Annotated in this window: 49 protein-coding genes and 1 tRNA gene (1 of these 50 cut by a window edge); 24 read left to right on the top strand and 26 right to left on the bottom strand. The window is 63.0% G+C overall.

The window, feature by feature from the left end:
- Positions 1-307: 307 nt before the first annotated feature.
- From EJ066_RS31035 to zwf, 4 genes are all read right to left on the bottom strand, one after another.
- Positions 308-2,038: an adenylate/guanylate cyclase domain-containing protein gene (locus tag EJ066_RS31035; protein WP_126044115.1), complete on the bottom strand. Its 1,731-nt coding sequence runs from the start codon at positions 2,036-2,038 to the stop codon at positions 308-310.
- 359 nt (positions 2,039-2,397) lie between these two features.
- Positions 2,398-4,242 carry a phosphogluconate dehydratase gene (gene edd, locus EJ066_RS31030; protein WP_126043667.1) on the bottom strand — a complete coding sequence of 615 codons (1,845 nt, stop codon included), beginning with the start codon at positions 4,240-4,242 and terminating at the stop codon, positions 2,398-2,400.
- A 74-nt stretch (positions 4,243-4,316) separates the two neighbouring features.
- Positions 4,317-5,033 (bottom strand): 6-phosphogluconolactonase, encoded by a 717-nt coding sequence (gene pgl / locus EJ066_RS31025; RefSeq protein WP_126043666.1) that lies wholly within the window; start codon positions 5,031-5,033, stop codon positions 4,317-4,319.
- Positions 5,015-6,484 (bottom strand): glucose-6-phosphate dehydrogenase, encoded by a 1,470-nt coding sequence (zwf, locus tag EJ066_RS31020; RefSeq protein ID WP_126043665.1) that lies wholly within the window; start codon positions 6,482-6,484, stop codon positions 5,015-5,017. The genes pgl and zwf overlap by 19 nt, the downstream gene beginning before the upstream one ends.
- Positions 6,485-6,762: 278 nt before the next feature.
- On the opposite strand from zwf, the gene EJ066_RS31015 reads away from it, so the two are divergent.
- A complete protein-coding gene (locus tag EJ066_RS31015) occupies positions 6,763-7,509 on the top strand; it encodes an SDR family oxidoreductase (protein WP_126044114.1) in 747 nt (248 codons plus the stop codon).
- A 122-nt stretch (positions 7,510-7,631) separates the two neighbouring features.
- On the top strand, positions 7,632-8,939 hold the full coding sequence (locus EJ066_RS31010) for a Mur ligase family protein (protein WP_245455044.1): 1,308 nt from the start codon (positions 7,632-7,634) through the stop codon (positions 8,937-8,939).
- An 87-nt stretch (positions 8,940-9,026) separates the two neighbouring features.
- Here EJ066_RS31010 and EJ066_RS31005 read toward each other — a convergent pair whose 3' ends face one another.
- The 4 genes from EJ066_RS31005 to EJ066_RS30990 form a co-directional block, all read right to left on the bottom strand.
- Positions 9,027-9,854, bottom strand: a complete 828-nt coding sequence (locus EJ066_RS31005) for an SH3 domain-containing protein (protein ID WP_189644406.1) — start codon at positions 9,852-9,854, stop codon at positions 9,027-9,029.
- A gap of 202 nt (positions 9,855-10,056) precedes the next feature.
- Entirely contained in the window at positions 10,057-11,343 is a 1,287-nt protein-coding gene (locus EJ066_RS31000) for an FAD-binding oxidoreductase (RefSeq protein WP_126043663.1), read from the bottom strand.
- A 183-nt stretch (positions 11,344-11,526) separates the two neighbouring features.
- Positions 11,527-11,844: a four helix bundle protein gene (locus EJ066_RS30995; RefSeq protein ID WP_245455043.1), complete on the bottom strand. Its 318-nt coding sequence runs from the start codon at positions 11,842-11,844 to the stop codon at positions 11,527-11,529.
- A gap of 93 nt (positions 11,845-11,937) precedes the next feature.
- Entirely contained in the window at positions 11,938-13,371 is a 1,434-nt protein-coding gene (locus EJ066_RS30990) for a glutamine synthetase family protein (protein WP_126043661.1), read from the bottom strand.
- Between the two features lie 153 nt (positions 13,372-13,524).
- Here EJ066_RS30990 and EJ066_RS30985 point away from each other — a divergent pair, with 153 nt between their 5' ends.
- From EJ066_RS30985 to EJ066_RS30965, 5 genes are all read left to right on the top strand, one after another.
- Complete coding sequence (locus EJ066_RS30985) at positions 13,525-14,241, top strand: HAD family hydrolase (RefSeq protein ID WP_126043660.1); 717 nt, start codon at positions 13,525-13,527, stop codon at positions 14,239-14,241.
- 246 nt (positions 14,242-14,487) lie between these two features.
- Positions 14,488-15,408, top strand: coding sequence for a metal ABC transporter substrate-binding protein (locus tag EJ066_RS30980; RefSeq protein WP_126043659.1), 921 nt, complete (start codon positions 14,488-14,490; stop codon positions 15,406-15,408).
- The gene (locus tag EJ066_RS30975) at positions 15,405-16,310 is read left to right on the top strand and encodes a manganese/iron ABC transporter ATP-binding protein (protein WP_126043658.1); all 906 of its coding nucleotides are present in this window, start codon (positions 15,405-15,407) and stop codon (positions 16,308-16,310) included. The genes EJ066_RS30980 and EJ066_RS30975 overlap by 4 nt, the downstream gene beginning before the upstream one ends.
- Positions 16,307-17,164, top strand: coding sequence for an iron/manganese ABC transporter permease subunit SitC (sitC, locus tag EJ066_RS30970; protein WP_126043657.1), 858 nt, complete (start codon positions 16,307-16,309; stop codon positions 17,162-17,164). Before EJ066_RS30975 ends, sitC begins: the two co-directional genes overlap by 4 nt.
- Entirely contained in the window at positions 17,161-18,006 is an 846-nt protein-coding gene (locus EJ066_RS30965; protein WP_126043656.1) for a metal ABC transporter permease, read from the top strand. Before sitC ends, EJ066_RS30965 begins: the two co-directional genes overlap by 4 nt.
- A gap of 10 nt (positions 18,007-18,016) precedes the next feature.
- On the opposite strand, the gene EJ066_RS30960 is transcribed toward EJ066_RS30965, so the two are convergent.
- From EJ066_RS30960 to aceA, 4 genes are all read right to left on the bottom strand, one after another.
- Complete coding sequence (locus EJ066_RS30960; protein ID WP_126043655.1) at positions 18,017-18,460, bottom strand: Fur family transcriptional regulator; 444 nt, start codon at positions 18,458-18,460, stop codon at positions 18,017-18,019.
- A 213-nt stretch (positions 18,461-18,673) separates the two neighbouring features.
- Positions 18,674-19,063: a response regulator gene (locus EJ066_RS30955; RefSeq protein WP_245455042.1), complete on the bottom strand. Its 390-nt coding sequence runs from the start codon at positions 19,061-19,063 to the stop codon at positions 18,674-18,676.
- A gap of 298 nt (positions 19,064-19,361) precedes the next feature.
- The gene (locus tag EJ066_RS30950; protein ID WP_126043653.1) at positions 19,362-19,604 is read right to left on the bottom strand and encodes a hypothetical protein; all 243 of its coding nucleotides are present in this window, start codon (positions 19,602-19,604) and stop codon (positions 19,362-19,364) included.
- Between the two features lie 63 nt (positions 19,605-19,667).
- The gene (gene aceA / locus EJ066_RS30945; RefSeq protein ID WP_126043652.1) at positions 19,668-20,957 is read right to left on the bottom strand and encodes an isocitrate lyase; all 1,290 of its coding nucleotides are present in this window, start codon (positions 20,955-20,957) and stop codon (positions 19,668-19,670) included.
- A gap of 247 nt (positions 20,958-21,204) precedes the next feature.
- Between aceA and EJ066_RS30940 the strand changes: the two genes are divergently transcribed.
- The 6 genes from EJ066_RS30940 (at position 21,205) to EJ066_RS30915 (ending at position 28,170) form a co-directional block, all read left to right on the top strand.
- Entirely contained in the window at positions 21,205-22,659 is a 1,455-nt protein-coding gene (locus tag EJ066_RS30940) for an XRE family transcriptional regulator (RefSeq protein ID WP_126043651.1), read from the top strand.
- Positions 22,660-22,809: 150 nt separating this feature from the next.
- Complete coding sequence (locus EJ066_RS30935) at positions 22,810-23,763, top strand: DMT family transporter (protein ID WP_126043650.1); 954 nt, start codon at positions 22,810-22,812, stop codon at positions 23,761-23,763.
- Between the two features lie 296 nt (positions 23,764-24,059).
- Positions 24,060-25,157 carry a polyamine ABC transporter substrate-binding protein gene (locus EJ066_RS30930; RefSeq protein WP_126043649.1) on the top strand — a complete coding sequence of 366 codons (1,098 nt, stop codon included), beginning with the start codon at positions 24,060-24,062 and terminating at the stop codon, positions 25,155-25,157.
- A gap of 74 nt (positions 25,158-25,231) precedes the next feature.
- Complete coding sequence (locus EJ066_RS30925; RefSeq protein WP_126043648.1) at positions 25,232-26,371, top strand: ABC transporter ATP-binding protein; 1,140 nt, start codon at positions 25,232-25,234, stop codon at positions 26,369-26,371.
- Positions 26,372-26,380: 9 nt separating this feature from the next.
- A complete protein-coding gene (locus EJ066_RS30920) occupies positions 26,381-27,355 on the top strand; it encodes an ABC transporter permease subunit (RefSeq protein WP_126043647.1) in 975 nt (324 codons plus the stop codon).
- Positions 27,352-28,170 (top strand): ABC transporter permease subunit, encoded by an 819-nt coding sequence (locus EJ066_RS30915; protein ID WP_126043646.1) that lies wholly within the window; start codon positions 27,352-27,354, stop codon positions 28,168-28,170. Before EJ066_RS30920 ends, EJ066_RS30915 begins: the two co-directional genes overlap by 4 nt.
- Positions 28,171-28,234: 64 nt before the next feature.
- Here the strand turns inward: EJ066_RS30915 and EJ066_RS30910 are convergent, their stop codons facing one another.
- Positions 28,235-30,085, bottom strand: coding sequence for an AsmA family protein (locus EJ066_RS30910; RefSeq protein WP_126043645.1), 1,851 nt, complete (start codon positions 30,083-30,085; stop codon positions 28,235-28,237).
- Positions 30,086-30,296: 211 nt separating this feature from the next.
- Here EJ066_RS30910 and EJ066_RS30905 point away from each other — a divergent pair, with 211 nt between their 5' ends.
- A complete protein-coding gene (locus EJ066_RS30905; RefSeq protein ID WP_126043644.1) occupies positions 30,297-32,282 on the top strand; it encodes an acetoacetate--CoA ligase in 1,986 nt (661 codons plus the stop codon).
- 418 nt (positions 32,283-32,700) lie between these two features.
- Here the strand turns inward: EJ066_RS30905 and EJ066_RS30900 are convergent, their stop codons facing one another.
- Positions 32,701-36,348 carry a PAS domain S-box protein gene (locus EJ066_RS30900; protein WP_126043643.1) on the bottom strand — a complete coding sequence of 1,216 codons (3,648 nt, stop codon included), beginning with the start codon at positions 36,346-36,348 and terminating at the stop codon, positions 32,701-32,703.
- A 255-nt stretch (positions 36,349-36,603) separates the two neighbouring features.
- On the opposite strand from EJ066_RS30900, the gene EJ066_RS30895 reads away from it, so the two are divergent.
- Together EJ066_RS30895 and EJ066_RS30890 are read left to right on the top strand one after the other, a co-directional pair.
- Complete coding sequence (locus EJ066_RS30895) at positions 36,604-37,062, top strand: phasin (protein ID WP_126043642.1); 459 nt, start codon at positions 36,604-36,606, stop codon at positions 37,060-37,062.
- Between the two features lie 442 nt (positions 37,063-37,504).
- A tRNA-His gene (locus EJ066_RS30890) sits at positions 37,505-37,581 on the top strand.
- 45 nt (positions 37,582-37,626) lie between these two features.
- Here EJ066_RS30890 and EJ066_RS30885 read toward each other — a convergent pair.
- Together EJ066_RS30885 and EJ066_RS30880 are read right to left on the bottom strand one after the other, a co-directional pair.
- Entirely contained in the window at positions 37,627-39,138 is a 1,512-nt protein-coding gene (locus EJ066_RS30885; protein ID WP_126043641.1) for an ROK family protein, read from the bottom strand.
- 36 nt (positions 39,139-39,174) lie between these two features.
- Positions 39,175-40,080, bottom strand: coding sequence for a tagatose-bisphosphate aldolase (locus EJ066_RS30880; RefSeq protein WP_126043640.1), 906 nt, complete (start codon positions 40,078-40,080; stop codon positions 39,175-39,177).
- Positions 40,081-40,356: 276 nt separating this feature from the next.
- Here EJ066_RS30880 and EJ066_RS30875 point away from each other — a divergent pair, with 276 nt between their 5' ends.
- From EJ066_RS30875 to EJ066_RS30855, 5 genes are all read left to right on the top strand, one after another.
- Complete coding sequence (locus EJ066_RS30875; RefSeq protein WP_126043639.1) at positions 40,357-41,262, top strand: sugar-binding domain-containing protein; 906 nt, start codon at positions 40,357-40,359, stop codon at positions 41,260-41,262.
- 495 nt (positions 41,263-41,757) lie between these two features.
- A complete protein-coding gene (locus tag EJ066_RS30870; protein WP_126043638.1) occupies positions 41,758-42,738 on the top strand; it encodes an ABC transporter substrate-binding protein in 981 nt (326 codons plus the stop codon).
- Between the two features lie 102 nt (positions 42,739-42,840).
- A complete protein-coding gene (locus EJ066_RS30865; protein WP_126043637.1) occupies positions 42,841-43,902 on the top strand; it encodes a ribose ABC transporter in 1,062 nt (353 codons plus the stop codon).
- A complete protein-coding gene (locus EJ066_RS30860) occupies positions 43,895-44,650 on the top strand; it encodes an ATP-binding cassette domain-containing protein (RefSeq protein WP_126043636.1) in 756 nt (251 codons plus the stop codon). Before EJ066_RS30865 ends, EJ066_RS30860 begins: the two co-directional genes overlap by 8 nt.
- Before the next feature lie 524 nt (positions 44,651-45,174).
- The gene (locus EJ066_RS30855) at positions 45,175-45,429 is read left to right on the top strand and encodes a DUF768 domain-containing protein (protein ID WP_126043635.1); all 255 of its coding nucleotides are present in this window, start codon (positions 45,175-45,177) and stop codon (positions 45,427-45,429) included.
- A 49-nt stretch (positions 45,430-45,478) separates the two neighbouring features.
- On the opposite strand, the gene EJ066_RS30850 is transcribed toward EJ066_RS30855, so the two are convergent.
- The 3 genes from EJ066_RS30850 to EJ066_RS30840 all read right to left on the bottom strand — a co-directional run bounded on the left by EJ066_RS30850 (position 45,479) and on the right by EJ066_RS30840 (position 49,280).
- The gene (locus tag EJ066_RS30850) at positions 45,479-46,612 is read right to left on the bottom strand and encodes a P1 family peptidase (RefSeq protein ID WP_126043634.1); all 1,134 of its coding nucleotides are present in this window, start codon (positions 46,610-46,612) and stop codon (positions 45,479-45,481) included.
- Between the two features lie 71 nt (positions 46,613-46,683).
- Positions 46,684-48,249, bottom strand: coding sequence for an exodeoxyribonuclease VII large subunit (gene xseA, locus EJ066_RS30845; RefSeq protein ID WP_126043633.1), 1,566 nt, complete (start codon positions 48,247-48,249; stop codon positions 46,684-46,686).
- Between the two features lie 74 nt (positions 48,250-48,323).
- A complete protein-coding gene (locus EJ066_RS30840; protein ID WP_126043632.1) occupies positions 48,324-49,280 on the bottom strand; it encodes a LysR substrate-binding domain-containing protein in 957 nt (318 codons plus the stop codon).
- Between the two features lie 231 nt (positions 49,281-49,511).
- Here EJ066_RS30840 and EJ066_RS30835 point away from each other — a divergent pair, with 231 nt between their 5' ends.
- A complete protein-coding gene (locus EJ066_RS30835; protein WP_126043631.1) occupies positions 49,512-49,802 on the top strand; it encodes a DUF1127 domain-containing protein in 291 nt (96 codons plus the stop codon).
- A 347-nt stretch (positions 49,803-50,149) separates the two neighbouring features.
- Here EJ066_RS30835 and EJ066_RS30830 read toward each other — a convergent pair whose 3' ends face one another.
- From EJ066_RS30830 to EJ066_RS30815, 4 genes are all read right to left on the bottom strand, one after another.
- Positions 50,150-51,142 (bottom strand): DUF937 domain-containing protein, encoded by a 993-nt coding sequence (locus tag EJ066_RS30830; protein ID WP_126043630.1) that lies wholly within the window; start codon positions 51,140-51,142, stop codon positions 50,150-50,152.
- Between the two features lie 104 nt (positions 51,143-51,246).
- A complete protein-coding gene (locus EJ066_RS30825; RefSeq protein ID WP_126043629.1) occupies positions 51,247-52,620 on the bottom strand; it encodes a glutamate--cysteine ligase in 1,374 nt (457 codons plus the stop codon).
- 206 nt (positions 52,621-52,826) lie between these two features.
- Positions 52,827-53,561: a 16S rRNA (uracil(1498)-N(3))-methyltransferase gene (locus EJ066_RS30820; RefSeq protein WP_126043628.1), complete on the bottom strand. Its 735-nt coding sequence runs from the start codon at positions 53,559-53,561 to the stop codon at positions 52,827-52,829.
- Positions 53,562-53,592: 31 nt separating this feature from the next.
- Positions 53,593-54,240, bottom strand: coding sequence for a hypothetical protein (locus EJ066_RS30815; protein ID WP_126043627.1), 648 nt, complete (start codon positions 54,238-54,240; stop codon positions 53,593-53,595).
- 87 nt (positions 54,241-54,327) lie between these two features.
- Here EJ066_RS30815 and EJ066_RS30810 point away from each other — a divergent pair, with 87 nt between their 5' ends.
- On the top strand, positions 54,328-55,026 hold the full coding sequence (locus EJ066_RS30810) for a type 1 glutamine amidotransferase (protein ID WP_126044112.1): 699 nt from the start codon (positions 54,328-54,330) through the stop codon (positions 55,024-55,026).
- A 284-nt stretch (positions 55,027-55,310) separates the two neighbouring features.
- A complete protein-coding gene (locus EJ066_RS32505; RefSeq protein WP_281035462.1) occupies positions 55,311-55,442 on the top strand; it encodes a hypothetical protein in 132 nt (43 codons plus the stop codon).
- On the opposite strand, the gene EJ066_RS30800 is transcribed toward EJ066_RS32505, so the two are convergent.
- The 3 genes in view from EJ066_RS30800 to EJ066_RS30790 are tightly spaced (at most 57 nt apart) and all read right to left on the bottom strand, a layout consistent with a single transcriptional unit that may run on beyond the window.
- Complete coding sequence (locus EJ066_RS30800) at positions 55,439-56,212, bottom strand: metallophosphoesterase (protein ID WP_126043625.1); 774 nt, start codon at positions 56,210-56,212, stop codon at positions 55,439-55,441. The genes EJ066_RS32505 and EJ066_RS30800 overlap by 4 nt on opposite strands.
- Before the next feature lie 38 nt (positions 56,213-56,250).
- Complete coding sequence (locus tag EJ066_RS30795) at positions 56,251-57,387, bottom strand: alpha-hydroxy acid oxidase (RefSeq protein ID WP_126043624.1); 1,137 nt, start codon at positions 57,385-57,387, stop codon at positions 56,251-56,253.
- 57 nt (positions 57,388-57,444) lie between these two features.
- On the bottom strand, positions 57,445-57,671 hold the 3' portion of the coding sequence (locus EJ066_RS30790) for an FCD domain-containing protein (protein WP_126043623.1). 577 nt of this gene lie beyond the right edge of the window; the window shows 227 of its 804 coding nt (coding positions 578-804); the start codon falls outside the window, past its right edge; it ends in the stop codon at positions 57,445-57,447.

Genomic DNA, 57,671 nt, shown 5'->3' with positions numbered 1-57,671 from the left:
CCAGGGTCGGCGGAATGATCGAGATGAGGCGCGTTGCTGCTCGGCAGCCTAGGGCGGAAGCAGCTGGGCCGCTTCCGGCATCCGAAAATCGATAGCGGACGTACAAGTCGTGGATACCGACGTCTCGGCCTGCCCCTTTCGAGCCCTTCCGGGACCGATCTGGCGGCTCGGAAGCCGACGTTCCGCCAAACCAGCCATTCTGACCCTAAGCCGCCCGTCGTTGGGTCATGCCACAAGGTCCACATCGGGTGGGGGCCGGTCTTTTTTGCCTGTCCCCGATTGGATCTGGTTCGTAGTTACGGGCTGGCTACAGGTGGGCAATGCCGGCTTTCAGCAGTCCTTCGCGGACGTGCTGCACATCAGACTCCTGGGCATAGTGCAGGGTGGCGATAAATGAATTGAGGTCGAATTGGGGATCGAGCGTTCTGATCTTGCCTAGATACGCCGCGGCCGCGATTTCGTCGCCGAGCCAGCCGTAGCAGGCAGCGGCGAAAGCGTGCTGAACCGAGTCCATGGTTGACAGATGCATGAAAGCTTCGATCGCCTCGCCATACTGGCGCGCGGCGAAATGCGCCTTTCCCAGATGGCTCCAGAACCTCTCCGGGTGGTGCGGGTTCAACTGCATTGCCTTGCGGATCCATTCAATTCCCTCTTCCGGCCTCCCCAGCCATGTCAATAACTCGCCTTGCTGCACCACCACGAGGTCGTAATTGGGATTGAGGGCGAGGGCGCGCTCTTGATGGTAGCGCGCTGTGGTCAGCTCATTGTTGTTCACGTTCACTGCGGCGAGGATGCGGTGGACATCGGCATCGTTGTTGTCCAGCGCCAGCGCCCTGTCCAGCGCTGCCATGATGTTGTTCCAGACGGCATCCCTGTCTTCGCACCAGTTATGGACCCAGGCCTGGCCAAGAATGCAGGCCCGCCAGGCATGGGCATGGGCATAATCGGGGTCGAGCGCGACGGCCCTGTCTATCAAGGTTTGCGCGCGTTCATTATCCGCAATCGTGCTTCGGTGATGCAGCACCTTGGCAGCAAGCACACATTCATACGCGGCCATGTTTGCAGGTTTCGCCCGCGCGAGCTGGTCCCGCTGAGCCGCCTCGACACGACCGGGCAGCGTGGCTGCGATCGCCGCGGTCACCTCATCCTGAATCGCGAATATGTCGTCCAGCTTCCGGTCATATTTGTCTGCCCAAATATGAGCGTCATTCGCCGTGTCGATGAGCTGAACCGTCACGCGCACCCTGTCGCCGATCTTGCGGACGCTTCCCTCCACCAGGTATTGGACGTCGAGTTTCTCTGCCACCTCGCGCACATTCACGGCGCGGTCCTTGTAGACGAAGCTGGAATTGCGCGAGATGACGAACAGCTCATGGTGGCGGGACAGTTCGGTGATGATGTCCTCGGTCAGTCCGTCCGCGAAAAATTCCTGCTCGGGGTCGCCGCTCATGTTGTTGAATGGCAGCACCACTATCGAAGGTTTCGAGATGGATCGCTTTGCCTTGACTTCCGGCTGGACAGGACTGTCAAACCCAATGCGATAGAGGCGAACCGGGCGGCTGATGTTCTTTAATGTCTTCTCGCCCAGGTCCTCCATGGCAATTTCGAGACGGTCGGCAATTTGGGTCGCCACCGCTGCGGTTACGCAGATGCCGCCGACGTCGGCGAGTTGTTCGATGCGCGAGGCAATATTGACGCCGTCGCCGAAAATGTCCTCATCGTCAAAAATGATGTCGCCGAGATTTATGCCGATCCTGAATTCGATACGCCGTTCTTGCGGCACATCCGAATTGCGCCGTTTCATGCGCTGCTGGATTTCCACGGCGCATTTCACGGCATCGGTCACGCTCTGGAACTCAACGAGCATGCCGTCTCCGGTGGTCTTGATGATCCGGCCCTTGTTCTTCGCGATGGCGGGATCGACCAGTTCTATGCGATGGGTCCGAAGGCGCGCGAGCGTGCCGGATTCGTCGGCCTCCATTAGCCGACTGTAGCCCGCCATATCGGCAGCCAGAATTGCGGCTAGTCTCTGTTCCATCGCTTGAACCAAAAACCAAGCCTATCCTTCCTGGGTCGCCAAATCCAGCAATTTGGGCTGGTGGCTGAATCAAGAAGTCTTCCTACCGCAGCAGCAAGAAAGGGCGGATCAGAACCTTCCGCCTTCCGCCAGGTGGCTGCGAACTCGATCGCATCAATGGCGGAAGACGCCCCCGATCCGCGCGGCGTCAGACCGGAAACGTCCGATATGAACACGAGTTGGGACCATAGTGGCTGCACTCGCTGACGTCTGCAAATGGCGCCACCGCGACTTCCAGCGCGGTCGCCGGCAATGTCCGCTTTAAGGGCAAAATTGCGTGGCGATCGACAGCCGGCGTCAGACGCCGCGAGCCGCCTCTTTCACTGCAGCGCGAATTCCGCCACGTCGTTCCCGAAGGCGCTGGCGCCATGATCGGCGCGGCCCACCATTTGCCGGAACCCGGCGAAAAGCTCCCGGCCGAAGCCGAATTCATTGCCGATGAGATCGGCTTCCGCTGCCCGGCGCAGCGCGAAGTCGCCAGCCGGCACCAGCACATGCAGCGTCCCGGCCTCGGCATCGAGCCTGATCATGTCGCCGTCATGAATCCTGGCGATCGGCCCGTCCTCGACCGCCTCCGGCGTCACATGGATCGCCGCCGGCACCTTGCCGGAAGCGCCCGACATGCGCCCGTCGGTGACCAGCGCCACATGCTGGCCGCGATCCTGCAGGACGCCGAGCACGGTGGTCAGTCTGTGCAGCTCCGGCATGCCGTTGGCTTTCGGCCCCTGGAAGCGGATGACGGCGATGAAATCGCCGGTCAATGTGCCCGCCTTGAACGCCTCGTTGAGCCCTTGCTGGCTGTCGAACACCTTTGCCGGCGCCTCGATGATGCGCCGCTCCGGTTTCACGGCGGAAGTCTTGATGACGGCGTGGCCGAGATTGCCGGAAAGCATTTTCAGCCCGCCTGTCGGCTGGAACGCCTTCTTGAACGGCGCCAGAACCTTCTCGTCGCCGCTTTCGCGGGGAGAGGCCTCGCGCACCACACCGCCATCGGCGCCGAGCTTGGCTTCGACCGCATAAGGCCTCAAGCCCTCGCCCCATACCGTCTGGACGTCCTCGTGCAGGATGCCCTCGTCCAGCAGTTCGCGGATCAGGAAGCCGAGCCCGCCAGCCGCATGGAAATGGTTCACGTCGGCAAGGCCGTTCGGATAGACCCGCGCCAGCAGCGGCACGGCTTCGGAAAGGTCCGAAATATCCTGCCAGGTAATGGCGATGCCGGCCGCTGCCGCCATGGCGATCAGATGGATGGTGTGATTGGTCGATCCGCCGGTGGCGTGCAGGCCGACGATGCCGTTGACGATCGAGCGCTCGTCGATCATCCGGCCGACCGGCGTGTAGGCGTTGCCGAGCGCGGTGATCGCCAGCGCCCGCTTCGTCGCTTCCCTGGTCAGCGCGTCGCGCAGCGGCGTGCCGGGGTTGACGAAGGAGGCGCCCGGCATGTGCAGGCCCATGATCTCCATCAGCATCTGGTTGGAGTTCGCCGTGCCGTAGAAGGTGCAGGTCCCCGGGCCGTGATAGGATTTGGACTCGGCCTCGAGCAGTTCGGCCCTTCCTGCCTTGCCTTCGGCGTAGAGCTGGCGGACCTTGGCCTTCTCGTCGTTGGGCAGGCCTGTCGTCATCGGCCCGGCCGGGATGAACACCGCCGGCAGATGGCCGAAGGTCAGCGCGGCGATCACCAGTCCCGGCACGATCTTGTCGCAGACGCCGAGATAGACGGCCGCGTCGAACATGTTGTGCGACAGGCCGATCGCCGCAGCCATGGCGATCACGTCGCGCGAGAACAGCGACAGCTCCATGCCGGGCTGGCCCTGCGTGACGCCGTCGCACATCGCAGGCACGCCGCCGGCGACCTGGGCAATGCCGCCGGCCTCGCGCGCCGCGTCCTTGATCAACGCTGGAAATGTTTCGAAAGGCTGATGCGCCGACAGCATGTCGTTATAGGAGGTGATGATGCCGAGGTTCGGCACTCGGTCGCCGCCGAGCGCCAGTTTCTCCGAAGGGCTGCAGACGGCGAAGCCATGGGCGAGATTGCCGCAGGAAAGCACGGCCCGGTTGGCGGTGCGGCTGGAGGCCTCGGCGATGCGGCCGAGATAGGCCTCGCGCCTTGGTCTGGAGCGTTGGCGGATGCGCTCGGTGATGGCTTCGATGTCGCGTCTCGCGGTCATGGCGTCGGTCCTTTCGAGCGAGGTCCCGGGAACACCTTCCGGCTGTCCTGCCGGGACCTGCGGCCAAGTTGAAATCAGGGTGCCCAGAAAACCTCTACGGGCCTCTTCGCCGCGTCGAGCACGGCGCGAATGGGCTTGCGCGTTCCAGCTCCCATCGCACTCTCGAAGGCCTTGCGCTTGTCTTCGCCCTCAATGTGCAGTGCGACGAAGCCGGCTTCGACGATCCGCGCCAGCGCCAGCGTCAGGCGCGGCTCGCCGGCGCTTGTCGCGTGAACCGGAAGCACGACCATTTCCGAGGACGGATCGAGCAGTTCTTCCAGATTGTCGGCATCCGGAAAGAACGATGCGGTATGGCCATCGGTTCCCATGCCAAGCACGGCCACATCGAGTGGCCAGGGCAGCGACCGCAACATCCTGCTATCGGCCTCCGCCGTATCCTCGATGCTTGCGCCCTCTTGGTAGAGCGGCACGAAACGTGCGGCTGCGGCCGCGTTCTGCAAAAAATTGGCGGCGACCAGCCCGGCGTTGGAGCGCGCAGAGGAGGCCGGCACGCAACGCTCGTCGACCAATGTCACCGCGACCTTGTTCCAGGCGATCGGGATACTCGAAAGCGATGCGAAAAATTTCGCCGGCGTCGTGCCGCCGGAAACAGCGAGCAGCCCCATGCCGCGCTCGGCGATTGCATTGGTCAGGCGGCCCGCGATGTGGCCGGCAAGCGCTGCCGCCAGGTCCTGGCGCTCGGCGAATGCGTGCCAGTTGTAGGCGGCGCCGTTCAATTGCTCTCGTGCCATGTCCGCCCGTCGCGTTCGATCAGCGCAATCGAGGCCGAGGGGCCCCATGTGCCGGCCGTGTAGCCCTGCGCCTCTTGCCTCGCGCTTTCCCATGCGTCCTGGATCGGGTCGATCCATTGCCATGCCGCCTCGACCTCGTCGCGGCGCATGAACAGGGTCTGGTTGCCACGGATGACGTCCATGATCAGCCGCTCATAGGCATCGGGCGCTCGCCCGTCGAAGGATTGCGCGAAGCTCATGTCGAGCGGGATCTGGCGCAGCCGCATGCCGCCCGGCCCTGGATCCTTGATCATGATGAACTGCTTGACGCCTTCGTTGGGCTGCAGCCTGATGACCAGCTGGTTGGCGAAGATCGGCCCGGCGCTGTCGCCGAAGATCGAATGTGGGATCGGTTTGAATTCGATGACGATTTCCGAAACGCGGGTTGCCAGCCGCTTGCCGGTCCGCAGGTAGAACGGCACGCCCGACCAGCGCCAGTTGCCGATCTCGGCCTTGATCGCGACGAAGGTCTCGGTGTTGCTGTCCTTGCCGAGCTCTTCGACATAGCCTTTCACCGGCCCGCCCGCCGAGGCTCCCGCGCGGTACTGGCCGCGCACGGTCTGCTTCGGCGCGCCATTGCCGTTGATGCGCGTGAGCGCCCGCAGCACCTTCAGCTTCTCGTCGCGCACGGCATCCGCATCCATCGACGACGGCGCCTCCATGGCGACGAGGCAGAGAAGCTGCAGAATGTGGTTCTGCACCATGTCGCGCAGCGCGCCGGCCTTGTCGTAATAGGTGACGCGGTCTTCCAAGCCGACTGTCTCGGCGACGGTGATCTGCACATGGTCGACATTGGCGGAATTCCACAGCGGCTCGTAGAGCGCATTGGCAAAGCGCAGCGCCATCAGGTTCTGCACCGTCTCCTTGCCGAGATAGTGGTCGATGCGGAAGATCTGGCTTTCATGGAAATTGTCGCCGACCAGATCGTTGAGCGCGCGCGCCGAGGCGAGATCGCGCCCGATCGGCTTTTCCAGCACGATGCGCGAATTCGGCGTGATCAGCCTGTGCTCCTTAAGCTTGTGCGAGATGTCGCCGAACAGCGCCGGCGCCACCGCTAGGTAGAAGGCGCGGATGCACTCGCTGTCGCCGATCGCCTGCTTCAATTTGTCGAAGCCCGCACCGGTGGTCGCGTCGGCCGAGACGTAGGAAAGGCGGGCAAGGAACGTCGTCAGTTCCTTGGCGTCGATATCGGCCGGTTTCACATGGTCGGAAATCGCTTGCCTGGCGAAAGCCTGGAATTCCTTGTCGGTCATCTTCGAGCGCGATGTGCCGATGATGCGCGTCGGTTCGGAAAACTGATGGTCGAGCTGGCGATGATAGAGCGATGGCAAAAGCTTGCGTTCCGACAGATCGCCGGTGCCGCCGAAAATGATGAAGTCGAAAGGATCGACGGGGATGATCTGGCTGGTCATGGTCTGTCCGCTTTGACGCCGGTCACAGGTACGCGGCCGATATATTCTAATCGATTTAAATTTTCCAGTACCCCGATGTCACAAACATGTGTGCCCTTGACACTGACGCAACCCGGAGGCTTGTCGGCGAGCGATGGCTCCGGAAGGCCTTCGCAGGTGCAGCATAAAGCGGGATCGAAACGAAAGCCAAAGGAGAAATCGAGGGTGGAGACATATCTTTCGACGGCCATGGCCGAAGGCGGCCGGGATGAATGTCCACAATCATGAGCGAGAAACGCATGCGCCTGGAAAACAAGGTCGCCATCATCACCGGGGCCGCCTCCGGTTTCGGCGAGGGCATGGCCAAACGCTTTGCCGAGGAGGGCGCGAGGATCGTTGTCGCCGACCTCAACGCCAAGGGCGCAAAACGCGTCGCCAATGAGATCGGCCGGGCGGCGATCTGGACCCAGACTGATGTCTCGTTGCGCTCCGAATTCGACGAAATGGTCCATGCCGCAAGGAGCGCCTTCGGCCGCATCGACATCATGGTCAACAATGCCGGCTACACCCATCGCAACGGCGATATGCTCGAGGTCGACGAGACGACCTTCGACCTGATCACCGCCGTCAACATGAAGGCGATCTACCACGCCGCGCTGGCAGTCGTGCCGGTCATGGACCGGCAAGGCGGCGGCGTCATCCTGACCACGGCTTCGACGGCCGGCATCAGGCCGCGGCCCGGCCTCACCTGGTACAACGCATCGAAGGGCTGGGCGATCACCGCGACCAAGTCGATGGCGGTGGAGCTCGCGCCGAAGAACATCCGCGTCAACTGCCTGTGTCCGGTCGCCGGCGAGACCGGCATGCTGGAAAAATTCATGGGCGCCGACACACCGGAAATCCGCGAGAAATTCCGCGCGTCTATCCCGCTTGGCCGGCTTTCGACGCCGCTCGACATAGCCAACGCGGCGCTCTGGCTCGCCTCGGACGAGGCGGCTTTCGTCACTGGCGTGGCGCTGGAGGTCGACGGCGGACGTTGCATCTGAACCGCCCGGCTATGTCGGATTTCAAGTTTGACTTGATCGTTCATCGCAAGCCATAAGTCGCTTATGGGCTTGGGGGCGGTGGTGCGGTGAACGCAAGATTGCGGAAAATTCGCAAGGACCTGGTGCGACGTCTCAAGGTTTACAAGGCAAGACGCGCCCGATCGAAAAGCAAGGCGACCTTCATCGGCATAACCGGAAGTTCCGGCAAGTCGACGGTGACCGAACTGCTTGGGCACATTCTGGCCGGCCACGGCTCGGTGCATACCCAGGTCCTCGCCAATTCGATCAGGGCGCTGGTCAACATGTTGTCAAAGCGCGTTCTCACCGAGATCGACTACGTCGTCTTTGAAGCTGGAGCCAGTGGAACCGATACGGTCAAGCCGATGGCGGATATGCTGCGGCCGCACGTGGCTGTCGTCACCATGGTTCGACTCGAACATTTTACAGCTTTCAGGACATTGGAGAACGTCGCCCGGGAGAAGCGCACGTTGGTCGATGCGCTGCGGCCGGGCGGCCTCGCTGTCCTCAACGCGGATGACCCTCATGTCATCGGCATGGCCTCCCCCACCCAACATCGCGTCGTCACCTTTGGTATGTCGGAACAGGCCGACTATCGCGTGGCCGGCATACACGCCGCCTATCCCGACAGGCTGACGTTTTCGATCCACTGGCGCGGCGGCGTCATTGAGCTCAGAACGCCATTCCCGGCCGAACATTTCTGGCTGCCGACCGCCGCTGCCGTTGCTGCAGCACTTGAACTTGGCGTTCCCCAGGAAAAAGTGGCGGCCAGGGTGGCGACACTCCAGCCGCTGGCAAATCGATGTGAGGTCGTCGCCACCGACGGCGGCCCGCAATTCATCCTCGATGCCAAGGCGCCCTGGCATTCGATCAATCTTGCCTTCGACATGATGGCCAAGGCCAATGTCGAACGAAAGCGCATCGTTCTGGGGCAGATTTCAGACTACGCAGGCTCGAGCAGAAAATACCATTACGCCTACAAGACCGCGCGTGAAATCGCCGACCAGGTCATTTATGTCGGCGACAATGCGCACCGCTCGGGAGCCGGGCAAGACGATCGCGACACCGGCCGCTTTCATGAGTTGCGCACGCCAAGGGAGGTCTCCGACCATATCAAGCGGACGGCCGTGGCCGGCGAGCTGATCCTGCTCAAGAGCTCATCCAATCTTCATCTCGAACGGATCGCGCTGGCCTGGAAGCATGACGTCAAGTGCTGGGTTCCCGTCTGCGGCAAGCGGGAAGGGTGCGTCATGTGCGGTCTGTTCGAAGTCCCCTTCGAAGAGCATCGCAACCATGTCAGGGGACGCCGGCGTGCCAGACGATGGCGGCACTTTCGGCGCCTGCTTGGCGGCGGATCACGGTACGGAAGCCATCTGAGCCGCGGTTCGACGTCGAACGATCGCATCCCCTAAAGCGCGTCGCATCTGACACGCTTTAAGTCTTTGTTTTTATGCATGTCTTTGTCCCAAAACCGCTGCGCAGTTTTGGGCGGCATGCATTTAGGCGCCGGTCTTGATAAAGCGCTTGTAGATCCAGCCGCGTTTGCCGTTGTAGACGATCTCGCACCATTTCTTGCAGCTCATCACCTCAACCGAGGTCTTGGCGGGAACGGTGACTATGGCGGCAGCACTCGTCTTCGGGCCGCTGCGCATGGTGACGGCCCTGAGGATGCGGCCGGTGTCTGCAGCGCTCACTTTCTTGGCCTCGACTTTGGCCTGGCTGCCATCGTCCTGCGTCGCTGCCGGCAATTGCGGCTTCGGGCTGGGAATGGCGGCGGTTTGCGCATCGTCCGTCGCCGTTTTATCGGGAGCCGCGACTTTGGCAAACAATGCCGCGGCTTTGTTTTTCGCTGCCGGATCGGCGAACGCCGGCGCAATGGACGGCTTGTCTGCCGCTTGTTCGGCCCGGCCTGCCATCCGGCCGGACTTGGTCTTCGGTCCTGATCCTGTCCAGCGGGGATCATTGGGCGCCAGCGCCGGTATCTCGGCCTCCGCCGCAATCGCCGCCGTCGAAACCACGTCGGTCTTATCGGTGGCCTGCTGTACCGCGGCGACCGTCGAGGCAGTGGCCGGCACGATCTCCGTTGTCTTTACTGGAACGCTTGGAACCGCCTGCTCGGGACTTGCGACCGCCTGTCTCTCGTTGGCCGGCAATGCCAGCCATAGCGCCACCGCGGCCACGCCAAGCAGCGCTGCCGTGCCAAGCGCGGCGATGACCAGATGCAAGTTCGACCGGACTTTCTGCCAGAACCTTGGCCGCATGTCGTAGCCAAACTGCATCGCAAGGCGCCGTCGTTCCGGCGCGCCGAAACTGAAGGGCTCTCTCACTCTTGCAACCTCCATTTGCGGGTCGACATTCGACCGGTGCCGGAAGACCGGCGTTCGATCGGTCCCAAAACCAAAAGCGGGCAGGCCCGCAAAAATTCCCCCGTTCAACTGCCCACCGCCCTCATCCTTTGCCGGCGAATGTGGCATCACTGCGCCCTTGCAGGGGATTCTGCACTCTTATGAAGGATTCTGCAATCTGTGGTTATATCCGGTCCCTCAAGGCATACCAGTTGAGCGCGAGAAAGAGCAGAGGCGCTCGGAAGCGTCGGCCACCGGGAAAGGCCGGGATTTTCAGATCCTCGATCAGCCTCAGCCGATCCCGGTTGCCGGCAACGGTTTCGGCATAGAGCTTGCCGAAAAAGTTCGACAGCATGACACCGTGGCCGGAATAGCCGCCGACCGAGATCACATTGGGCATCACCTCGCGCACGAAGGGTTTTCTCGGCATCGTGATGCCGACATAGCCGCCCCAGCCATGGGAGATCTCGACATCCCTGAGGTCAGGGTAAAGCTCGGCGATCTGCCGGCGGATGTGGATATGGATGTCCTTAGGGTCGTTGACGGCATAGATCTCGCGCCCGCCGAACAGCAGCCGCCCATCCGCCGATTTGCGGAAGTAGCGCACGACGAAGCGGGAATCATCGACCGACTCACCGCCCGGCAGCACTTTTGTGTCGGCCCCCAGCGGCACCGTCGCGCCGATGAAGGAGCCGATCGGCATGATGTGCGCGGCACTCACCGGCTCGAGCGTGCCGCCATGGGCGTTGACGCCGATCAGACATTTCTCGGCGGATATCGTGCCTTTCGGCGTCGTAACCTTCACCTTGCCGCCAAGGGACGCGATGCCGGTCGCCGGCGTCTGCTCGAACAGCTGCGCGCCCGCCTGCGCCGCCACGTTTGCCGTGCCGATCACCAGCTTCAGCGGATGGATGTGCCCGGTTCCGATATCGCGCGTGCCGCCGAAGTAGCGCGTCGAGCCCAGCCGCTCCGCCGTCTCCTTCGCGTCCATGAAGGTGATGTGCGGATAGCCGAAGCGGTTCGCCATGATCTCGGCATGCGCCTTGTAGTCGTCGACATAGCGTTGCTTGTGCGCCAACGACATCTGGCCAGGCATGTAGTCGATCTCGATCTTGTTGGCGGCGGCGAATTCGAGGAAATGCGCCTTGGCCTCTTCGGCGAGGTCGAACAGCGCCTTGGCACGGGAAAAACCGTATTCCGCCTCCAGTTCCTCGGCCCAGGAGCGCTGGCCGGTGCCGAGCTGGCCGCCATTGCGGCCCGATGCGCCGTCACCGAAACGATGCGTTTCGATCAGCACGACATTGCTGCCGGCCTTGGCAAGGTGCGCCGCCGCCGACAGGCCGGTGAAGCCGCCGCCGACAATGACGACATCGCACGTCCGGTCGCCGTCGAGCGCCGGGTATTCGGGCCGTGGGCCGGCGGTGTCCTCGTACCAGGAGCGGCCGGGGGAGATTGGGGATTGGTAGGGCATGATGATCGACAGGGAGTAGGGAAGTAGGGCAGTAGGGAAGTAGGGCAGTAGGGCAGTAGGGCAGTAGGGCAGTAGGGCAGTAGGGCAGTAGGGAAGTAGGGCAGTAGGGCAGTAGGGCAGTAGGGAAGTAGGGCAGTAGGGCAGTAGGGCAGTAGGGCAGTAGGGCAGTAGGGCAGTAGGTATCTATTCGTTCGACAGCTTACGGATCAGAAGTCGTACGAGTTTTCCGACGCTCTCGCTGAGAGCCATCAAAGGCCCGACCGCTTCAGTTGAAACGATTCCAACACGCTGTGCGATCAGAAGATGCGTCTCTAACTCTTTGAGTGACCCTTGAGCGATTCTGAGAAATTGCTGGTAAGAAGCTCGACTCTCTCGACCGTAACCCTCGGCGATGTTGGCGGGTATCGAGGTTGCTGCTCGACGCACCTGATTCGTCAGCCCATAGAGTTCATCTTTCGGCCAAGCTCTTGTCATCTCGTAAACTGAAACGGCCAGGTCCATTCCTTGCTGCCAGACGATCAGATCCCGGTATGATTCAATCCTAGCCGTCACCGTGCTCCCCCTATTGCCCTATTGCCCTATTGCCCTAGTCCCCTAAACATTCAGCAGCAGATATTCCCGCTCCCACGGGCTGATCACTTCCATGAAGGTCTCGAATTCCGCCCGCTTGATCGCCGCATAAGTCGCGGCGAACGACTTGCCGAGCAGCGCACAGAGTTCTTCGTCGGCTTCGAACAGGTCGACGGCTTCGAGCAGGCTGCGCGGCAGGTCGATCTCGTCCTCGTTGGCGGTGGTGAGAACCGGCGGTTCGGCCTTGATCTTGTTGGTCATGCCGATCAGCCCGCAGGCAAGCGATGCGGCCAGCGCCAGATAGGGATTGGCGTCGGAGGAGGGGATGCGGTTTTCGACGCGCCTGGCTGCCGGGTCGGAGCGCGGAACGCGGAACGCGGTGGTGCGGTTGTCGTAGCCCCACTTGTTGTTGACCGGCGCCGAAGCCGACTGCGTCAGCCGGCGGTAGGAGTTGACATAGGGCGCAAACATCACCAGCGCGTTCGGCACGTGCTTCTGCATGCCGCCGACGAAATGGAAGAAGGCTTCGGTTTCCGAGCCGTCCTCGGCAGAAAAGACGTTTCTGCCGGTCTTCTTGTCGATGATCGACTGGTGGATATGCATGGCCGAACCGGGCTGCCCCTGGATCGGCTTGGCCATGAAGGTGGCATAGATATCATGCTTCAGCGCCGCCTCGCGGATGGTGCGCTTGAACATGAACACCTGGTCGGCGAGCTCGATCGGATCGCCGTGGCGCAGATTGATCTCGAGCTGGCCGGCGCCTTCCTCATGGATCAGCGTGTCGATTTCCAGGCCCTGGCTTTCGGAGAAATGGTAGATGTCGTCGATCAGTTCGTCGAACTCGTTGACGCCGGCGATCGAATAGCCGGCGCCGCCGCCGATCGGTCGGCCGGAGCGCCCGACCGGCGGGGTCAACGGGTAATCCGGATCGGGATTCTTGCGCACCAGGTAGAACTCGATCTCGGGCGCCACCACCGGCTTCAGTCCGCGCTTGTCGTAGGCGGCAAGCACGCGCTTCAGCACGTTGCGCGGCGTGAACTCGACCGAGCGGCCGTCCTGGTGGACCAGGTCGCAGATAACCGCCGCCGTCGGATCCTCTTCCCACGGCACCACGGTCAGTGTCGAAAGGTCCGGCATCAGCTTGAGGTCGCCGTCGTCTTCCGGATAGTGGAAGCCGTTGCCGTCCTCAGGGTAGCCGCCGGAGATCGTCGTCATGAACACCGCCGAAGGCAGCGCCAGCGAGGTGTTGGAGGTGAATTTCTTCGACGGCATCATCTTGCCGCGCGCAACACCCGCCTGGTCGGGCGTAATGCATTCGATATCTTCGATGCCGCGCCATTCCAGCCAGGCGCTGACTTCCTTCCAGTTCTTCACGCCGCGTTGATTTTTCACGAAGGCAGGCGTGCGGGCGCGTCCTCCGCGGCTCGACGGACGGACTTCCTTTTTTGCAGGCGGCATCAATCACCAGATTGGGTTTCGGATTTGGGAGTATAGCCGGGGCCGGTGATGGAAGGGAAGGGGAGCCGGCCTGCGTTCGCCCGCGCAGTTGAAAATCGCTCCAGGCGGCTTAGGTTCGATGCGAATCCAGTTGCCTCGGTTCGAAGACGTCGAATGCAGAACAATCATGAATTGACCACCATCGGCTTCGACGCCGACGACACGCTCTGGCAGAACGAGCAGTTCTTCCGCATGACCGAGAGGCGCTTTGCCGCGCTGCTTGCCGATCATGCCGAGGAACAGCACATTTCGGCAAGATTGCTGGAGGCCGAGAAGCGCAACCTCGCCGTCTACGGCTTCGGCATCAAGGGGTTTACCCTGTCAATGATCGAAACGGCGATCGAGATTACCGGGGGCCGCGCGCCGGCCTCGGTCATCGCCGAAATTCTTGCCGCGGGTCGCGAGATGCTTAGCCATCCGATCGAGGCGCTGCCCCATGCGCGCGAAGCCGTGGAAGAGCTGGCAGGCGCGTATCGCCTGGTGCTGATCACCAAGGGCGACCTCTTCGATCAGGAACGCAAGCTGGCGCAATCCGGTCTGGGTGACCTGTTCGATGCCGTCGAGATCGTCAGCGACAAGAGCCCCGCCACGTATGCCCGCATCTTCAGTCGCCACGGCGATGGCGCCGAAAAAAGCATGATGGTCGGCAATTCGCTGAAGTCGGACGTGGTACCGGCCATCGAGGCCGGCAGTTGGGGCATCCACGTGCCGCATGAACTGACCTGGGTGCTGGAACATGTCGAGCCGCCGGTCACCGCGCCTCGCTTCCGCCAGATCGCCGATCTCTCTGAATTGCCCCGGCTGATCGAAAGCATCGGGAAAGCCGGCTGATCGCGTGTCTCGGCGTCGGGCCGGACGTCGATGCTGGACATCAACGTGTCGCAATCTTGTTGTTCGCTTGGCCATAGGATCGCACTGTCGCTGACGCCAAATCGCTCGGCCGCATGCAATCCGCGGCGTCAAACCGTTTTCTACTTGCAAATCAGTCGCAATTGCAGAATATTCGAAAGCGCGCGTCGCAGTCGCATATTGGCCGCTACCGGCGGACATGAGAGTAAATCGCGACAGGAGATATTGATGATCGAGAGATACGGGCGATTGGTTGTTGTCGGGTTGATGGCTGCGGTGTTCGCTGCGGCAGTGGCTTTAAGCCCAGCGAAGGCGCAGGAAAAATTCAAGGCCGTGACGACCTTCACCGTCATCGCCGACATGGCGAAGAACGTGGCGGGCGACGCAGCAATCGTGGAATCGATCACAAAGCCGGGCGCAGAAATCCACAATTACGCGCCAACGCCGGGTGACATTCAGCGCGCCCAGGGCGCACAGCTCATTCTGTGGAACGGGCTCGGCCTCGAACTCTGGTTCGAGAAATTCTTCCAGAACCTCAGCGACGTGCCCGGCGCTGTCGTCTCTGAGGGCGTCCAACCGATGAGCATCGCCGAGGGACCCTATACGGGCAAACCGAATCCGCATGCGTGGATGTCGCCGACAAGCGCGCTGATCTACGTCGACAATATCCGCGACGCCTTCGTCGAGCACGATCCGGCGCATGCCGAGACCTACAAGGCCAACGCAGAAGCCTACAAGGCAAAGATAGAGGCGGCCGTCGCGCCGATCCGCGATAAGCTTGCCTCGATCCCGCAGGACAAGCGCTGGCTGGTGTCGAGCGAAGGCGCTTTCTCCTACCTCGCACGCGATTTCGAGCTGAAGGAGCTTTATTTGTGGCCGATCAACGCTGACCAGCAAGGCACCCCGCGGCAGGTTCGCAAGGTGATCGACGCCGTCAGGGAAAACAAGATCGTCGCCGTCTTCAGCGAAAGCACCGTGTCCGACAAGCCGGCTCGGCAGGTCGCGCGCGAGACCGGAGCGCATTACGGCGGCGTGCTCTATGTCGACTCTCTCAGCCAGGCGGACGGCCCGGTGCCGACCTATATCGACCTGCTGCGGGTGACATCGGATACGATTCAGAAAGGCCTCGCCACAGGGCTGTCGCAATGAACGCAGCCGTTCCGCCTCTTGCCCCCGTGTCCGAGGATGCGGGAGGCGGTCTCGCCGTCCGGGGCGCGACCGTCACCTACCGCAACGGCCAAACGGCGCTGCGGGATGCGAGCTTTGAAATTCCGACAGGCACGATCACGGCACTTGTCGGTGTCAACGGCTCGGGCAAGTCGACGCTGTTCAAAGCCATCATGGGCTTCGTGCGGCTGGCAAAGGGAGAGATTCTTGTTCTCGGACAGCCGGCCGCGGCCGCGCTGAGGAAGAACGTCGTCGCCTATGTGCCGCAGGCCGAGGAGGTTGACTGGAACTTTCCAGTCCTGGTCGAGGACGTCGTCATGATGGGCCGCTACGGCCATATGGGCATGATGCGCCTCCCGAAGGCGGCTGATCGTGAGGCGGTTACGGCCGCGCTTGCGCGTGTCGGCATGAGCGATTTCCGTAAGCGCCAGATCGGCGAGCTTTCGGGCGGGCAGAAGAAGCGCGTCTTTCTCGCTCGGGCGCTGGCGCAGGACGGGCGCGTCATCCTGCTCGACGAGCCCTTCACCGGCGTCGACGTCAGGACCGAGGACGCTATCGTCGAACTGCTGCGCGCGCTCCGGAACGAAGGCCGAGTGATGCTGGTCTCGACGCACAATCTGGGTAGCGTGCCGGAATTCTGCGACCGTGCCGTGCTGCTCCGGAACACGGTCCTTGCCTACGGGCCGACAGGCCAGACCTTCACGCAGGCGAACCTGGAAAAGGCTTTTGGCGGCGTCTTGCGCCATTTCGTGCTGGGCGGCGCCGGACTGCATGAGGACGACGACAAGCGCCGCCTTGCCGTCATCACCGACGACGAGCGGCCACTGGTCTTCTACGGAGAGAACGGCGCCATGCAGCAAAAGATGCGGGAACCGGACGAATGAGTGTCCTGCTCGAGCCGTTCGGCTACGAATATATGCTCAATGCCATGTGGGTGTCCGCCTTGGTCGGCGGTGTCTGCGCCTTCCTGTCCTGCTATCTGATGCTGAAAGGCTGGTCGCTGATCGGCGACGCGCTCTCGCATTCGATCGTGCCGGGCGTCGCCGGCGCCTATATGCTGGGCCTTCCCTTCTCGATCGGCGCCTTTTTCTCCGGCGGGCTCGCCGCTGCGGCGATGCTCTTCCTCAACCAGCGCACCAAGCTGAAGGAGGACGCCATCATCGGCCTGATCTTCTCCTCCTTCTTCGGCCTCGGCCTGTTCATGGTGTCGCTGTCACCGACCTCCGTGAACATCCAGACGATCGTGCTCGGCAATATCCTGGCCATCACCCCGGAAGACACGCTTCAGCTCGCCATCATAGGCTTCGTCTCGCTCGCCATCCTGCTGGTGAAATGGAAGGACCTGATGGTGGTCTTCTTCGACGAGAGCCATGCCCGCTCGATCGGCCTCAACCCGAGCGCGCTCAAGATCATGTTCTTCACGCTGCTATCGGCCTCCACGGTCGCCGCGCTTCAGACCGTCGGCGCCTTTCTCGTCATCTGCATGGTGGTGACGCCCGGCGCGACCGCCTATCTTCTGACGGACCGCTTTCCGCGCCTGCTCGTCATCGCGGTTTTCATCGGCGCGGCCACGAGTTTCACCGGCGCCTATGCCAGCTACTTCCTCGACGGCGCCACCGGCGGCATCATCGTCGTGCTGCAGACGCTGATCTTTCTCGCCGCGTTCTTCTTCGCTCCCAAGCACGGAATGCTGGCAGCTCGCCGCCGCGCGGCGAGCGCCTTGGAGGCCAGCCCATGAGCATCGTCGATACGCTGCTTACTCCCTTCCAGTTCGGCTTCATGGTCAATGCCCTGATTGTTTCGGTTCTGGTCGCTGTGCCGACGGCGTTGCTCTCCTGCTTCCTCGTTCTCAAGGGCTGGTCGCTGATGGGCGACGCCATCAGCCACGCCGTCTTTCCCGGCGTGGTCATCGCATACATCGTTGGATTCCCCTATTCGGTCGGTGCCTTCGCCGCCGGGATGATCTGCGCTCTCGCAACCGGCTTTCTCAAGGACAACAGCCGCATCAAGCAGGACACGGTAATGGGCATCGTCTTCTCCGGCATGTTCGGCCTCGGCCTGGTGCTTTACGTAAAGATCCAGTCCAACGTGCATCTCGACCACATATTGTTCGGCGACGTGCTGGGCATCGGCCTGCGCGACATCGTTGAAACGGGGCTCATTGCTGCGATCACGGCCGGCATCATCGGGATCAAGTGGCGCGACTTCCTGCTGCACGCCTTCGACCCGGCCCAGGCTCGCGCGGTTGGTCTTCGGGTCAATCTGCTCCATTACGGCCTGCTTTGCCTGATCTCGCTCACCATCGTCGGCGCGCTGAAGGCGGTCGGCATCATCATGGCCATCGCTATGCTGATCGCGCCTGGCGCCATCGCCTTCCTGCTGACAAGGAAATTCAGCGCCATGCTGATCTTGTCGGTGGCGATCGCGGTCGCCGCCTCGTTTCTCGGTGTCTATCTGTCCTTCTTCATCGATAGTGCACCGGCGCCGACCATCGTTCTCATGCTGTCCGCCGCCTTCATCGCGGCCTTTGCCGTCACCACGCTCAAAGTGGGCCGAATGGGGATTGGCGAGGAGGCTTAGAAACGGGCGGTCATTTTCTGGATTGACGAGAGCGCCGCGTTTTCTGAATCGGCTTCACGTAGATCTCCAGTCTGTGGCTGATGATCGTGAATCCGTGCTGTCGGGCGATCTCCTCCTGGAGCCGCTCGATCTCCGCCGACTGAAATTCGACGACATCTCCCGTCTCGATGTTGATGAGATGGTCGTGATGCTCACGGGGGACGGTTTCGTATCTGGCGCGCCCATCGCCAAAGGTGTGCCGCTCCAGAATGCCCTTTTCGCGCAGAAGGCTGACGGTGCGATAGACAGTGGCGAGCGCGATCGTCGGCTCGATGGCGACAACGCGGCGGTGGAGTTCCACCACATCCGGATGGTCGCTGGATTCGGATAGAACGCGCATGATGACGCGGCGCGGACCTGTGATGCGCAGTCCGAGTTTCCTGCAAAGCGCGGCGATGGTCTGTTCTGAGGACATGTCATGATCCGCCAATATCGACAGCCATGTCGTGAAGTCGAAACATGCCTGCGGATTTGTTCGAAAGTGCTATCCCAGATGCGTCGCAATTGCAAAAGGACATAGGGCTGGGTTCACTGTCAGGCGACACCGGCCGGTCGCATGCCGACATAAAGACATCCAGATCCGATCGCAAGAAGCGAGGAAGGGCAGGTGAGCCGGATCGGACGCCGGCTAGCTGCGCCCGAGCCCGATGAAATGGTCGATCACCGGCTGCAGCCGTTCGGTCGTGATCGGTTTGACGACCACCGCATCGACGATGCTCGACAGGCCGAGGCTCTCCGGTGTGCCATTCTTGGTTGAAAGCAGGATCACCGAGGGGACCGACTTGCCCGACGTTCGGCGCAACGCATCGATACCCGACATCAGCGCGTCGCAGTCCTTGTTGTCCGCTCCGCCATCGAGGACGACAGCGCCGGGAATGAGCGATCGCAACGTCGCCGCTGCCGTTTCGGGCGATTCCGAGACCGGTTTGAGCCCGGACCGTTCGACGATTTTCGAAACCACCACCCGGTTGACCGGCGACTTTCCGACGACGAGCACGCGGGTGAAGTCCGCGAGCATGGTCCGGCTCACCGAATTCAGGTGCTTCGCAGTGCTGGTCTCACGATTCACGGGGCGCATGAGCGGGTGGGCACTCGTCTTGTTTCAATGCAGGGTTGAAACTTTGGAGACAATTGCCGTGAGATCCCCGCCCATGTCAAGCTGAAATGGCAGGCATCGAAAATATCGCAAGAAACGTTAAAATTTAAAGCAAGGTCTGTTCCTGGCCCGAATGCAAACCGGTCGTGCAAAGGCAAATCACCTGCGCAGAGACTGTGCAGGTGATGCCGATCCACAACAGGCTTTGGACGGATGTCGGTCAGCCGAGGCTCCGTTGCGTGACGATCACCGGGATCAGCAGGTCGCCCCAGTTGCCGTCGCCGCCATGATGTCTTGCCGAGCGCACGAGCTCCACCGACACGCCAGCCTCGACCGCCTTCATCACCGACTGGTTGAGCCTGTGCAGGTCGTTCGCAAGCATGCGGATGGTCGCTTGCTGGTCGACGTTCATGGTGGTGGCCTGTTCTTCGGCCCGTTCCTTGACGCGGCTTATCGATGCCATTGGTCTTCTCCTTCTGCGTATTTATAGCCCTCTGGGGCGGTTTCTCTGTTCGTTGCGTTCCGGCTATTCCGCCGCCGGTTTGAACTGGGCGTGCTCGGTCGATTCATGCATGGCCGTGGTCGAAGACCGGCCACCGGTGATGGCCATCGACACGGCGTCGAAATAGCCGGTGCCAACTTCGCGCTGGTGCTTGGTCGCGGTGTAGCCGTGGGTTTCCGCCGCGAATTCAGCCTCCTGCAGTTCGGAGTAGGCAGCCATCTGCCGCGTCTTGTAGCCGCGGGCGAGTTCGAACATGCCAAAATTGAGCTGGTGGAAACCGGCCAGCGTGATGAACTGGAACTTGTAGCCCATGGCGCCGAGTTCCTTCTGGAATTTGGCGATCGTGGCATCGTCGAGGTTTTTCTTCCAGTTGAACGACGGCGAGCAATTATAGGCGAGAAGCTTGCCGGGATGGTGCCTGTGCACGCCCTCGGCGAACTTCTTGGCCTGCGCCAGGTCGGGCTTGGAGGTTTCGCACCAGATCAGGTCGGCGTGGGGCGCGTAGGCGACGGCCCGCGCAATGCAGGGCTCGATGCCGTTCCTGACTTGATAGAAGCCCTCCACCGTGCGGCCGGCGCCGTAGTCGACGAAGGGCTGGTCGCGCTCGTCGATGTCGGAGGTGAGCAGCTTTGCCGCTTCCGCGTCGGTGCGCGCGACGACCAGCGTCGGCGTGCCCATGACGTCGGCGGCAAGCCGCGCGGCGTTGAGGTTGCGGATGTGTGCGGCGGTCGGGATCAGCACCTTGCCGCCGAGATGACCGCACTTCTTCTCCGAAGCCAGCTGGTCCTCGTAGTGGACGCCGGCGGCGCCCGCCTCGATGAAGGCCTTCATGATCTCGAAGGCATTGAGCGGCCCGCCGAAGCCCGCTTCCGCATCGGCGACAACAGGCGCGAACCATGTGTCGACCGAAAGCCCCTTGCCTTCGGAGGTCTCGATCTGGTCGGCGCGCTGCAGGGTGCGGTTGATGCGCTTGACCAGTTCGGGCGCCGCATTGGCGGGATAAAGCGACTGGTCCGGATACATGGCGGATGCGGTGTTGGCGTCGGCGGCGACCTGCCATCCAGACAGGTAGATCGCCTTCAGCCCGGCCCGGACCTGCTGCATCGCCTGGTTGCCCGACATGGCGCCGAGCGCGTTGACGAAGTTCTCCTCGTGGATGAGCTGCCAAAGCCGGTTGGCGCCCATCTCGGCGAGGCTCTGCCGGATCTGGACCGAACCGCGCAGCCGCTTCACATCGTCTGGCGAATAGGGCCGCTCGATGCCGTCGAAGCGGCCTTCCGGCGCCGAGGGGACGAGGTTGTAAAAATCGGTCATTGGTCGCTCCGGATAAATCGTTGCTGGGATAGAAAACGCCGCCTCATGGAAATTTCCGCGCCGTTTGGTGTGACAGTATTTACATTTCGACGCGAAACAGGCGAGGAAAACCGTAAGATTGGTTGGAAAATAAAGGAAAACCTGTGTTGCGTTTGACAATCATGCGCTGTAAATTTGTCACGATTGTAAAATGGCGACATGGCATCGCCATACAAAAATGATGTAAATTTCTGTCAAGGACAATCGAGTGGCCGACCAGAAGATCTTCGCCGGGCCGCGCATCCGCCGCATTCGCAGCGCCAAGGGCCTCACCCAGACGGCGATGGCCGAGGGGCTCGGCATCTCGCCGTCCTATCTCAATCTTATCGAGCGCAACCAGCGGCCGCTGACGGTCCAGCTGATCCTCAGGCTGGCGTCCGTCTACAAGGTCGACCCGCATGAACTGCAGGGCGAGGCGAGGGGGTCGGTCGCCGCCTTGAAGGAGGTGTTTTCAGATCCGCTGCTGGTCGGCGAATTGCCTGGCGACCAGGAGCTGATCGAGCTTGCCGAGGCGGCGCCCAACGCTTCCGCCGCGGTGATAAAACTGTTTCGCGCCTACCGCGAGCAGGCCGAGCGCCTTTCCGACCTCAACGAGCTTCTGGCGCGTGAGGGCCGGGCCACCGCGCTCTCCGGCGCCCGCTTGCCGATCGACGAGGTGCACGAGATTTTCGAGCGCCGGCCGAACCATTTTGCGGCGCTCGAAGCGGAAGCCGAGGCATTCACGTCGGTGCTCGACCCCGGCGACGATCTGCTCGGTGCGCTGAAGGCCTGGCTGAAGCGCGAATACGGCATCGTGGTCAAGGTGCTGCCGGTCGCCACCATGCCGAACTGGCGCCGCCGCTACGACCGCCACTCGCAGCGTCTGTTTCTGTCGGAGCGCCTGTCGCCGTTCGACCAGTTGCGCGAGGTGGCGATGGAGGCCTGCCTGATCCGCATGACGGTCGCGGTAGCAGGCGAGATCCAGGCGCTGAAGCTGAGCACGGATGAGGCCCGCCGGCTCGCCCGCTTCGAGCTTGGCCGCTACGCCGCCCACGCGCTGATGATGCCCTATCAATCCTTTCACGCCGCAGCACACCGTGCGCGTTACGATATCGACGTGCTGCGCTCGCGCTTCGGTGTCTCCTTCGAGCAGGCGGCGAACCGCCTGACTATGCTGCAGCGGCCGGGCACGTCGGGCGTGCCGTTCTTCATGCTCGAGGTCGACAATGCCGGCAACCGCTTCCGCAAGGCGGGCAGCCAGGGTTTTCCGCAAAGCCGCTTCGGCGGCGGTTGCCCAAAACTTCCCGTGCATGCCGCCTTCACCCAGCCCGGCCAGATCTTCGTCGAGGCGGTGGAAATGCCCGACGGCGCCGAGTTCCTCTGCATCGCCCGCACGCTTGAAGGGCCGCAAGGCTCGTTTTCGGAGCGCCCGCGCCGTACCGCGCTTCTGCTGGGTTGCGACATCGGCTTTCGTGACGAGATCGTCTACGGTTCGGCGCTGCCGGGGCCGGCTGCCGCCGCGGCTGGAAAAGCCGGACAGGGCATCAATCCGGCCACGCCGATAGGCCCGGCCTGCCGGCTGTGTGAACGCATCGGCTGCCTTGCCCGCGCCGAGCCGCCGGTGACGCGCCCGCTCGGCCTCGACGAGATGGTGACCGGGTTGAGCGCCTTCGATTTTCAGTGAGGCCGCGGCAGGCGATCTGCCGTCTTTGCCACAACCGTCGCCGTTCGGTGGATCACGCCCCGCCGCTGCCTTTGCGCTACGCGAATGAGGCACGTTCTTGTCGTCCGTTGCGCATCGTGCCGCCCCTGAAATCGCCGACAGTCGCGCCCCATGACCGATACCGCATCATCACCGATTGCCGTTTCGCCCGCTGTCTCGCCGCGTGACGAGCGTGTCGGCTTCCTGTTGATATTCCTGTCGGCGCTGATGTGGAGTTTTGGCGGCACTATTGCCCGCTTCATCGACGCCGGCGACAGCTGGACGGTGGTGTTCTGGCGCTCGGTCTGGGCCGCCGCCTTCCTGATCTGCTTCATGATCTGGCGCGACGGCTGGCACGGCACGGTGAGGTTGTTCCGCGGCATGGGCCTGCCCGGCCTTGCCGTGGCGTTCTGCTTCGCCACCGCATCGACTTGCTTCGTCGTGGCGCTTGCCTACACCACCGTCGCCAATATCCTTTTGATGCAAGCCGGCGTGCCGCTCCTGGCGGCGCTGTTTGCCTGGGTGCTGTTTCGCGAACGGGTGGCCGCGGCGACCTGGGTGGCGATTGCCGCCGTCATTGCCGGCGTTGCCATCATGGTATCGGAATCGCTTGATGGCGCCGTGTCTCCCGTCGGCGACGGGTTGGCGCTGCTCATCGCCGTCATGTTTTCGATCGCCACCGTCATCACCCGGCGCTTTGCCCATGTGCGCATGACGCCGGCGACCTGCCTCGGAACGATGCTTGCTGCCGCATTCGCGGCGTCCCAGGCATCGCAATTCGGCGTTTCCAGCAGCGACATGGGCTTCTTGTTTGCATTCGGCGTGGTCAATCTGGGTCTCGGCCTTGCCTTCTTCGCCACCGGCGCCCGGCTTGTTCCGGCGGCCGTTGCAGCACTCCTCGGCACCTTCGAACCGATCCTCGGCCCGATCTGGGTCTGGCTCATCCATTCCGAGGTGCCGTCGGGACGGACCATCATTGGCGGCATGGTGGTGGTCACGGCGCTGCTCGTCCATATCGGGCTCGAATTCAAGCGTCAGACGCGGCCCGTGCGGCCGGGTGTCACGGGCATGCCATCGCCTAATTGATGCAGCGCACACGACAAAGCGAGATGAGCCATTGACAACGCCGCAGCCGCGCGGGCAGGCTGCAACACGGCAACAACAAGACAGGCGTATCTTGCCAAGTCTCCCCTCCGGGCCGATCGAGACCGGACAACATCGTCGCATCCCTGCCCGCGCCGTGGCGAGAGCCTATGACGGCGCCGGAACACCACTTGGATCGCGCTTGTCGCTTGCCGGAAAGCCCAATAATCTGAAGCAAACGCCCAGCCGCGCAGCCTCGCGACGAGCTGGCGACGGAACACTCATCAAAGGAGAGACGCATGACCCGCAAAGCGTTCTGGTTTTCGGCGACCTCGGCATTTCTGACGCTTTTCACCCTCGGGGCTCATGCCCAGGACCGCGTCGTCAATGTCTATAACTGGTCGGATTACATCGACAGCTCGATCATCGACGACTTCACCAAGGAAACCGGCATCAAGGTGACCTACGACACCTTCGATTCCAACGAGCTCCTGGAGACGAAATTGCTTGCCGGTGGCAGCGGCTACGATGTTGTCGTGCCAACCGCCAATTTCCTCGCACGCCAGATCCAGGCGGGCGTGTTCCAGAAGCTCGACAAGTCGAAGCTGCCCAACATTTCCAACATGTGGGACATCATTGCAGAGCGCACGGCCAAGTACGATCCCGGCAACGAATATTCGATCAACTACATGTGGGGCACGGTCGGCCTCGGCTATAACACCAAGAAAGTACAGGAAGCGCTCGGCACCGAGGAGATCGACAGCTGGGACGTTTTCTTCAACCCGGAAAAGCTGGCCAAGCTGAAGGATTGCGGCGTCTATGTCCTCGATTCCCCGAGCGACATACTTCCGACCGCCTTCAAATATCTGGGCATCGACCCCGAGACCACGTCGATGGACGATTTCGCCAAGGCGGAAGAACTGATGCTGAAGATCAGGCCTTACATCCGCAAGTTCCACTCGTCGGAATACATCAACGCTCTGGCCAATGGCGACATCTGCCTGGCCGTCGGCTGGTCGGGTGACGTCTTCCAGGCGCGCGACCGCGCGACGGAGGCTAACCGTGGCGTCGAGATCGGTTATTCCGTGCCGAAGGAAGGTGCCGAGATGTGGTTCGATCAGATGGCGATCCCGGCCGACGCGCCGCATGTCGCGGAGGCGCATGAATTCCTGAACTACATGATGAAGCCGGAAGTGATCGCCAAATCGAGCAACTATGTCTTCTACGCCAACGGCAACAAGGCGTCGCAGCAGTTCATCGACAAGGAGATACTCGAGGATCCGGCGATCTACCCGGATGAAGCGACGCTGGCGAAACTGTTCACCATCGCCCCCTACGATTCCAAGACCCAGCGCGTCGTCACCCGCACCTGGACCAAGATCGTCACCGGGCAGTAAGCGGCAATCAACGACCCCGGCGCAGTGCGCCGGGGTCAAATCTTTTGGGGATAGGACGCAAGACGGAGTGGGACATGAAATCGCTTGGCAGCATCCGCAGGGATTTCGCGCCATGGAACGACCCGAAAGCCAAGCCATACATCCAGTTCGACAACGTCACCAAGAAGTTCGGTGACTTCACCGCTGTCAACAATTTGTCGCTGACCATATTCGAGCGCGAGTTCTTTGCCCTGCTCGGTGCGTCGGGTTGTGGAAAATCGACGCTTCTGAGGATGCTCGCCGGCTTCGAGGAGCCGACCGCCGGCCGCATCCTGCTCGATGGCCAGGATTTGCGCGGCATCCCGCCATACCGGCGGCCGGTCAACATGATGTTCCAGTCCTATGCGCTGTTCCCGCATATGACGGTCGAGAACAACATCGCCTTCGGCCTCAAGCAGGACGGCATGCCGAAGCCCGAGATCGCGGCGCGCGTCGGAGAGATGCTGAAGTTGGTCAAGCTTGAGCAGTTCGCCAAGCGCAAGCCGCATCAATTGTCCGGCGGCCAGCGCCAGCGCGTCGCACTTGCCCGCTCGGTCGCCAAGCGGCCGAAGGTCCTGCTGCTCGACGAGCCACTTGGCGCGCTGGACAAGAAGCTGCGCGAGGAAACACAGTTCGAGCTGATGGACCTCCAGCAGTCACTCGGCCTCACCTTCGTCGTCGTCACCCACGATCAGGAAGAGGCGATGACCATGGCCGACCGAATCGCCATCATCGACAAGGGCGAGGTGATGCAGGTGGCGACGCCGGCGGAAGTCTACGAGGCGCCAGGTTCCCGTTTCGTCGCCGGCTTTGTCGGCAACGTCAACATGTTCGAAGGCAAGATCGCGCGTGGCGATGCCGGCGCGGCAAGCATCGACACCGGCAACGGCATCACCATCCGGACGGAGAATGCCGGCGACACCGCCATTGGCGCGGCCGTCGCCTTCGCGATCAGGCCGGAGAAGATCAAGGTGTCGTCGAAGAAGCCGGACGGTGCCGTCAACGCCATCGAGGGCGAGGTCTACGATATCGCCTATCTCGGCGATATGACCGTTTATCACGTCAGGCTGGACGACGGCCACGTGGTGCGGGCGAGCACGATGAACGCCGCACGCATCACCGAGGATCCGCTGAGCTGGAATGACCGTGCCTGGGTGTCGTTCCGGCCGGACGCCGGCGTCGTGCTGACGCGATAGGGGACAGCCATGTCGAATGCCGCTGTCACCGCTGCAACAACGTCCTCGGCCGCCGATGCGGGCAAATCCGCCCTGGCCAGACTGGGAGAGGCCTTCGTTGGCCGCCTCGTCATCATCATCCCGTATCTCTGGCTGGTCTTCTTCTTCCTCATTCCGTTCGTCATCGTCTTCAAGATTTCGCTGTCGCAGACGGCGATCGCCATACCGCCTTACACCCCGGTGCTTGGCTTCGGCGATGGCCTTTCCGGTCTTCTTGTTCAGCTGAAACAGCTCAGCATCGACAATTACACTTGGCTGACGCAGGACGCGCTCTACGTCAACGCCTATGTGACGAGCGTCATCGTCGCCGCCATTTCGACGGTGCTGACATTGCTTGTCGGCTACCCGATCGCCTATGGCATGGCCCGCGCGCCGGCGACGCTCCGCCCGACTTTGCTGATGCTGGTGATCCTGCCGTTCTGGACCTCGTTCCTGATCCGCGTCTACGCCTGGATCGGCATCCTCAAGCCCGAGGGGCTGCTCAACCAGCTGCTGCTCGCCAGCGGCGTCATCAACCAGCCGCTGATCATCCTCAACACCTACACGGCGATCTTCATCGGCATCGTTTATTCCTATTTGCCGTTCATGGTGCTGCCGCTCTACTCCGCTCTCGAGAAAATGGATTACTCGCTGATCGAGGCGGCCAAGGATCTCGGCTGCCCGCCGACCAGCGCCTTCTGGAAGATCACCTTTCCTCTGTCGCTGCCCGGCGTCATCGCCGGCTGCCTCCTGGTGTTCATTCCCGCCGTCGGCGAGTTCGTCATTCCCGACCTGCTCGGCGGGTCGCAGACGCTGATGATCGGTAAGACGCTGTGGAACGAGTTCTTCGCCAATCGCGACTGGCCGGTGTCGTCGGCCGTCGCTGTCATCCTGCTGTTGCTGCTGATCGTGCCGATCATGCTGTTCCAGCGAGCCCAGGCCCGCGCCCAGGAGCAGGACAGATGAACCCGACCTGGAGCCGTTTCAACATCACCTCGATCGTGCTGGGCTTTGCCTTTCTTTACCTGCCGATCGTCCTGCTCGTCGTCTTCTCCTTCAATGAATCGAAACTGGTCACCGTCTGGGGCGGCTTCTCGACCAAATGGTACGTCGCGCTGTTCCACAACCAGGGCCTCATGGACGCCACCTGGGTAACGGCCCGCGTCGCTGTCATCTCGGCCACCGTGGCGACCGTGCTCGGCACACTGGCGGCTGTCACCTTGACGCGCTACACCCGCTTCAAGGGCCGGATGCTGTTTTCCGGCATGGTGTTTGCGCCGCTGGTCATGCCGGAAGTCATCACCGGCCTGTCGCTGCTGCTGCTCTTCGTCGCCGTCGGCCTCGACCGCGGCTTTCTCACCGTCACGCTTGCCCATATCACCTTGACCATGTGCTTCGTCGCCGTCGTCGTGCAATCGCGCCTGATGACGTTCGATCGCTCGCTGGAAGAGGCCGCGATGGATCTTGGCGCACCGCCGGTGAAGACCTTTTTCCAGATAACGCTGCCTGTCATCATGCCGGCGATCGTGTCTGGCTGGATGCTGGCGTTCACATTGTCGCTCGACGATCTGGTCATCGCCAGCTTCACCTCGGGGCCTGGCGCCACCACGCTGCCGATGAAGATCTACAGCCAGGTTCGTCTCGGTGTGACGCCGGAGATCAACGCCGCCTGCACCATCCTGATCGCGGTCGTGGCGGTCGGGGTCATCATCGCTTCGCTCGCCAACAAGCGTCGCGAGGTGCAGCGCCAGCGTGATGAGCAGGCCGCTCAGCGGGGGTGATGAAAGGGACGGCGGCTGCAGGCCGGCAGGAAGCACTTCCGACGACCGCAGCGGCTTCGTCTGCCTACTCCCCGGAAACCCCGCGGCTTATCGGCGAGATGAACGGGGTGCTCCACGTCCCGCCGACGAAGAACGAAGACTGGTTGGGACCCTGGCCATTTGTCTGCGCGGCTGCCTGGTCCGCCTGAATGATACCGCCGGACAGCGCCAGCCCGCGTCCGGCATAGGAGGCAATGCCGGAAAGCCAGGCCTTGTACTGCGCCGAACTGGCTTCGGCCTTCTCGATCTTCGCCACGCCGTTCGAAATATTGGCCTTGAGTTCGGCTCCGTCGATCGGCAGCGTTCCGTCGGAGACATCGTCGAGCGCGAAGAATCCGCCCTGTTCGGTGTGTTTGAGAAACGCCGGCAGGTTGAGCCGGCTCAACGCGCCCTTGCCGAATTTCGCCGAAACCGAGCCGTCGGCGTTTTCGAAAATGGAATCCCAGGTTCTGCCCGGCCCCTTGAGGATGACCGAAACTGTTCCCGTGCCGATCGGCACCAGTCGCGTCATTCCGGCTGCGGTGCCGAAAGCGCCGCCGTCGATGTCTGAGGCGAGCAGCCTGATCTCGACCTGCGTGCCTCCCGGCTTGCGGTCGAAACGAAGGCTGCTCTGGATGTTGCCGCCAAAGGCCGAGGCATCGGAAATATCGAAGACGGCAAGACCGTTCTTGACCTGGGCGGTGGCGGCGACTTCGGCAAGCTGGATGGCGCCTGCGGTGGCCTGCGCTGCCGACAGTCTGAGATCGAGATTGATCCGGTCGGCGACGCTTGTGTCGATTTCGCCGGGGCCAGTTCCGCTTGTGGGTGCCAGGGGCGTGAAGGCGGAGAGAAACCGCCGCAGGTCGAGCGTGTCGAAGGCGAGCGTACCGGAGATGACCGGCCGCGCTTCGCCAAAGGAGAAGTCCAGCGCACCCATTCCCGGATTGTCGTCCAGAGCGATCTCGGTGTTTTCGAATTTAATGCGGCCGGAGGTCGCCGTGACCTTGCTGGAAACGGAGACCGAGCCGATCGCCGCGCCCGGCGCGATGCCGGCCCGCGACCATTCGAGCAGGCGCCTGAGCGAGGGTGCGGCAAATTTCGCCTGGCCGTCGAAATAGGCGTTCTCGGACATGCCAGCCACGCCGTCGAACGAAAAACTGGCAGGGGCTGCCTTGAAGGAAAGCGTCATCGGCGCAGCACCTCCCCCAAACAGCACCAGCGGGTTCGGCGATGCGGCATCCACGGCAACGCTTTCGCCGCGCCAGATCCCGGTCGCCGACAGCGTCGCGTTGCTGTTCAGCGCGGCCCAGTTCGCCTGGCCGCTCAGGCTGCTCAGGATCTCGGCGTCCTTGCCATCGACGGAGGTCACCACGCGGCCGTCCCTGAACTCCACGGTGCCGAACGGGTCCGCCGGCAGCTTGCTCAGGTCCGGCTTGGCTGGATTGGCGCTGACCACGGCGCGAGCAGTGTCGATGGAACGCGTGATGCGCCCGCCCGAAGGCAAGGCGGGCTGGAAAAACCCATTTGCTGCGCGTTGGACCCTGATTGTCGGCCGGATCAGCCGCGCCGTTGAAAACACCACGTTGCCACGCAGCGCCGCCATGGCGGAGAGATTGACCTCGACCCGTTCGGTTTCGATCACAGGCGGCGCGTCGGCCTCTGTCCATTGCGAAAGCGTCACGTCGGCCAGGATGGCCCGGAAATTCGGCCAGACCTCGATCCGCGGCGCGCCGTCGATGGTGACCCTGAAACCGCTCCACGCACTCATTTCCCAGGCGATGCGGTCGCGCACGATGCGGGTCGAGGCGACGAGCGGCAGGGCGGCGACGGCCAGCGCGATGACGAGCACGGCAACGCCGATCGCCCATATTCCGCGCCGGATCAAAGGTGATGGCATGTCGCCCCGTATGCTTCCATTCCGACAAAATCGCCCGACGGGTGTAACCCCAGTCGTCACTACGACTTAGGGCCGACGCATTTCAAGTCTTTATGGCTCCGCGATGGCATTTGCGCACATCCGCGTCGGGTCGGCCGAACAAAATCTTGCTCTGCTGCGCTGCGATATGCATAAGCGATGCCATACGCGGCGCGTTTTAAGGAGGAACGATATGGCTGGCGACGCACCGCTCTGGACACCCACGCAGGACCGGATCGACGCTGCGCCGATGACCGCCTTCATGAAGGCTGCCGCGGCCAGGGCCGGCAAGGATTTTTCCTCCTACGCCGATCTTCACCGCTGGTCGGTCGACGATCGCGAGGCGTTCTGGAGCCTGGTCTGGGATTTTTGCGGGATCGTCGGCGACAAGGGGACCAGTGAGGGGAGAACTGATGGGGGCGAGCGCGTGCTTGTCGATGGCGACAAGATGCCCGGCGCCGCCTTCTTTCCCGATGCGAAGCTGAATTTCGCCGAGAACCTGTTGCAGAAAACCGGGGCAGGTGACGCAATCGTCTTTTGCGGCGAGGACAAGGTCGAGCGCCGGCTGTCCTGGAACGAGCTGCATGCGCTGACCTCGCAGCTGCAGCAGCTTTTTCTGTCGCTCGGGGTGAAAGAGGGCGACCGCATCGCCGCCATGATGCCCAACATGCCGGAGACCGTCGCCGCCATGCTGGCGACAGCCTCGATCGGCGCCGTCTGGTCGTCCTGTTCTCCCGACTTCGGCGAACAGGGCGTGCTGGACCGGTTCGGCCAGATCGAGCCTGTCGTCTTCATCGCGCCCGACGGCTACTGGTACAATGGCAAGGCGATCGAGGTCGCTGACAAGATCGCGGCCGTTGCGGCAAAGCTCGCCACCGTCCGCAAGATCCTGATCGTCGACTATCTCGGCACGTCGACCGATGTGGCAGCGACCATCGAGAAGGCGACGGCGCTGGACGAGGCGCTCTCATCCTTTGCTGCCAAGCCGGTCACCTTCGAGAGGTTGCCGTTCGCGCATCCGCTCTACATCCTGTTTTCTTCCGGGACGACCGGCATCCCCAAATGCATCGTCCATTCGGCCGGCGGAACGCTGATCCAGCATGTCAAGGAAGAGCGGCTTCACGCCGGCCTGCTCGACGGCGACCGCTTCTTCTACTTCACCACCTGCGGCTGGATGATGTGGAACTGGCTGGTGTCCGGCCTGGCGTCGGGCGCAACCCTTCTGCTCTATGACGGCTCGCCCTTCTATCCCGACGGCAACGTGCTGTTCGACTTCGCCGACGCCGAGAAGATGACCTATTTCGGCACCTCGGCCAAATTCATCGATTCGGTGCGCAAGGCCGGCCTCAAACCGATCCGCACGCATGATCTTTCCAGCGTGCGCACGATCTCTTCCACCGGCTCGCCGCTGTCACCGCAAGATTTCCGCTTCGTCTATGACGGCATCAAACAGGACGTGCATCTCGCCTCGATCTCCGGCGGCACCGACATCGTCTCCTGCTTCGTGCTCGGCGTGCCGACGCAACCGGTTTGGACCGGAGAGATCCAGGGAACCGGTCTTGGCCTCGCCGTCGACGTCTGGGACGACGACGGCCACCCGCTCAGGCAGGAGAAGGGAGAGCTCGTCTGCACCAAGGCGTTCCCGGCAATGCCGATCGGCTTCTGGAACGATCCCGAAGGCAAGAAATACCATGCCGCCTATTTCGAGCGCTTCGACAATGTCTGGTGCCACGGCGACTTCGCCGAATGGACCGCTCATGGCGGCCTGATCATCCATGGCCGCTCCGACGCGACGCTCAACCCGGGCGGTGTCAGGATCGGCACGGCGGAGATCTACAATCAGGTCGAGCAGATGCCGGAAATCCTGGAGGCGCTGTGCATCGGCCAGGATTTCGACAACGACGTGCGGGTCGTGCTGTTCGTGCGGCTGGCTGCGGGTGTTGAACTCGACGCCGAGCTGGAAAAGCGCATCCGGACGAAAATCCGCAGCGGGGCGAGCCCTCGCCACGTGCCGGCCAGGATCGTCGCCGTCACCGACATTCCACGCACCAAATCCGGCAAGATCACCGAGCTCGCGGTGCGCGACATGGTGCACGGCCGCGCCATCAAGAACAAGGAGGCGCTGGCCAATCCCGAAGCGCTCGAGCTGTTTCGCAACCTGCCGGAACTGGCCGATTAGTTCCTCGAAGTGAGTGACTTTGACAGGTTGCAGGCCTGTTTGGTTTCGTTGAGTGAACCAACGCAAACGTTCGAGATTGGCCGAAGCCCCTCAACTTCGTCATCCCTAAGGTCTGCGCTGCGTCGCTCCGCTCCTTGCTCCGCCCCATGATGACGAAGCGATGGGGCGCTTCAGCATGGTTAACAAAATATCTCGCTCGAATTTACCTAGATTTCACGAGTGGTACACATTGGTAAATTTTCCGCCGCGCCGGTAAGGTTTTGTTAAGGGCCGACGTCGATAGTCGTGCGTAACTTGAGGGAGAAATCCCGTTCCTCGAAATCCCCAGAGGATCTGAATTCGAGGATCTGAATTCGCTCAAGCCCCCGTTGTGACAGCAATCCTAATAATTCAAGGCGTCCGGTTGGACGCCTTTTCTTTATTCAGCGAGCACGCGGGTCGATGGAAAAGCGACTTCGACCAGCGTGCCCTCGCCGGGCGTCGAGTTGATGGTGAACCGGGCGCGGTTCGCCTCGACCATGGCCTTGGTCAGCGGCAGCCCGAGGCCGGTGCCGTCGCCGCGCCCGCGCTTCAGCGCGTTGATCTGCTTGAACGGCTTGAGCGCCTGTTCGATCTCGGACTGGCTCATGCCGATGCCGGTGTCGCGCACGCGCATCACGACGTCGCCGGAGATTTCGTAGGCTGTCGATACGATCACCTGGCCGCCGGCCTGCGTGTAGCGGATGGCATTCGACAGGATGTTCAGCGCGATCTGGCGCACGCTGCGCAGATCGGCCACCACTTCCGGCAGCCGTGAGGCGAAGCTGGAGCGGATGATGACACGTTCGCGGTTGGCCTGCGGCTGCATCATCGCCACCGTCTCGGCCAGCGTGTCGTTGAGCGACACCGCCTCATAGGCCATCTCCTGCTGGCCGGCCTCGATCTTCGAAATGTCGAGCAGGTCGTTGACCAGGTCGAGCACATGGTTGCCCGACCGGTTAATGTCGCGGAGATAGTCACGGTAGCGGTCATTGGCGACCGGCCCGAATTTCTCGTCGACCATCAACTCGGAAAACCCGATGATGGCGTTGAGCGGCGTGCGGATCTCGTGGCTAATGCGGGCGAGGAAGTCGGTCTTCTGCGACGACGCGCGCTCGGCCACCGCGCGCGCCTGGGTCAGATCCTCTTCGGCCCGCTTCCATTGGGTGATGTCGCGCACCACCGCGCAAAACCCGCTGTCGTTGGGCAGGCTGCCGATGGTCATGAACAGCGGAATGAACCGCCCCTGCGCCTCGCGTCCGATCACCTCGCGGCCGTCATTGAGCACGCTCGCCACGCCGGGCTCGGACAGTCCGTCGAGATAGTCTCGCGCCGCGCGCTGGCTTTCGATCGCGAACAGCGAGACGAAGGGTTTGCCGGTCACCTCGTCACTGTCGAAACCGAACAGCGCTTCCGCCGGGCGGCTGATCGAGCGGATCGTTCCGTCACGGCCGATCAGCACGACGCCATCGGTCGCGGTGTCGATGATGGTGCGCATCTCGCCGATGCGTGCCTTGAGTTCGGAAATGTCCGGCTGCATCTGGTCGTCGGCGGCACCGTGCGGAATTGGTGCGTCGTCGCCGGACCGGCGCACGACCAGCATCAGCGCCTTGCCGCCACGCCACGGAACCGAGCGCAGAATGGCCTCGATCGGGAACTCCTGGCCGTCACGCGCCTTCAGCCGCAACGCGTGATCGGTTCCGTCGGAAGCGCTGTCGTCGTAAGGATCGGCAAACAGCGCTCCGAGGCCACCGGCATCCTCCAGATCGTCGAGCGTGTCATAGCCGGTCAGGCTGAGGAATTCCTCATTCGCGTAGTGGAGGTCGTCGCCGGAATGGATGAGCAGGGGCACCGGCAGCTTGCCGAGGATAGAGATATCCGGAGCCTTGTTGTTGTCTCCTGCCGAAAAAGCCGATGGCACGAACCCTTCGAGCTTGAGTGGCGGCACCTGCAGGCGCGGCCGCTCGACGGGCGCTGGCTCCACGTCACCGGCATCGCCGATGTCATCGGCTGACGAACGGGTTTCATCGTCATCGGACCGTGCCCAGTCCTCGCTGTCTTCCGCGTCGCGGAAATCGGCGGCCGTCATCGAGTCGTCGTCTTCGACGGAGGTCGATCGATTGTCCGTGTCGGTGGGTTCGGTGATCTCTTGCGCCGCCTTGTCCGGCTCGGAAACCGGCGCACCGTCGCCGTTGTCGGTCGCATCGTCCCGGTCGGCGTAGTCGAGCAGCGAGCCTGAGATGTCGGGCACCGTTGATTTCGGCTGCTCGCCGTCGAGCCTTGCGACATCCTTCTCGTCTTCGGCATCGCTTTCGGGCGGTTCCGCCGCAGTCGATTCTGCCGGCCTTTCGGCATCGGGCTTTTCGGCCGGGGTTGTATTGTCCCTCTTGAGCCGCTCGCCGATCTCACGGAATGCGCTGCGTTCCAGCGTCGACAGCCCCTTGTTGTTTGCCGGCTGCCTGTGCTCCGCCAGCCGGATCACCTTGTCGGCAAAACGCCGTTCCGGCTTCGGCACGATGGTCAGCGCCGGCACCTCGCCCTTGAACGGATCGTCAGTTTCCTCAGACGCTTCGGGCGCAGTCTCCGTGACCTCCGGCTCGACGGCTGCGGCGGCCGCACCATTGGGGACAAGCGCCATCCCGATCGCTTCCGGATCGGCCACCGCATCACCGGTGCGGGCAACGCCGAATCCGCGAAAACCTTCGAAGGCGCGGCTGCGGCCGTAGACGGGCAGCGCCGCCAGATCGACGGGTATCTTAAAATCGGTGCCGGCCACCGGCCACAGCACGGAGCGGCCGGACCAGGTGTCGCGCCGGTCGAGCAGGCCGGCGATCTCGCCGGACGCGTCGAGGCCGAACGTGGCGGCGACGTCCCTGAAGCGCCGGCCGATCACATCGGCGGCAGGCTTGCCGACGATCTCCGCGAATTCCGGCGACAGGGTGCTGAACCTGCCCTCGGCGTCGGTGCGCCAGACGAAACGCAGGGGGGGAGCCGCTCGGTCGATCGCCGGGATGGAGCGTCCGGCCGGAGAGGCACCCCTGGGGGCATCTTGTACGGTATTTCCCGCCGAAGCATCCGATACGGCCGGCGCCTCGGTCTGCCTGGACGCATACGGTCGGCCCGGCGCCTCGTCGGGGCTGAAATACCAATGGTCATGCTGCGCGGGCGGTCCGCCGGCTGCTTCGGGGCTCTCCTCGGCCGCGTCGGAAATGTCATGCTCCGCCGATGCGGAGATGTCTTCGACGGCCGCCGGGGCGATTTCCGCGACTGTCGTTGTCGGCAGGTTGTCCTGAACTGCTTCTGGCTGGACTGCGGCATCCGCCGCTGCCGTATTGGTGCCGGTTTGCGTCTCCGCGCCGCGCTCGCCGGCAGAGGCTTCGGCGTCAAGCTGATCCTCGTCGATCACCACCAGCAGGTGCCGTTCATCCGTCAGCCGGGCAAGGCCGGCCGGATAGGAAGTGGTGCCGCCTGGAACGAGGCGCTTGACGATACGGTCGCTCTCGTTCGCCACATCGGCCACAAGCGCCGCCAGCGTCTCGGGCAAGATGCCGAGCGCCGAAAAGCCATCCGAAGCGGCCTCGATGCTGCCCTTGGCGTCGACGAAGGCGATGAAATGACTGTCTTCGGTAAAGCCGCTGATGGCCCGAGCGGCGATCTCTGCGGCGCTGCGCGAGCCGGTCTGCGTCGCCGGCACCGCCAGCATGATCGCGTTTTCGCCGTCCGGCATCGTCACCGCGCTGGCCAGAAAGCCAACCGCTCGGCTGGTCAGGCCGGTCGCCAGCCGGACCGTGATGGCGCGGTCGCGGCCGATCTGTGGAAAACCGCTTGTCGCCATGATCTGGCGCCTGGCGATCAGCGGCAACCCTGTCGAGGCGCCAATGATGGCCTCGATGTCGGGGTAGCCGAACACCGCCGCCCCCGGTCCGTTGGCCCAGATCACCTGTTCGAGGTCTGCCGACAGAAGGGCGATCGCGTCGCCGGCGGCAAAGCGCTGGCGGACCTCGTCGAGCACGGCGACGTCGAGGAAAGAGTAGTTTTCGGACGGCATGCGCTTGGCGAACCCTCTTGGCACGGAGCCGGCAGTTTGCAGTTAACACTTTGTTAATAAAAGTCGATGGAACGAAGGTCCACAAGCCATAGCGTGCATCAGCAGGAATCTCTGGGCTCGTGGTTAACGCTGGGAAAGAATTTATGGTGCATTGCAACAATGATGTTGCAATGCACAAAATTTGCCTTTATATTGCCATCATACATGAACGAGACGGCTTTCCGTCAAAGCCGCTGCCGCTGAAAAGGATGGAAAATGTCCAAGACCAAGACCGCCGAAACGATCGAAAACGTTGAATTCCCGAGCTTCGACGCTTCCAAGGCCACCGACCAGATTCGCGTCTTCGCCGAAAAGGGCGTCGAGCAGTCGAAAGAAGCCTACGCCAAGCTGAAGACCGGCGCCGAGGAGACCCAGAAGGCACTGGAGTCGACCTTTGAGACCGTCAAGACCGCTTCCAACGACCTGTCGCTCAAGACCATCGCTGCTCTGCGCGCCAACACCGAAGCCGGCTTTTCGCATCTCGAAGCCCTGATCGGCGCCAAGTCGCTGTCGGAAGCCGTCGAGTTGCAGACCGCATTCCTGCGCAAGCGCGTCGAGATGACCGTCGAGCAGGCAAAGGATTTCCAGACCGTCGCCTCCAAGGCGGCCGAGGACGTTTCCAAGCCGATCAAGACCGCCTTCGAGAAGGCGATGAAGGAAATTAAAGCCGCCTAATATTTGCGCATATTTCGAAGATGCAACAAAAGGTCGCATTTCTTCGAATAAGATTATGTGAGATATAGCGTCAAAGCGAATACCCGGCGGGTGGAACCTCCTCCCTCTGCTCTCCGGGGTGACCAGCCAGCACCTCCTCCGCTGGCTCGTAACAGGAAAAGGCCGGCACCTCCTCCCGCCGGCCTTTTTCTTTGCCCGGCGAAGATGACGCCGCCGCCGGAGCGATCTTTGCCTACAGCGCCGCGTCCTCTTGGGCGCGCAAAGGACGCTGTAGAGCTTTGGATTTGCGCATGATCCTTTCCGAAAATCGATTCTGATTTTCGGGGTCATGCGCGGCCAAAAGCCTTGAATTAAACTCCGATAGCCCGTATGGACGCATCGCCGGACGACAGAGCGGGTCGCGGAGAATGAGCATTCCCCTCGGTCCCACTCAGGCAAGCGTGCCGTTGTAGCTCAGATGGTTAGAGCGCCGGATTGTGGATCCGGAGGTCGCTGGTTCGATCCCAGCCAACGGTACCATCGGTTCTCCGTTAAATCACTGAATTTGTTTGGCGGCCGCACTGCCTATGTGTCAGCCGCAACCGTCGCCTGCAGCCATTGCGTGATGGCATCGAAGGCGACCGGTCTGGTCGTGTCGACGTCGAATAGCGGTCCGCGTCGCAGCGGCTCGGCGCGCTGGGCCAGTTCGATAAGCTCGGGGATATAGGCCGCTCCGGGATGGCCGGCAGGACGCTGGTCGAGCCGCGCGCGATAGCGCTCGGCCAGAACCTCGCCGGGCGCATGACACCAGATTTCGGCGGTTTGCTCGACGCCGGCCCTTTGCAGGTGATCCTCAAGCACCTGGCGTGGCTGGAAGCCGAACCAGGCATCGACGACAAAAATGGTGCCCGCTGGCGCTTCGCCGACGACCGACCAGATGGCCTGGTAACTGGCGCGGCCGAGTGTGCGGTTGAATTCACGATCGCCGCCGCCGAGCACTTCGAGGAACGGGTTCTTGATCGTATCGAGCGCCAGCAATGGCCATCCCATGCGCTCGGCAATGCCGCGCGAGACCGTGCTTTTGCCGCTGGCAGGGATGCCGTTGACGAGCACGGCGCGCCGGCCGGGCACGGCACGCCGGCCAGCCACGGCACGCCCGCCCGGCACGGCACGCCGGCCGGGGTCGGGCGGGACGGATGGCAAAGACACTGGTGACGCTTCTGTGACTGTCGCCAGCGCTTGCAGGCCGGCGCCGATGACGCCGGCGTCGTCGCCGAGTTGCGCCGGTTCCACCGGGCATTGGTACCAGGGAGCCAAGGCGGGGGCCCTGGCAAGCGCCCTGTGGGCAGCCAGGCCAAGCCCGCCGCCGAGCAGCACCAGATCGGGGTCAAACATGGCCACGGCCGTATCGATGGCCGCACGCAGCGGCTTGGCCCAGGCTTCCAGTATGCCGCGCGCCAGCGTGTCGCCGCCCGCATCCCGGGCAAAAAGCTGGTCGACCGAAACATCCGGACCGAGGCCCGCCCGTGCGATATGGCGGCCAAGCGCCGTGCCGGAGCTGGTGGTTTCAACGCAGCCGCGCCGGCCGCAGACACAAGGCTCGCCTGATATGTCGACGGCGATATGGCCAAGCTGCCCCGCCGTCCCCTTGCCGCGGACGATCCGCCGCTCCTGCGCCACGGCACCGCCAATGCCGGTCCCGATGGTGAACATGACGATGTTTCGATGGCCTCTGGCGGCGCCGACAGTCATCTCGGCGACCAGTGCCATGTTGCAGTCATTGTCGATCACGACGGGCTTGCCCGCCATGCTTTCCAGCCGTTGCGCCAGGGAGATCGAGGCGAGGTTGACATAGCCTCCCGACAAGACCGCGCCAAGCCGCGCATCGACGCGTCCGGGGACGCCGATGCCGATGCTTGCTACTTCGGGAGAATCGAGCCGGCGCACCATTTCGGCGATCCGCGATAGCACGAGCTCCGGGTCCGGCGCGCTCTTCTGGGAAATGCGGTCCAGGATTTCGCCAGTGCCGGAAATGCGGGCGGCGCGCAGATTGGTGCCGCCAATATCGATTCCGATGGCCATCGAACTAAGAGGCATGACGTCCCGTGCGTGCCTGGTGTGAGTGCGGACTAGCTAAGCTGCCTTCTGCCGGTAGTTTCCGATCACCGCCTGGAGCTCGCGCAATCTCGACACTGCAATGGTCTTAAGCCTTTCACGCTGAATGTCACGGTCAAGCGAAATGCAGTCCTTCCACAGCGACCGGCCGGCGATGACGCCCGATGCGCCGTTCTTCATCGCGATCTCGACCTGGCCAAGGAAAGTCTCGTGGTTGACGCCGGCGGACAGGACCGCCCACGGCACCTCGCCAGCCATGCTGGTGATCCTGGCGCAGGCTTCCGGCGTTCCGGGATAGGGAAGCTTGAGCACCTTTGCCCCGCATTCCAGTGAAATCCGGGTGCCTTCTTCGACCAGCCAGGGGATCTTGGCCGTATATTCCTCAAGGCTTTCCCCTTCGACTTGATAGGTCAGGAACTCGACGACGAGCAGGAGGTCCTCTTGCCCGAAGTCGGCGATGCATTGGCGCAAAATGGCGACATTGTGCTCATTCGCCTCCGGCCGGTCGGCCCTGAGATAGACCATGATCTTGCCGCCGGTGCCGCCGAGCTCGCGGACGCGGCGCGCGTCGATGTCGGGAACGAGGCGCGACAGGCGGTAGCCGGCGGGCGAGACGTCGAAGCCCGAGGCGTCGAGGCCGATGAGCAGGGCCGTATCGCGGTTCAGCACCCCTTCGTCGACAACCCGCGGCACCGCGCAGAGCGGGTCGAGTAGCACGCAGGATGCCTGGCTGGCGAGGTATCGCGTGATGTCCGATTTGGTGTCGCCCAGCATGTCGTTGGTGATCTTGGCCTGTTCCGCAGGGTCCGACGCAAGCAAGGTCCGCATGCCGCCGCGCTGGTCACAGGCGATGGCCATCATTGCCCCGTCTTTGCCGCATATCTGCTGGTAGCCGCGCAACTCCGCAGTCGTCATCTTTGTCATGGTCTTTGTCCGATGTTGGCGCCCAAGGGCGCGGATCCGTGGAACAGGAAAGGCTTCAGTTTTCCCTGCCCGTCGCAGGGAGGTTTTTGCCGCTTGATGTACTGTCGAACCGAGAAAAGTAGCCTCACCCGCAATGTGCCGTTGCAACGAGCCTACGTTGCGAGTCTGCCGAATTTGCGCGATAACTCCCATCGGTCGACGGGTCTGTAACACATTGCTGAAAGGAATTGCAAGCTGTCTGTCCCTCCCGCACAAGATGTTGCCGCATCGCGAACGATGCTGCATACGGTCGCCAAACTGCATTACGAGGCGGAGATGTCGCAGGTCGATATCGCGCGGCGGCTCGGCGTCTCCACCGCGACCATATCGCGTCTCCTGCAGCGGGCGAGGGCAGAGGGCATTGTGCGGATCGAGGTTCTTGATCTTGCAACGCCCGAGGGCATCACCACGCAGCTGATCGACGGACTAGGACTTCGCGACGCGGCGGTCATCGAAACGCCGGCGGCGGGTGCGTTGACGGCGTTGGCTGCACCGCTAGGCGCCTTGCTCAAGCAAGCGGACCTGACAGCCGGCTCGGTGGTCGCCATCGGCTGGGGGCGAGCCATCCGCGAGGTGATCCGTGCCGGTCTGCCGCGCATTCCCGGCGTTCTCACCGTCGCCGCCACCGGCGGCATGCAGCAGCAGGCGCCGCATTTTCAGATCAACGAGTTTGTGCGGCTCGCCGCCGAGGAGTTCGGCGGGACGCCGCATTTCATCCATGCTCCCTATCTGCCGTCCTCCGAATTGCGTGAGGTCTTCCTTGGCGATGCGGCCATCCGCGACAGCGTCGCGCTTTGGGACCGGACCGACGTTGCAATCGTCGGCATCGGCCTGCCCCATGCCATCAATCCGCCCGAGGCGAGCGCGGCCACGCTGAGCGAACAGGCCCTGTTTCATGCGGCTGGAGACGTCATCCGCCATTACTTCGATGCCGAAGGCACCCTTATCCCATGGGAAGGGGAGGGTCGGATGATCGCAATGTCGCCGGCCCAGCTTCGAGCTGTTCCCCTGGCGATCGGCGTTGCCGCCTCGCCGGAGAAGGCGACGGCAATCATCGGTGCAGTTCGCGCCAGGCTTATCAACGCTCTGATAACGGACACGAAGACGGCCCAGGCCATCCTCGAGGCTGTCTCGCCCCGATAGCGGTGTGCGCCGATACGCGACGTCGGCACGCCTGATCGATCCCAAACTGATCCCACCGAAGGCGGCTCGCGACCCCGGCGCAAATCATCGGTTGTGTCTTCAAAGGGTTGGGTCAATAGTCTGCGCACGGGGATCTGCGGAGCAGACAGATGTTGTCCGATTTGAAAGCGTTTCGGCCCCGGAAATACCCGGTTGCAATTTCTTTCAGCAAAGTGTTACAACCTTGCAGCTAGGCGCGCATGCGCGCCGAGCGGCGCTGTTCTCTGGACCTTGCGGAGGCTAGGAACGGGACTGCGCGCATCCGGCTGGTCGGGTTCGACCGGCTGACCTAACCGACTGGCTGACCTAACGACTGGGGCGCTTGGGAGGAGCTGCCCATAACAGCAAGCAGGCGAGATCGTTTCTCGCCGTCGGCGCTTCATCTAGCCGGAACGAATTGACGGTCATTCCGATGTCAGTCGCAACGGCAAATCTGCCAACAATGAGGAGGATGTTATGAAGAAGATTGTTGCCGCGCTCGCGGCTCTCGCCATCTGCGCAACAGCGCTGATCACGCCGGCTTTGGCGCAAGACAAGAAGTTCACCATTGCTCTAGTTCCGGGCCTTACCACCGACGGTTTTTACATCACCATGCGCAAAGGAGCCCAGGCGGCGGCCGATGCTCTTGGTGTGAACCTGGTTTTCCAGGGCGCCCCGGATTTCAATCCGGTAACGCAAGTCCCCGTGCTTGACGCGGTCATTGCCAAGAAGCCGGACGCCATCCTGATAGCGCCGACCGACAAGGTTCAATTGGTCGAGCCGCTCCGAAAGGCCAATGACGCCGGCATTCCGGTGATCACCGTCGACACCTTCATCGGCAGCGGCGCTTACCAGACCGGCGCCGGCGAGGCGGATTTCCCACTGTCCTACATTGCTTCGGACAACATTCTGGGCGGCGAGATCGCCGCGCGGGCATTGGCCAAGGCCATAGACGGAAAGGGCAAGGTCTACGTTTCGAACGTCAAGCCTGGCATTTCGACCACCGACCAGCGTGAAGAGGGCTTCAAGAAGGAGATGGCGGCCAACCATCCCGACATCACCGTTCTCGAAACCCAATTCAACGACAACGACGCCAACAAGGCGGCCTCCCAGCTACAGGCCGTGTTCGCGCGCAATCCCGATCTCGTTGGCGTGTTCGGTGCAAACCTTTTCTCCGCGCTTGGCGCGGCGAATGGCGTCCAGCAGGCCGGGCAGACTGGCACCGTCAAGGTCGTGGCGTTCGACGCGCCGACCAGCATTGTCGACAACATCAACACCGGCCTTGTCGACGTAGCGATTGCCCAGCATCCCGCGGAAATCGGCTATTTCGGTGTCATGTCGGCCTATGCCCACCTGACCGACCAGTCGATCCCGGTTGCGATCGGCACCGGCTTTACGATCATGGACAAGTCCAACATCGCTGATCCGAACATCTCGAAGTACCTTTATTCCGAATGAGTCCAAACCAGCTTGGTCTTCTTCCGGCCTGCCGGGAGGAGACCTGTGCCGGGTCTCCCAGGGACCTGTTGACGGAGGCCGCGCCGCGGATCGGAACCATCAATGACTTCAACATCGCCAACCGAGCAAAGCGAAACCCATGTCGCCCCTCAGGCCGACCACGGTGATCCGGCCAGGACTTGGCTCAGACGCATCGCCGAGGGGCGCGCCTGGCTGTTCCTCGCCGGCCTGATCATCTGTTTCGAGGTTTGGTCGAGGCTCTCCTTCGGCGCGACCTTCATGCTCAATCCGTTCAACCTGCAGTCCATTGCGATCTTCGCCGTGGCGCCGTTGCTGCTGGCGACCGGACAGACATTCGTCATCATTTCGGGGGGCATCGACCTCTCGCTGGGCTTCATCATGGGCCTTGCGGCCGTCGTCGCGGCCCACGCTACGAACATGGCGGGAGCCGCAATCCCGCTGCCACTGGCCATGCTGGCGGGTATTCTGGCGGCCGTGATTGTCGCAGGGGTGCCTGGCGTCATCAACGGATTGCTGATCTCACGCCTGAGAATTCCCCCTTTCATCGGCACGCTTGGCATGTTCGGCGTGGCGCGCGGCGCTGCTTTCCTGATGGCCGGCGGCACGACGGTGCCGGTCCAGAATTCCTGGTTCGCGCTGCTCGGCAACGGCAGGTTCTACAGTGTGCCTTATCTCGTCATCATTGCCGCCGTTTTCGTCGTCGTGATGCACTACATCCTGAGCCAGACCCGGTTCGGCCAGCACAATTACGCTATCGGCGCCAACGTGCAGGCGGCGCGTCGTGCCGGCATCGACATCAGGGGCCATATCCTGCGCCTCTATGTGCTTTCGGCGATGTGCGCCGGCCTCGGCGGCGCGCTCTATGCAGCGCGTTTCGCCGCGGGCGCGGCCCAGGCCGGCGAGCCCTTGCTGCTCGACAGCGTCGCAGCGGTGGTGATCGGCGGCGCCAGCCTGTTCGGCGGCTCCGGCACTATCTTCGGGACAGTCGCCGGCGCCTTGGTGATCGCGGTCATTCAATACGGGCTGGTTTTCGTCAATGTCGAGCCGTTCTGGCAGTTCATCGCCGTCGGCCTCGTCATCATTATCTCCGTTCTTATCGACCAGGCGCAGCGCCGGTTCAGTGGAGCTCGCCAGGATGAATAGTTCAGAACAAACCACACCCCTTCTCGAAGTCCGACACCTTTCCAAGCATTTTGGTGCTGTCCGGGCACTCAATGATTTCTCCATGGTCGTGCGGCCGGGCGAGGTGGTGGCCCTGGCGGGCGACAACGGCGCCGGCAAGACGACGCTGATCAAGGCGATATCGGGCGTCTTTCAGCCGACAGGCGGTGAAATTCTGCTGAGGGGGCAGCCGGTGACATTTGCGACGCCGCATGAGGCACGCGAAAAAGGCATCGAAACCATCTATCAGGATCTCGCTCTCGCCGACAATTTGTCCATTGGCGCCAACATCTTCCTCGGCCGGGAACCCATGCGCAAGGCCTTCGGCTTCTTGCCGGTGCTCGATCGCGAGGCCATGGCCGTCGCCGCCAAGCAGACCATGGGGCGGCTGGATTTCCATGTCAGCCGGCTCAACGCCCCGGTCAGCAATTTCTCCGGCGGTCAGCGGCAGGCTGTCGCCATCGGCCGGGCCGTCTATTGGGACGCGCAGATTCTGATCATGGACGAACCGACCGCGGCCCTCGGCGTGCCCGAACAGCGCAAGGTCATTTCGCTCATCCACCAGCTCAAGGCGCAAGGGCGGGGCGTGATCTTCATCTCGCACAATCTCCAGGATATTTTCGCCGTTTCCGACCGCATCGTCGTGCTGCGCCGCGGCGTCCAGGCCGGCGAGCGCAAGATCTCGCAAACCAACCATGACGAAGTCGTCAAGCTCATGGTTGGCGGATAGGCCGGGATTTTCGATCGATACTCACTTCCCGAGCGAATCCTTGGTGAGCGTGCTGAGGGGCCATCAGGCATGCCGGGACCTTTGCGAATCGCTGCAAGTCGGGGTCCTTCGCCGCGACGGAAAGAAGCAGGATGGCGAGCAGGGTCGACATTGCATGAGGATGTCCCTATATAGCGGCGGCTTCGACGGCTCATCACGATTTGTGCCGGTGAGAGTGCCGTGGATGCGCTACGTATTGTGACACCTATTGTGATGCAAATCGGCCTTGAGGCCGGGAAAAGCAAACAGAAACAGTATCTCAGGGTCGCAAGCGATCCAGCCAGCGGTAGCGGTTTCCTCGAGAACTAGAATCTCCTCAAGAATTAGAACGTGCTCTTGAACCTTCGATTTCCTTCAGCTCTGTGGAGCTTGGACAAGATCGGCTTGCCGGGTGACGACGACTCGGTTGGAATGGGAGCATGCATCTTTTCGGGGACGCTGATGTTTATGATTACCAACCGGCGCAGCCGCCAGGGAACAGCAGTATGAGTGAACACGCGATCGAGTTCTTGCAGGAGTGGATCGGCGAAAAGGTCCAGTGCCAGTCCTCGCTGGACAGGATCGAGGACCAGGCCGAGACTCTCGCCAAGGAATGCGCCGCCAAGGCGGCCGAGGCCGGCATACCGCTGGAGGATATCCAGGAAGAGGTCGGCGACATTCAGGAGCTTATCGCGTCGAAGCTGGAAGAGGCGGCCGAAGCCGACCAGGACGAAAAGAATTCGGATAGGCCTGACGAGTGATAAGCCGGACCCGGCGAGGACCTACGCGACGCGTGTGACGCATGCCGTCTTACGTCCCCCGACCTGCACCGAATTTACTCTTGAGCCATGCCTTCGGCAGCGCCGGCACGAAATTGCCGTCGCGCCCGGTCATGTCGTCGTTGGCGACCAGCGCATTGAGGATCGCTTCCTCCACACCTTGGATCACGGCGTCGAAGAACGGATCGATGTCGGTATCCGGGATGAAATCGGCGCTGGCGATCTGGCCTGACGGCGCCAGTGCCGCCTCGGAATTGGCGGTCGAAAAGGCCAGGAAAATGTCGCCCGAGCTATGATAGCCGAACCCGCCGGTCATGGCGACGCCGAGCGGCACCCGGCGGGCCAGCCGCTTCATCTGATGCGGCAGGAACGGCGCATCGGTGGCGACGATCCCGATGATCGAGCCCTTTTCGGCGCGCGGCGTGCTTTCGCGGATCGCCGGTTCCACGAGATCGGGCCCGGCGCGCAAGCCGCGAATGGTGAAATTGCTCCGCTCGCCGAAATTCGCCTGCACGAACGCGCCAACCGTGTAGCGCCGGCCTTGCCGCTCGACGATGCGCGATGCCGTGCCGGAGCCAGCCTTGAAATCGAAGGCGATCATGCCGGTGCCGCCGCCGACGCTGCCTTCCTCGATCGGTCCGCTGGTCGCGCCATCGAGAGCCATGGCGACATGCTCGAACCTGAGATGGTGGCCGTTGATGTCATTCAGGAAACCGTCATAGGTTTCCGCCGCCACCGGCAGGCCCCAGGCGCTGTCGAGCGCGGCCGGCAGCACGCCCTGCATCCAGCGCAGTGTTCCATCGCGTGAAACGCCGCAGGAATGCGTGTTGGTGATGGTGATCGGAAAATTGAAGGCACCGGTCTCTTCGATGATGTACGAGCCGGTCAATTCGCCATTGCCGTTCTGGCTGAAGGTGCCGGCAAAAACCGGCGTGGCCAAGTCGGCGCGCGGTCTGGGCAGGATGGCGGTCACACCGGTGCGCACCGGCCCCTTGCCGACCGCCAGCGCACCGTCGCCCGAAATCAGGGTCGAGTAACCGACCGCAACGCCAGGCACATCGGTGATGGCGTTGAACGGTCCGGGCGTGCCGTCAAAACTTATGCCGAAACTTCTCGCCCGCGGCCTGCCGGAAAGCGTCCTCTGGTGATGCGGATTGTCGGTCATTCGCGCTCGGGAATTATGGGCATTCGGAAGTCATAGGCATTCGGAAGTCATGCGCCGGGAATCATCGGCACTCAGAACAGGGAACCTTGATTGCCGGGCTCTTTGGCTTTGGCGGCCGGCTTTGCACTTGTCTTCGGCCGTGCGGCACCGCTGGTCGCAACCGCATCGGCGGTTCCGTCGGCGAACTCCAGCGAAAGTGCCATGCCCGACACCACGTCCGCCGCCTGCTTGATCACAGCGCCGTCGGCGTCTTTCACCAGGGCAAAGCCCCGCGCCAGCACCGCCTTGTGCGACAGCGTCGCCAGCAGCCGGTCGGCCTGGGTCAGTTTCCCGCGCAAGCGTTCGAGCCGTACGGAAATTACCCGGTCCTGTCGCCGTGACAACGCCGCCAAGGCATCTCCCTGCAACTTCTGCCGCCTCGCGATCGGCGCGGGCGACAGCCGCACCGCCGTGCGCGAAAACCGCGTTCGCCGCTCGCGCACGATGGCGAAGAACGCCGCTTGCGCGCGAGCGAGATCACGGCCTGCCAGTGTGCGGGCCTCGTTCATGCGTCGCGACAGAGTGGCCGGTGTCAGCCGCTGGCCTTGAAGCCGGGCCCTCTTGCGGTCGATGCTGACGGACAGCGCCCGGCCAAGCCGGCTCGTCGCCTCATCGAAGCGCCGGCGCGGCAACGCCAGCAACTGGTCGGGCGAGGGCAGCGCACGGGCAGCTGCACGCACCGCCTGGCGCTTGCGTTCGAAATTGCGCGATGCCGCGGTCTTGAGCCGCGCGCCAAGGCCGGCAAGCGTCACTTCGAGGTCGGCGCGCACGGGCACGGCGATCTCGGCGGCCCCCGTCGGTGTCGGCGCCCGCACATCCGCCGCCAGGTCGATCAGCGTCCAGTCCGTTTCGTGGCCGACGGCGGAGATCACCGGAATGCGAGAGGCGGCAACGGCGCGGGCCAGCGCCTCGTCATTAAACCCCCAAAGGTCCTCGAGGCTGCCGCCGCCACGGGCCACGATCAACAGGTCGGGGTGCGGGATGGCGCCATCCCATGGCAGCGCGTTGAAGCCGTTGACGGCGGCGGTCACTTCCTTGGCTGTCGTCTCGCCCTGCACCCGCACCGGCCACACAAGCACATGCAGCGGGAACCGGTCCTTGATCCGATGGATGATGTCGCGAATGACGGAGCCTGTCGGCGAGGTGACGACGCCGATGACGCGCGGCATGAACGGCAGCAGGCGCTTGCGGCCGGCATCGAACAGGCCTTCGGCCTGCAGCCGGCGCTTGCGCTCTTCCAGCAGCGCCATCAGCGCCCCGGCGCCGGCCGGCTCCAGATTGTCGATGACGATCTGGTAGTTGGACTTTCCAGGGTAGGTGGTGAGCCGGCCTGTGGCAATCACCTCCATGCCCTCTTCGGGGCGGAATTTCAGCCGGCCCATCGTGCCCTTCCACACCACGGCGTCGAGCCGCGCGCGGTCGTCCTTCAGGCAGAAATAGGCATGGCCGGAGGAATGCGGCCCGCGATAGCCTGAAATCTCGCCGCGCACCCGCACATTGCCGAAAGCATCCTCGACGGTGCGCTTCAGCGCGCCGGAAATCTCGCTCACCGTGTATTCGGCGGCATTGGTGCGTGATTCGGATACTGCGTCGCTCATGGACCGATTGGGGGGCGGTTGTGCGTCCGCGTCAAGTCGGCTGTGTTCGGTGCCGGTCCAAATTGCGGGGTCCTTCACCAGCCCGGCAGGATCTGGTTCGGCTTGGTCCGCTTCATCTTCGAAAAGGCGAGTGCTGCGAAGTCGAAGGTTCCCGTCTCATCGCCGAGCGGCACGGAAATATTGTCGAGGCTTTCCGAAATGTGACGGGCCAGCGCGTCGACGATCTCCGGGCGCGACGTCTGACCGCGCATGATGCCGATACGGCAATCGGGCAGGGTGCCGAACCCGTCGGCGTCGCCCAGAACCCGCATGCCGGGCCGCAGCGCGCATTCCGGCAGCACCGAGATCGCCAGGCCGGAAAGCACCGCGGCGGTGATGACGGTGGCCGAGAAGCTGGTGAACAGGATGCGGTAGTCGCGGTTCTGCCGGTCGAGAACGTCGACGGCGGCCCGCCGCCAGATGCAGTTCGGCCGGCCGAAGGCCATCGGCAACGTGTCTTGCTCATGTGTCGCGTGGTTGGCCGAGGTGACCCACAGCAGCGGTTCGCGCCGCACCACTTCCGACTGGCCGTGCGCGTCATTGTGCGTCACCAGCGCCAGATCGAGATTGCCGCGCTTGATATGCTCGACCAGCCCCGGCGTCGGCTCGCAGATGACGGTCAGCTCGACACGTGGATTGGAACGGGCGAAGCGGGCCATGATCTCGGGCAGGAAGCGATCGGCGTAGTCGTCCGGCGTGCCGATGCGGATCGTGCCTTCGAGCCGCCGGTCGTCGAAGGCGGCCAGCGTTTCGCGATTGAGAAACAGCAGCCGTCTTGCGTAGGAGAGCAGCCTGTCGCCATCCTCGGTCAGCTTGTTGGTGCGCCCGTCCTTTTCGAACAGCGGCTTGCCGATCCGTTCCTCCAGCCGGCGCATCTGCATCGACACCGCCGACTGGGTCCGATGAACCTCTTCTGCCGCGCGGGTAAAGCTGCCGGTGTCGACAATCGAGATGAAGGTCTGCAACTGATCGAGATCGAGTGGCGCTTTCATCGGTCCAATCCATCACCAGTGTTGATGCTAAAGATTAGAAACATTCGTTGGATTAATCAATCGCACCGTGGCAAATTCTCAGTTGTCCACATGAAGGCAATGCATGTCGCCTAAAGTGGTCACCGGTTTTAGGACGACGACATGCACCTTTTTAAGTGAATCGGGACCCGAACGGCCGCTGTCGCCAGCGCCGATCGCCCATCTTCGTCCATCGGAATGAAGGAGACCGACATGGCTACGTTAGATTTCGCCACCGAGACCCCGCGCATCACGTCGCGTCCGGCCGTTGCGACGCGTGTGGTCAACACCATCTCCAACGTCTATCGCGCCTGGAAAAACCGCCGCGCCTTCTATCGCCTTGGCGATATGTCGGACGCCGAACTTGCCGACATCGGCTTGACGCGCGCCGACCTTCACGTCGCCATCGATGTGCCGTTTGGCCGCGATCCAACCGAGAGGCTTCGCGCCATCGCGACCGATCGCACTGAGACGATCGAGGATATTGCCCGCAAGGTGACCTGAGCGCGTTGCTGTTTCTGTGGCGTTGAACCTTTTTGAAGTTCGACGTCACCAAGGATTATCGCAGGCTCCCACTCCCTGCCGGATCCCCTCCGGCCCGCCTGCATCCTGCCCGGTCCCAGAGGACCGGGCATTTTTCCTCAACTTCGTCATCCTTGGGCGTAGCGACGCGAAGCGGAGCGCAGACCCAAGGATCCATCCCGGTGACCTCAGCCGAGGATGCAGCGGAGCAGAATTTTGCACCGCAGCGGCGCTCTCAAATCACGGCATGGATCCTGGGGTCTGCGCCGCGTCGCTTCGCTCCTTGCTCCGCCCCAGGATGACGACGCCGCGTGGGTCAGCGACAAGCCCTACCGCCGATCCATTCCTCTCTTGAACTGATCGAAGATCGATTCCACGCCCTTCTGGTAATCGTCGCGCTGTTGCGCGCCCGTCTCGAACATCTTGCCGAACAAATCGTCGAACGGATTCCTTGGCCTGCCGCTCGGATTGGCCTGCGGCTGGGGCGCTTGGGGTTGCGGAGGCGCCTGACGCGACTGCGGCTGAGGCTGCTGCGCGCCGCCGCCGAACATATCCTGCAGCACCTTGCCGAGCGGATTGTCGCCATAGGGGTTGGGTGCCTGCTGCGGCTGGCTTTGCGGCTGCTGCGCGCCGCCGCCGAACATATCCTGCAGCACCTTGCCGAGCGGATTGTCGCCGTAGGGATCGGGCGCCTGCTGCGGCTGGCTTTGCGGCTGCTGCGCACCGCCGCCGAACATGTCCTGCAGCACCTTGCCGAGTGGATTGTCCATCGGGTTCGCGGGTTGTGGCGCCTGGCGCTGCTGTGCTGCCGGCGGCTGTCCACCGGCCTGCCGCATCATCTGCTCGATGATCTCGCCGAGCGGATTGCCGCCGCCGCTGAATCCGCCGGCTGCCTGCATCTGATTTGTGGTCTGGTTGAACAGGCCGCCCATCATCATCGAAGCCACGGCCGGCAGCATCTGCTGCAAGATCTGCTGGCTGACGCCGCTCGCCTGCGCAGCCTGGCTGGCAACGGCGCGGGACAGGTCCTTCGAGCCGAACAGATGCCCCAGAATGCCGTTGCCTTCATCGACGCCCTGCGGCGAGAAAGCCCGGCTTGCGTCCTCGAAATATTTGGCGTGCTGGCCGCTGGCCATTGCCGTCATGAAGGAGCCGAGCCCGTAGGGGTCGGACGTGTTGCGCTTCAGCCCCTGTGAAAAGGCCGGCAGCAGCGCCTCGACCGCCGATTGCGCCTGCTGCTGCGAAAGCCCGAACTGTTGGGCCAGAGCCTGCATGCCGTTGCCGTTCTGGGCCTGCGCCAGAATGTCGAACAAGGAAGGCATTGGTTTTCTCCTCGGGAAAATTCTCGTGGAGAGAGCCTAATTCGTTTCCATTTCTGATTGAAGCGACTTTTCCCGAGCGACAGGGTCACGCGGATAGCGAACGGTTAATACGCATATTCCATGAACACCGGCTCGATCGAGCCGCCCCAGCGCGTGTGATAGGCGGAGAGCAGCTCCTCGGCGCTGGTGGTGCCGCGCGCCACGACTTCGTCAAGCGTGCTGAGGAACGAGGTTTCGTCGTAGCCGTCGCGGTTCTTGCGGTCGCGGTTCTTCAGCCCCATGCGCGAGATGACGAGCGCCTCGCGGGCGATTTCGCGCAGGCTCGTGTTGCGGAACGGCGCCGAAATGCCCTGTTCCGGCACGGCATTGCGCATCGCCAGCACCTCCTCATAGGTCCAGCTCGAGGTCAGCGCCTCGGCAGCGTCGAGCGCCGCCGCGTCGTAGAGCAGCCCGACCCAGAAGGCCGGCAGCGCGCAGATGCGCCGCCACGGCCCGCCATCGGCGCCGCGCATTTCAAGGAAACGCTTCAATCGCACGTCGGGGAACAGCGTCGACAGATGGTTTGCCCAATCGCCCATCGTCGGCAGCCCGTCGGGTACCTCGTTGCGGGCCGCACCCGCCATGAACTGGCGGAAGGTGACATGCGTCATGTCATGGTAGCGGCCGTCGCGGATGACGAAGTACATCGGCACGTCGAGCGCCCATTCGACATAGTCGGCGAAGCCGAAATCGGGCGAGAAGCAGAATTCGAGCAGGCCCGAGCGCTGGTTGTCGGTGTCGCGCCAGATGTCGCCGCGCCAGCTCTGCAATCCGTTGGGCCGGCTCTCGGTGAAGGGCGAGTTGGCGAACAGCGCCGTCGACAGCGGCTGCAGCTTCAGCGACACCTGCATCTTGCGGCGCATGTCGGCCTCGCTCTCGAAGTCGAGATTCACCTGGATGGTGCAGGTGCGGTACATCATGTCGAGGCCCTTGGTGCCGACCTTGGGCATGTAGCGCGTCATGATCTCGTAGCGCGATTTCGGCATTTTCGGCGTCTCGGCGAGCGACCATTTCGGGCTGCCGCCGAGGCCGAGGAAGCGGATGCCCATCGGCTCGGCGATCTCGCGCACCTGCGCCAGATGCGCATTGCCTTCGCGGCAGGTCTGGTGGATCGTCTCCAGCGGCGCCCCGGACAGTTCGAACTGGCCGCCGGGCTCCAGCGAGATCGCGCCCTGGCCGGTCGGCTCGACCAGGCCGATGATGCGGCCGGCATCCATGATCGGGTCCCAGCCGAGTTTTTCCTGCATGCCTTCGAGAAGGGCGCGGATGCCGCGCTCGCCGCCATAGGGCACCGGCGCATTGCCGTCGACATAGAACGGGAACTTCTCGTGTTCGGTGCCGATGCGCCATTTGTCGCGCGGCTTGTTGCCTTCGGCCAGATGCTCGACAAGCTCGTCGACGCCTTCGATGGGCCGGAAATCGGTTGTGTCGCGCGCCATGAAAAGCCCTCTCGGCGCAGGACCCCGAAAATCGACATCGATTTTCGCTGGGGATCATGCGCCAGCCCAAAAGTGCTACAACGTCCTGTGCGCGTCCGAAAGGACACGCGGCGCTGCAGGCGGTCGGACGACCGCCGGCGCTAGATGGACGAAATGTCAGTAGACGATCAAGCGAAAAATCCTGAGCCACGGGTAACTGGAATTGATCACCAATCCCCGATTGTTGCCTGTATCACCGCCAGCGCCGCCACCGCCGCCGTGTCGGCGCGCAGGATGCGCGGACCGAGCGGAATGGCCGTGACGAAAGGCAGCGCCCTCAGCATCCTTCGCTCCTCGTCGGAAAACCCGCCCTCGGGCCCGACCAGCAGCCCGAACTTCTTCTCCCGCACCGCTTGCAGCGTGGGCAGGGGATTGTTGGTGGAGGCATCCTCGTCGCAGAAGATCAACCGCCGCTCCTTGTCCCAGCCTGTCAGCAGGCGTTCGAACTTTTCCGCTTCGCGCACCTCCGGCACCGCCAGGATGCCGCATTGTTCGGCGGCCTCGACGACATTGGCGCGCAGGCGTTCGATGCCGGGCTTTGCCACTTGCGTGTGCTGGGTGACGACCGGCTGCAGGATGCCGGCGCCCATCTCGACCGCCTTCTGCACCAGATAATCGAGCCGGCCCTGCTTCAGCGGCGCAAAGCAATAGACGAGATCGGGCAGCGGCGGCTGCGGCCGCTGCAGGGTCAGCACCTTCAGCCGCGCCGCCTTTTTCGATTTCGCGGCGATTGCCGCCGACCACTCGCCGTCGCGGCCGTTGAACACCAGGATTTCGGCGCCTTCGCCGAGCCGCAGCACATGCATCAGGTAATGGCTCTGCTGCGGGCTCGCCTCGAACTCGATATCCGGTCCGAGGTCGTCCGGCACGAACAGCCGCTGCATCTTGTAATTGGCGCGCATCGCCGAGGAATGAGCGAGCCCGCTTCCGGCGTCAAGCCTCGGCGGAAGGATGCCACACCGGTTCGTAGCCTTGCCTCAGCACGGAAACGGTGGTGGTCGGCGTGAGCAGGCGGATTGCACGGTCGGCAAAGCCCTTAAACCCCACCGGATCGCCATAGCCCGCGAACGACCAGCGTAATGCCTTGCCGCCGCGCATCGCGTAGGCGTTGCCGCCGTCCGCAACCATGGCGCCGTCCGGCAAACCGGCAAGGTCTTCCGCGGATACCACCGGTGCCCGTCCACCCGCCGCCGGCCGCTCCTTGTGCAGCCGCTTGTCGACATGCGGCGCTCTCGGCTCGGCGATGCCGAAGGCCGCGCCGAAGCGCTGGACGAAGTCGCTCGCCCGCTCGCGCCGGCAGAAGAAGCAGGGCCGATGCCCGGCCGAGAGCGCCGTCACTTCATCGAGGAAGAACAGTTCAGTCCAGCCTGCTTTGCCTGCTGGTCTGTTTCTGCCCATCGGCTCGCGCCGCACGTCGCCGAATTCGCAGACGCAGATGATCCAGGCATGCAGCGCCCAGCGCTTCTTCAGCAGCGTCTTCGTTTCGGGGTCATGGATGATGCCGCGGTTGCCCATGAACAAGCCGCGTTCGGGCACGGCGTGGATCACCCCGAACGGGTCGACCCGGTTCTGCAGTGGCATAGCTTTCTCCCCGAACACGCATCTTGGCTGGAATGATGGCGGCATGATATCGCTCGTCGCATCATTTTCATGTCAGCAGGTTTTTCGATGCGGGTGCTGGTGGTCCAGAATTTCGACAGTGAGGGCCTTGGCCAGATCGGCGCGGCACTTGTCGAGGCGGGCGCCGATATCGACCTGCGCCGGCCCTATCGCGGCGAGACGCTGCCGCGGGACGGCGATGCGCACGATGCCATGGTCGTGCTCGGCGGCGCCCAGAACGCGCTGGATGACGAGATATGCCCGTATTTTCCTGGACTGCTCGACCTGACGCGCGATTTCGCGAACAGGGATCGCGCCGTGCTCGGTATCTGCCTTGGCAGCCAACTGGTCGCGCGCGCCTTCGGCGGCGAGAACCGGATCGGCGGCGCCTCTGAATTCGGCTGGCACGAGGTTTCGCTCACTCCGGCTGCAAAGACCGACCCGGTGCTCGCGGCGCTGCCCGAAAATTTCCCGATCTTCGAATGGCACGACGACACTTTTGTCTTGCCTGAAGATGCCGTGCGGCTCGCCGGCAATACCGTCGCCGAGAACCAGGCGTTTCGCATCGGCCGCGCCGTCTATGGCTTTCAGTTCCACTTCGAGGCGGACCGGCCGATGGTCCGCGACTGGAGCAGGACCTTCGCCCCGCTCATAGCCGAGCGGCATCCGGACTGGAACGACCGGCTCGACGACGAAATGGCCCGCAACGGACCGGATGCCGATGCCGCCGGCCTGGCCATCGCCCGCGCCTGGGTGGCGGCGATCTGAGGCTTGCCGGTATCGACGTTGCATATTTGGCACGCCGGCAAGAATCCGCTGTGGACAGCTTGTTTCGTCCTTGGCTTGTGGCGGCCCGCCGCCCTAGAAGGCACGCGCTCTGCATCTGGTGTGCAACGCGATGAACCCTTTGTGTCACTCGCGCGACACACCTCCGATACAGAACATGCCTAGAAGCGCGAAGTCGCCGAAACTTTGAGGCGTATTTTCCGTTTCAACCCATTGGTAACCCGCCTCGTGCACAGATGCAGAAAGCCCAACAAGAGATGACGTCCGTGAAAGCAGCGCTTCTGTCCTTTGCCATGTTGTCGGCCATCGCGCTGTGCGGCCTCGGCACCTACGCTGGCGACGCAGCCAACAACCACAACGCCGTCGACGGCTACGGCGTCACCGCCGCGCTTCGCTAAGCCTTCTCACCTGACACCACCAGGATACGCTTGTCCGCGCCGTCCACGACGAGCGCGGTGAGGGTTCCGGACTGCCAGGCGAGCGTGTCGATATTGACGCGATTGACCATCACCTCCGGCTCCGGCACCGGCGTATGGCCATGCACCACGATCTTCGGGTGGAGGCCTGGATGGTTATGGAAGACGTCGCGGATCCAGATCAGATCCTGCATGCTTTGCATTTCCAGTGCAATGCCGGGCCGGATGCCGGCATGACAGAAGAAGAAGTCCCCGAAGGTCAGTGAAAACGGCAGTGAGCGCAGGAAGTCGACATGGCTTTTCGGCACGGCCTCGACCAGCGCCGCGTGCCCCTGCCGCAACGCCGCTTCGGACCTGCCAAACCATGCATTGCCGCCTTCATTGATCACCACGCCATAGGATTGCGCGGTCTGGATGCCGCCATAGCGTATGAAAAGCCCATCCGGATCGGGGGCATCGAGAAAATCGAGGAAGCCGATGTCGTGATTGCCGGCGAGCATCAGGTAGCGCGGGTCGCGTTTTCGAATTTCGATCAGGAAATCGACGACGCTCTTGGAGTCCGGGCCGCGGTCGACATAGTCGCCGAGATGAATGACACGCCAGTCAGCCGGCCGCGCCTGATGGATCTCGGCCGCAATCCGGCGGTGCATGGCGACCAGCAGATCGAGCCGGCCGTGCACGTCGCCGATCGCGTAGAGACGCATGCCGTCTGGTCCGCGCGCGTCGAGAAAATGAATGCCGTGCTCCGCCAATGCTTCCGCTGTCTCCGTGATCGGGCCGTCACGGGAGTCTAACGCCGTAGCTGATCCTTGCCCATGTCGGTCACCAGACGCTTTCCGCACAGCGCCAGCGTTATGTCCATCTCTTTGCGGATGATTTCCAAGGCTTTTGTGACGCCGTCCTTGCCGAGCGCGCCCAGGCCGTAAAGGAAAGGCCGGCCGATATAGGTGCCCTTGGCGCCGAGGCACAGCGCCTTCAGCACGTCCTGGCCCGAGCGGATGCCGCCATCCATATGAACCTCGATCGTATCGCCGACCGCGTCGGCGATCTCTTCGAGCACTGCGATCGACGACGACGCACCGTCGAGCTGGCGTCCGCCATGATTGGAGACGATGATCGCGTCGGCGCCGGTCTTGGCCGCCATCAGCGCGTCCTCCTTGTCGAGGATGCCCTTTAGGATCAGCTTGCCGCCCCAGCGCTCCTTGATCCAGGCGACGTCCTTCCACGACAGATGCGGATCGAATTGCTCCGTCGTCCACGACGACAGCGAAGTGAGGTCGCCGACACCCTTGGCGTGGCCGACGATGTTGCGGAAGGTCCGGCGCTGGGTGCCGGCCATGCCAAAGCACCAGCCCGGCCTGGTCGCCATCTGCCAGATGTGTTTGGGCGTGAAGCGCGGCGGTGCCGAAAGCCCGTTGCGGATATCCTTGTGGCGCTGGCCGAGAATCTGCAGGTCGAGCGTCAGCACCAGCGCCGAGCATTTCGCCGCCTTCGCCCTGTCGATGAGATCGAGGACGAAATCCTTGTCGCGCAGCACATAGAGCTGGAACCAGAACGGCTTCTTGGTCACGGATGCGACGTCCTCGATCGAGCAGATGCTCATCGTCGACAGCGTGAACGGCACGCCGAATTCCTCCGCCGCCTGCGCCGCCAGCATCTCGCCGTCGGGATGCTGCATGCCCGTCATGCCGGTCGGCGCAAGCGCCACGGGCATCGCCACCTTTTCGCCGACCATGGTCGATTCCAGCGAGCGGTTGCTCATGTCGACCAGCACGCGCTGACGGAACTTGATCTTCTGGAAATCCTCCTCGTTGGCCCGGTAGGTGCTTTCCGTCCATCCGCCTGAATCGGCATAGTCGAAGAACATCTTCGGCACGCGGCGGCGCGCCAGGTCCTTGAGGTCGGCGATGGTGAGGATCATGCTCATGGGCTCTCCCGCGGGTTCTTCGCTAATTCGTCGTTGTTGATTTTTCTTCCCCGGCGCTCACGAGCGTTTCCTTGGCGGCTCGCTGTCGCCGGCTTCGGAGCGCTGCTTGAGCCTCAGCCGCGACACGCGCTGCCAGTCGCCGCTGCGCTCGGCCTCGGCCATGGTGCGTTCGACATGGGTGATGTGATCCATCGCCGCCTGCCGTGCGGCGGCCGGATCGCCGGCTTTCACCGCCGCATGGATCGCCCGGTGCTGCGAAAGCAGCGCTTCGCGCGCGCCCGGCA

Source organism: Mesorhizobium sp. M9A.F.Ca.ET.002.03.1.2, from assembly GCF_003952365.1.
Taxonomy (GTDB): domain Bacteria; phylum Pseudomonadota; class Alphaproteobacteria; order Rhizobiales; family Rhizobiaceae; genus Mesorhizobium.
The sequence above is the reverse complement of the archived record's forward strand: the minus strand, read 5'-3'. Positions and strand labels throughout refer to the sequence as shown.

Bases quoted from the DNA above. Each gene is read 5' to 3' on its own strand.
- EJ066_RS31035 (WP_126044115.1), bottom strand. From the start codon at position 2,038: ATGGAACAGAGACTAGCCGCAATTCTGGCTGCCGATATGGCGGGCTAC.
- edd (WP_126043667.1), bottom strand. From the start codon at position 4,242: ATGACCGCGAGACGCGACATCGAAGCCATCACCGAGCGCATCCGCCAA.
- pgl (WP_126043666.1), bottom strand. From the start codon at position 5,033: ATGGCACGAGAGCAATTGAACGGCGCCGCCTACAACTGGCACGCATTC.
- zwf (WP_126043665.1), bottom strand. From the start codon at position 6,484: ATGACCAGCCAGATCATCCCCGTCGATCCTTTCGACTTCATCATTTTC.
- EJ066_RS31015 (WP_126044114.1), top strand. From the start codon at position 6,763: ATGCGCCTGGAAAACAAGGTCGCCATCATCACCGGGGCCGCCTCCGGT.
- EJ066_RS31000 (WP_126043663.1), bottom strand. From the start codon at position 11,343: ATGCCCTACCAATCCCCAATCTCCCCCGGCCGCTCCTGGTACGAGGAC.
- EJ066_RS30995 (WP_245455043.1), bottom strand. From the start codon at position 11,844: ATGGACCTGGCCGTTTCAGTTTACGAGATGACAAGAGCTTGGCCGAAA.
- EJ066_RS30990 (WP_126043661.1), bottom strand. From the start codon at position 13,371: ATGCCGCCTGCAAAAAAGGAAGTCCGTCCGTCGAGCCGCGGAGGACGC.
- EJ066_RS30985 (WP_126043660.1), top strand. From the start codon at position 13,525: ATGCAGAACAATCATGAATTGACCACCATCGGCTTCGACGCCGACGAC.
- EJ066_RS30980 (WP_126043659.1), top strand. From the start codon at position 14,488: ATGATCGAGAGATACGGGCGATTGGTTGTTGTCGGGTTGATGGCTGCG.
- EJ066_RS30975 (WP_126043658.1), top strand. From the start codon at position 15,405: ATGAACGCAGCCGTTCCGCCTCTTGCCCCCGTGTCCGAGGATGCGGGA.
- sitC (WP_126043657.1), top strand. From the start codon at position 16,307: ATGAGTGTCCTGCTCGAGCCGTTCGGCTACGAATATATGCTCAATGCC.
- EJ066_RS30965 (WP_126043656.1), top strand. From the start codon at position 17,161: ATGAGCATCGTCGATACGCTGCTTACTCCCTTCCAGTTCGGCTTCATG.
- EJ066_RS30960 (WP_126043655.1), bottom strand. From the start codon at position 18,460: ATGTCCTCAGAACAGACCATCGCCGCGCTTTGCAGGAAACTCGGACTG.
- EJ066_RS30955 (WP_245455042.1), bottom strand. From the start codon at position 19,063: ATGCTCGCGGACTTCACCCGCGTGCTCGTCGTCGGAAAGTCGCCGGTC.
- EJ066_RS30950 (WP_126043653.1), bottom strand. From the start codon at position 19,604: ATGGCATCGATAAGCCGCGTCAAGGAACGGGCCGAAGAACAGGCCACC.
- aceA (WP_126043652.1), bottom strand. From the start codon at position 20,957: ATGACCGATTTTTACAACCTCGTCCCCTCGGCGCCGGAAGGCCGCTTC.
- EJ066_RS30935 (WP_126043650.1), top strand. From the start codon at position 22,810: ATGACCGATACCGCATCATCACCGATTGCCGTTTCGCCCGCTGTCTCG.
- EJ066_RS30930 (WP_126043649.1), top strand. From the start codon at position 24,060: ATGACCCGCAAAGCGTTCTGGTTTTCGGCGACCTCGGCATTTCTGACG.
- EJ066_RS30925 (WP_126043648.1), top strand. From the start codon at position 25,232: ATGAAATCGCTTGGCAGCATCCGCAGGGATTTCGCGCCATGGAACGAC.
- EJ066_RS30920 (WP_126043647.1), top strand. From the start codon at position 26,381: ATGTCGAATGCCGCTGTCACCGCTGCAACAACGTCCTCGGCCGCCGAT.
- EJ066_RS30915 (WP_126043646.1), top strand. From the start codon at position 27,352: ATGAACCCGACCTGGAGCCGTTTCAACATCACCTCGATCGTGCTGGGC.
- EJ066_RS30910 (WP_126043645.1), bottom strand. From the start codon at position 30,085: ATGCCATCACCTTTGATCCGGCGCGGAATATGGGCGATCGGCGTTGCC.
- EJ066_RS30905 (WP_126043644.1), top strand. From the start codon at position 30,297: ATGGCTGGCGACGCACCGCTCTGGACACCCACGCAGGACCGGATCGAC.
- EJ066_RS30900 (WP_126043643.1), bottom strand. From the start codon at position 36,348: ATGCCGTCCGAAAACTACTCTTTCCTCGACGTCGCCGTGCTCGACGAG.
- EJ066_RS30895 (WP_126043642.1), top strand. From the start codon at position 36,604: ATGTCCAAGACCAAGACCGCCGAAACGATCGAAAACGTTGAATTCCCG.
- EJ066_RS30885 (WP_126043641.1), bottom strand. From the start codon at position 39,138: ATGCCTCTTAGTTCGATGGCCATCGGAATCGATATTGGCGGCACCAAT.
- EJ066_RS30880 (WP_126043640.1), bottom strand. From the start codon at position 40,080: ATGACAAAGATGACGACTGCGGAGTTGCGCGGCTACCAGCAGATATGC.
- EJ066_RS30875 (WP_126043639.1), top strand. From the start codon at position 40,357: ATGCTGCATACGGTCGCCAAACTGCATTACGAGGCGGAGATGTCGCAG.
- EJ066_RS30870 (WP_126043638.1), top strand. From the start codon at position 41,758: ATGAAGAAGATTGTTGCCGCGCTCGCGGCTCTCGCCATCTGCGCAACA.
- EJ066_RS30865 (WP_126043637.1), top strand. From the start codon at position 42,841: ATGACTTCAACATCGCCAACCGAGCAAAGCGAAACCCATGTCGCCCCT.
- EJ066_RS30860 (WP_126043636.1), top strand. From the start codon at position 43,895: ATGAATAGTTCAGAACAAACCACACCCCTTCTCGAAGTCCGACACCTT.
- EJ066_RS30855 (WP_126043635.1), top strand. From the start codon at position 45,175: ATGAGTGAACACGCGATCGAGTTCTTGCAGGAGTGGATCGGCGAAAAG.
- EJ066_RS30850 (WP_126043634.1), bottom strand. From the start codon at position 46,612: ATGACCGACAATCCGCATCACCAGAGGACGCTTTCCGGCAGGCCGCGG.
- xseA (WP_126043633.1), bottom strand. From the start codon at position 48,249: ATGAGCGACGCAGTATCCGAATCACGCACCAATGCCGCCGAATACACG.
- EJ066_RS30840 (WP_126043632.1), bottom strand. From the start codon at position 49,280: ATGAAAGCGCCACTCGATCTCGATCAGTTGCAGACCTTCATCTCGATT.
- EJ066_RS30835 (WP_126043631.1), top strand. From the start codon at position 49,512: ATGGCTACGTTAGATTTCGCCACCGAGACCCCGCGCATCACGTCGCGT.
- EJ066_RS30830 (WP_126043630.1), bottom strand. From the start codon at position 51,142: ATGCCTTCCTTGTTCGACATTCTGGCGCAGGCCCAGAACGGCAACGGC.
- EJ066_RS30825 (WP_126043629.1), bottom strand. From the start codon at position 52,620: ATGGCGCGCGACACAACCGATTTCCGGCCCATCGAAGGCGTCGACGAG.
- EJ066_RS30820 (WP_126043628.1), bottom strand. From the start codon at position 53,561: ATGCGCGCCAATTACAAGATGCAGCGGCTGTTCGTGCCGGACGACCTC.
- EJ066_RS30815 (WP_126043627.1), bottom strand. From the start codon at position 54,240: ATGCCACTGCAGAACCGGGTCGACCCGTTCGGGGTGATCCACGCCGTG.
- EJ066_RS30810 (WP_126044112.1), top strand. From the start codon at position 54,328: ATGCGGGTGCTGGTGGTCCAGAATTTCGACAGTGAGGGCCTTGGCCAG.
- EJ066_RS30795 (WP_126043624.1), bottom strand. From the start codon at position 57,387: ATGAGCATGATCCTCACCATCGCCGACCTCAAGGACCTGGCGCGCCGC.